41 protein-coding genes (2 of these 41 running past the window's edge) are annotated in these 57,671 nt (G+C 36.3%); 21 read left to right on the top strand and 20 right to left on the bottom strand.

Features of this window, described 5'->3' with window-relative positions; genetic code table 11:
• The 3 genes in view from AC07N0_RS17575 to AC07N0_RS17585 are tightly spaced (at most 26 nt apart) and all read left to right on the top strand, a layout consistent with a single transcriptional unit that may run on beyond the window.
• Positions 1-83: the 3' portion of a four-carbon acid sugar kinase family protein gene (locus AC07N0_RS17575; RefSeq protein WP_494590226.1), read on the top strand. The gene continues 1,258 nt to the left of window position 1, outside the view; the window shows 83 of its 1,341 coding nt (coding positions 1,259-1,341); its start codon lies off the left edge, out of view; its stop codon occupies positions 81-83.
• 26 nt (positions 84-109) lie between these two features.
• Positions 110-769 carry an aspartate/glutamate racemase family protein gene (locus AC07N0_RS17580; RefSeq protein ID WP_494590227.1) on the top strand — a complete coding sequence of 220 codons (660 nt, stop codon included), beginning with the start codon at positions 110-112 and terminating at the stop codon, positions 767-769.
• Positions 769-2,055, top strand: coding sequence for a bile acid:sodium symporter family protein (locus AC07N0_RS17585; RefSeq protein WP_494590228.1), 1,287 nt, complete (start codon positions 769-771; stop codon positions 2,053-2,055). The genes AC07N0_RS17580 and AC07N0_RS17585 overlap by 1 nt, the downstream gene beginning before the upstream one ends.
• A gap of 41 nt (positions 2,056-2,096) precedes the next feature.
• Here AC07N0_RS17585 and AC07N0_RS17590 read toward each other — a convergent pair whose 3' ends face one another.
• The gene (locus tag AC07N0_RS17590; RefSeq protein ID WP_494590229.1) at positions 2,097-3,770 is read right to left on the bottom strand and encodes a L,D-transpeptidase family protein; all 1,674 of its coding nucleotides are present in this window, start codon (positions 3,768-3,770) and stop codon (positions 2,097-2,099) included.
• 81 nt (positions 3,771-3,851) lie between these two features.
• Positions 3,852-4,481 (bottom strand): murein L,D-transpeptidase catalytic domain family protein, encoded by a 630-nt coding sequence (locus AC07N0_RS17595; protein ID WP_492803761.1) that lies wholly within the window; start codon positions 4,479-4,481, stop codon positions 3,852-3,854.
• Positions 4,482-4,893: 412 nt separating this feature from the next.
• On the opposite strand from AC07N0_RS17595, the gene AC07N0_RS17600 reads away from it, so the two are divergent.
• The 4 genes from AC07N0_RS17600 (at position 4,894) to AC07N0_RS17615 (ending at position 12,144) form a co-directional block, all read left to right on the top strand.
• Entirely contained in the window at positions 4,894-6,156 is a 1,263-nt protein-coding gene (locus AC07N0_RS17600; protein WP_494590230.1) for a YdcF family protein, read from the top strand.
• 134 nt (positions 6,157-6,290) lie between these two features.
• Positions 6,291-7,193: a hypothetical protein gene (locus AC07N0_RS17605; protein WP_494590231.1), complete on the top strand. Its 903-nt coding sequence runs from the start codon at positions 6,291-6,293 to the stop codon at positions 7,191-7,193.
• A 38-nt stretch (positions 7,194-7,231) separates the two neighbouring features.
• Entirely contained in the window at positions 7,232-10,552 is a 3,321-nt protein-coding gene (locus tag AC07N0_RS17610) for a SusC/RagA family TonB-linked outer membrane protein (RefSeq protein ID WP_494590232.1), read from the top strand.
• Between the two features lie 68 nt (positions 10,553-10,620).
• On the top strand, positions 10,621-12,144 hold the full coding sequence (locus AC07N0_RS17615; RefSeq protein ID WP_494590233.1) for a RagB/SusD family nutrient uptake outer membrane protein: 1,524 nt from the start codon (positions 10,621-10,623) through the stop codon (positions 12,142-12,144).
• Between the two features lie 66 nt (positions 12,145-12,210).
• Here the strand turns inward: AC07N0_RS17615 and AC07N0_RS17620 are convergent, their stop codons facing one another.
• The 4 genes from AC07N0_RS17620 to AC07N0_RS17635 form a co-directional block, all read right to left on the bottom strand.
• Positions 12,211-13,629: an efflux transporter outer membrane subunit gene (locus AC07N0_RS17620; protein WP_494590234.1), complete on the bottom strand. Its 1,419-nt coding sequence runs from the start codon at positions 13,627-13,629 to the stop codon at positions 12,211-12,213.
• Between the two features lie 7 nt (positions 13,630-13,636).
• Positions 13,637-16,816, bottom strand: coding sequence for an efflux RND transporter permease subunit (locus AC07N0_RS17625; RefSeq protein ID WP_494590235.1), 3,180 nt, complete (start codon positions 16,814-16,816; stop codon positions 13,637-13,639).
• A 24-nt stretch (positions 16,817-16,840) separates the two neighbouring features.
• On the bottom strand, positions 16,841-17,971 hold the full coding sequence (locus AC07N0_RS17630) for an efflux RND transporter periplasmic adaptor subunit (RefSeq protein ID WP_494590236.1): 1,131 nt from the start codon (positions 17,969-17,971) through the stop codon (positions 16,841-16,843).
• A gap of 426 nt (positions 17,972-18,397) precedes the next feature.
• On the bottom strand, positions 18,398-18,991 hold the full coding sequence (locus AC07N0_RS17635) for a TetR/AcrR family transcriptional regulator (RefSeq protein ID WP_494590237.1): 594 nt from the start codon (positions 18,989-18,991) through the stop codon (positions 18,398-18,400).
• A gap of 355 nt (positions 18,992-19,346) precedes the next feature.
• On the opposite strand from AC07N0_RS17635, the gene AC07N0_RS17640 reads away from it, so the two are divergent.
• Positions 19,347-21,692, top strand: a complete 2,346-nt coding sequence (locus tag AC07N0_RS17640) for a TonB-dependent receptor (RefSeq protein ID WP_494590238.1) — start codon at positions 19,347-19,349, stop codon at positions 21,690-21,692.
• A 268-nt stretch (positions 21,693-21,960) separates the two neighbouring features.
• Positions 21,961-23,601: an ABC-F family ATP-binding cassette domain-containing protein gene (locus AC07N0_RS17645; RefSeq protein WP_494590239.1), complete on the top strand. Its 1,641-nt coding sequence runs from the start codon at positions 21,961-21,963 to the stop codon at positions 23,599-23,601.
• A gap of 57 nt (positions 23,602-23,658) precedes the next feature.
• Here AC07N0_RS17645 and AC07N0_RS17650 read toward each other — a convergent pair whose 3' ends face one another.
• From AC07N0_RS17650 to AC07N0_RS17685, 8 genes are all read right to left on the bottom strand, one after another.
• A complete protein-coding gene (locus tag AC07N0_RS17650) occupies positions 23,659-24,345 on the bottom strand; it encodes a TerC family protein (RefSeq protein ID WP_492803743.1) in 687 nt (228 codons plus the stop codon).
• A gap of 146 nt (positions 24,346-24,491) precedes the next feature.
• Positions 24,492-25,637, bottom strand: coding sequence for an acyltransferase family protein (locus AC07N0_RS17655; protein ID WP_494590240.1), 1,146 nt, complete (start codon positions 25,635-25,637; stop codon positions 24,492-24,494).
• A 55-nt stretch (positions 25,638-25,692) separates the two neighbouring features.
• A complete protein-coding gene (locus AC07N0_RS17660) occupies positions 25,693-27,903 on the bottom strand; it encodes an alpha-N-acetylglucosaminidase (protein WP_494590242.1) in 2,211 nt (736 codons plus the stop codon).
• Positions 27,904-28,060: 157 nt separating this feature from the next.
• Positions 28,061-29,677: a RagB/SusD family nutrient uptake outer membrane protein gene (locus AC07N0_RS17665; protein WP_494590243.1), complete on the bottom strand. Its 1,617-nt coding sequence runs from the start codon at positions 29,675-29,677 to the stop codon at positions 28,061-28,063.
• A gap of 19 nt (positions 29,678-29,696) precedes the next feature.
• Complete coding sequence (locus AC07N0_RS17670; protein WP_494590244.1) at positions 29,697-32,963, bottom strand: TonB-dependent receptor; 3,267 nt, start codon at positions 32,961-32,963, stop codon at positions 29,697-29,699.
• Between the two features lie 283 nt (positions 32,964-33,246).
• Positions 33,247-34,461: a FecR family protein gene (locus tag AC07N0_RS17675; RefSeq protein WP_494590245.1), complete on the bottom strand. Its 1,215-nt coding sequence runs from the start codon at positions 34,459-34,461 to the stop codon at positions 33,247-33,249.
• Positions 34,462-34,602: 141 nt separating this feature from the next.
• Positions 34,603-35,199, bottom strand: a complete 597-nt coding sequence (locus AC07N0_RS17680) for an RNA polymerase sigma factor (RefSeq protein WP_494590246.1) — start codon at positions 35,197-35,199, stop codon at positions 34,603-34,605.
• Between the two features lie 222 nt (positions 35,200-35,421).
• Positions 35,422-36,012, bottom strand: coding sequence for a Crp/Fnr family transcriptional regulator (locus AC07N0_RS17685; protein WP_494590328.1), 591 nt, complete (start codon positions 36,010-36,012; stop codon positions 35,422-35,424).
• Positions 36,013-36,184: 172 nt separating this feature from the next.
• Between AC07N0_RS17685 and AC07N0_RS17690 the strand changes: the two genes are divergently transcribed.
• Complete coding sequence (locus AC07N0_RS17690) at positions 36,185-36,475, top strand: hypothetical protein (RefSeq protein ID WP_494590247.1); 291 nt, start codon at positions 36,185-36,187, stop codon at positions 36,473-36,475.
• A gap of 124 nt (positions 36,476-36,599) precedes the next feature.
• Positions 36,600-36,893: a cupin domain-containing protein gene (locus AC07N0_RS17695; RefSeq protein WP_494590248.1), complete on the top strand. Its 294-nt coding sequence runs from the start codon at positions 36,600-36,602 to the stop codon at positions 36,891-36,893.
• A 63-nt stretch (positions 36,894-36,956) separates the two neighbouring features.
• Here AC07N0_RS17695 and AC07N0_RS17700 read toward each other — a convergent pair whose 3' ends face one another.
• From AC07N0_RS17700 to AC07N0_RS17725, 6 genes are all read right to left on the bottom strand, one after another.
• Positions 36,957-37,166 carry a heavy-metal-associated domain-containing protein gene (locus tag AC07N0_RS17700; RefSeq protein WP_492803725.1) on the bottom strand — a complete coding sequence of 70 codons (210 nt, stop codon included), beginning with the start codon at positions 37,164-37,166 and terminating at the stop codon, positions 36,957-36,959.
• A gap of 29 nt (positions 37,167-37,195) precedes the next feature.
• Positions 37,196-39,421 (bottom strand): heavy metal translocating P-type ATPase, encoded by a 2,226-nt coding sequence (locus AC07N0_RS17705; RefSeq protein WP_494590249.1) that lies wholly within the window; start codon positions 39,419-39,421, stop codon positions 37,196-37,198.
• 173 nt (positions 39,422-39,594) lie between these two features.
• The gene (locus tag AC07N0_RS17710) at positions 39,595-39,927 is read right to left on the bottom strand and encodes an L-rhamnose mutarotase (RefSeq protein WP_494590250.1); all 333 of its coding nucleotides are present in this window, start codon (positions 39,925-39,927) and stop codon (positions 39,595-39,597) included.
• 79 nt (positions 39,928-40,006) lie between these two features.
• The gene (locus AC07N0_RS17715) at positions 40,007-40,603 is read right to left on the bottom strand and encodes a gluconate 2-dehydrogenase subunit 3 family protein (protein WP_494590251.1); all 597 of its coding nucleotides are present in this window, start codon (positions 40,601-40,603) and stop codon (positions 40,007-40,009) included.
• Positions 40,604-40,607: 4 nt separating this feature from the next.
• The gene (locus AC07N0_RS17720) at positions 40,608-42,332 is read right to left on the bottom strand and encodes a GMC oxidoreductase (RefSeq protein WP_494590253.1); all 1,725 of its coding nucleotides are present in this window, start codon (positions 42,330-42,332) and stop codon (positions 40,608-40,610) included.
• A 69-nt stretch (positions 42,333-42,401) separates the two neighbouring features.
• Positions 42,402-43,427, bottom strand: a complete 1,026-nt coding sequence (locus AC07N0_RS17725) for a LacI family DNA-binding transcriptional regulator (RefSeq protein WP_492803709.1) — start codon at positions 43,425-43,427, stop codon at positions 42,402-42,404.
• A 548-nt stretch (positions 43,428-43,975) separates the two neighbouring features.
• Between AC07N0_RS17725 and AC07N0_RS17730 the strand changes: the two genes are divergently transcribed.
• The 10 genes from AC07N0_RS17730 to AC07N0_RS17775 all read left to right on the top strand — a co-directional run.
• Positions 43,976-45,373 carry a Gfo/Idh/MocA family protein gene (locus AC07N0_RS17730; protein WP_494590255.1) on the top strand — a complete coding sequence of 466 codons (1,398 nt, stop codon included), beginning with the start codon at positions 43,976-43,978 and terminating at the stop codon, positions 45,371-45,373.
• Between the two features lie 33 nt (positions 45,374-45,406).
• A complete protein-coding gene (locus tag AC07N0_RS17735) occupies positions 45,407-46,786 on the top strand; it encodes a putative oxidoreductase C-terminal domain-containing protein (RefSeq protein ID WP_494590256.1) in 1,380 nt (459 codons plus the stop codon).
• A gap of 17 nt (positions 46,787-46,803) precedes the next feature.
• On the top strand, positions 46,804-47,970 hold the full coding sequence (locus AC07N0_RS17740; protein WP_494590257.1) for a Gfo/Idh/MocA family protein: 1,167 nt from the start codon (positions 46,804-46,806) through the stop codon (positions 47,968-47,970).
• A 42-nt stretch (positions 47,971-48,012) separates the two neighbouring features.
• Positions 48,013-49,227, top strand: coding sequence for a mannonate dehydratase (uxuA, locus tag AC07N0_RS17745; protein WP_494590258.1), 1,215 nt, complete (start codon positions 48,013-48,015; stop codon positions 49,225-49,227).
• Between the two features lie 32 nt (positions 49,228-49,259).
• Positions 49,260-51,368, top strand: a complete 2,109-nt coding sequence (locus AC07N0_RS17750; RefSeq protein ID WP_494590259.1) for an alpha-glucuronidase family glycosyl hydrolase — start codon at positions 49,260-49,262, stop codon at positions 51,366-51,368.
• Positions 51,369-51,510: 142 nt separating this feature from the next.
• Positions 51,511-52,260 (top strand): SDR family NAD(P)-dependent oxidoreductase, encoded by a 750-nt coding sequence (locus AC07N0_RS17755; protein ID WP_494590260.1) that lies wholly within the window; start codon positions 51,511-51,513, stop codon positions 52,258-52,260.
• 200 nt (positions 52,261-52,460) lie between these two features.
• A complete protein-coding gene (locus AC07N0_RS17760; RefSeq protein ID WP_494590261.1) occupies positions 52,461-53,492 on the top strand; it encodes a glycoside hydrolase family 43 protein in 1,032 nt (343 codons plus the stop codon).
• Complete coding sequence (locus tag AC07N0_RS17765; RefSeq protein ID WP_494590262.1) at positions 53,493-54,566, top strand: endo-1,4-beta-xylanase; 1,074 nt, start codon at positions 53,493-53,495, stop codon at positions 54,564-54,566.
• A gap of 9 nt (positions 54,567-54,575) precedes the next feature.
• A complete protein-coding gene (locus tag AC07N0_RS17770; protein ID WP_494590263.1) occupies positions 54,576-55,853 on the top strand; it encodes an MFS transporter in 1,278 nt (425 codons plus the stop codon).
• Between the two features lie 224 nt (positions 55,854-56,077).
• Positions 56,078-57,671, top strand: partial view of a beta-L-arabinofuranosidase domain-containing protein gene (locus tag AC07N0_RS17775; RefSeq protein WP_494590264.1) — the 5' portion only. It continues 746 nt past the right edge of the window; 1,594 of the gene's 2,340 nt are visible here — the first part of the coding sequence; its start codon is at positions 56,078-56,080; the stop codon falls past the right edge of the window.

A 57,671-nucleotide genomic window follows, 5' to 3' on the forward strand; every position in this document is an offset into this window, starting at 1 on the left:
ATGATATAGAAGTCAACTTTAAGGGAGGACAGGTAGGTGATGAACGATACTTCGGTATTTTATTAGAGGGTAAATTATCATGAATAGCTAATTATAAAATAAAATAAAAATGCAAGCAAAAACATTAAGTCTTATACATACTTCGGCAACATTGGTGCCTATTTTTCAACAACTTTGTAATGAATACTTGCCAGGTATTCAGGTATTTAATATTGTAGATGATAGCTTAATTAAAAACGTTATTAAGCATGGAGAACTCAGACCAGATGTTGCTAGAAGAGTGGTTGACTATGTAGGTTCAGCTGAAGCATCAGGGGCAGATTTTATCATGGTTACTTGTTCTTCCATTGGCTCGGCTGTTGAAGCTTCTGCTGCCTTGACGGGTATTCCAGTATTGAGAGTTGACCAACCAATGGCTGATTTGGCGGTTCAAACTGGGAAAAAGATAGGCGTAATAGCTACGTTACCAACTACATTAGGGCCAACTAGTGATTTAGTAGTGCGTCGTGCTCAAAAAGCAGGAAAGGAAATAGAATTAGTTTCAATATTATGTGAAGGAGCTTTTGAAGCATTGATGAGCGGAGATGCAACAAAGCACGACGAGATTGTTGCGAAAGCCTTGAAAGAGTTAGTTACTCAAGTAGATGTTATTTTGCTAGCGCAAGCTTCAATGGCAAGGGTAGTAGATACGTTAGACGAAGCAGATAAAAAAGTACCTATCTTGGCAAGTCCAATCATTGCTGTTCAACACCTTGCTACTATTCTTTGATGATGAAAAATATCCAGCAATTTCTTTTAGGAATCAGTGCCATTGCTCTGTTGGTTTTGGTATATACGTTTATACAAGAAAATTCAGCTATCAGCAAAGTAGCCCTTGTAGTGGCTGTGCTGAGTTTTACACTAGGAATGGGAAGCATTTCCGCTTTAAAAAGTTATCAGTATACGGCATGGATTATCGTCGCTGTAGTAGCAGGAATGGTTTATCCTGCTGCCTTCACACACTGGGGAACGATAGATTTAAGAAACAAATGGCTTATACTTATCATCATTCAATTTGTAATGTTCGGGATGGGCATTCAGATGAGTATTCGTGATTTTTCTGGATTGGCTTCTACTGGCAAAGGGGTGGCGATTGGTTTACTTTGTCATTTTTCCATCATGCCTTTTATGGGTTGGTTACTTACCAAAGTCTTTGATTTTGAACCAGAAATTGCTGCTGGAATTATTTTAATTGGTTCATGTTCAAGTGGGTTAGCATCCAATGTGATGGTTTATTTAGCCAAGGCAAATTTGGTTTTATCGGTGGTAGTAACGGCAATGGCTACTTTGGCTGCTCCGTTTTTGACGCCCTTAATTATGAAACTATTAGCAGGAACTCTAATAGAAATTCATTTTATCAATATGATGATGGAAATCATCAAAATCGTTATTGTCCCTATTAGTGCAGCTTTATTACATGATTACTTAAAAACGGCTTCACCTCAAGGGAAGAAAAATGTAAATATCCTTGTGGTAATTGCCTCACTTTGGTTAATTGCTTTACCCTTTGGACTGTGGCATTTTTTAGTAACCTCACAGCTTTCTCCTGAAATTATTCAATCTTTAGAAGTGCTAAGTTTCTTGTTGGCGGCGATATTAGTCGGAGTCTTGTATCATCAAGCGGCTAATTATTTTCCAAAGCTTGATACCATGATGCCTTATATTTCTATGTTTGGGATTATCTATTTTACTACAGTAACCACGGCAGCAGGGAGAGAAAACCTGATGAAAGTAGGAGTCTTACTTTTTATCAGTTCCGTGATTCATAATGCTTCTGGGTATTTCTTTGGTTATTGGTTAAGTCGCTTGTTTGGATTAGATAAAAATTCATCAAGAACAATTGCTTTTGAAGTAGGCTTACAAAATGGTGGAATGGCCTCTGGCTTAGCAGGGGGGATGGGTAAACTCGGAACTGTTGGCTTGCCAGCAGCCGTTTTTAGCCCGTGGATGAATATATCAGGCTCAATTTTAGCTAATTACTGGCGAAAGAAAAGTGTAGAGAATGAACAGGTATAAAAAAACAAAATCCCTTAAAATATTTTAAGGGATTTTGTTTGCTAACTATCTCCAAAAATTTCTTTTGAAAGCTTGGCATCCAAGCCATATAAATCTTTTCTAAAATTGATTTGTCCAGTATTATCTACCCACGAAGTAAAATAAACAATATAAACAGGAACCATCGGGCTGACTTTAATACCATATTCCTTATCGGTTTTCAATATCTTATCCACTCTCTCTTTATTCCAAGCCTTATCATTTCTTAATAAATAAAGAGCTAATCTATTCGGCTGTGATATGCGAATACAGCCATGGCTAAACGCTCTTTTAGGTTGATTGAATAATCCTTTTGAAGGAGTATCATGCAAATAGATATTAAAATTATTAGGGAATAAAAACTTTATTTTACCAAGGGCATTATCATCTCCAGGTAGTTGTCTGAAATTAAAAGGAACGTTTCCTTCGTAGTTCCGCCAATTAATTGAATTGGGATTAACTACCTTATTGCCGGAAAGTACTTCTATATGATTTCTGGATAAATACGAGGTATTTTGCTTTAACTTAGGCAAGATTTCATTACGAACGATGCTAGTCGGAACCCCCCAATAAGGATTTAATACAATTTGGGATAAATTACCTTTAAAAATACTGGTTTGGCTAGCTGTTTTACCTACCACCACATTCATCTCCCAAACTTGTCTCCCTTTTTCAATGACATGGAGTTTATATTCTGGAATATTAATCAACAAATTATCACTTTCAATTTCTACAGGCACCCATCTTAGGCGTTCCATATTAATCATGATTTGTCTGATTCTAACATCAATGCTTTGATTAAGTTCTTTAAGAGTAGCAAGGTCAACTTTTGCTGTTATCGGCAATCCCATTCTGCGCTGAAATCTTTTTACAGCATACGCCAAGGAATCCGTATATAACGTAGTTTTATCATTTGTTCTTAGGTCGCTTGTCAAAAATAGATGCTCTTTGATATTTACGACACAAGAGTCGCTATCACCTACCGCTATTTTCTTTTTACTAGTAACGACGCTTTTCCAACCACCATTTTTTTGAATCACTCTATATTGTTTAAGCTTATCTTTCAAACGTAAATAATATTGATTCACAGGTTCTTGAATTGTTTCACCTTTAGCCAGCGAAACCAGTGAGTCAAGCAATACTTGATAGTTTTTCTTTTTTCTAGGGATAAACCATTCAAGGTCGTATGGACTTTTATTGATACCTCCATAAGCCTTTTCGGCAAACCTAAAAAAAGTGGACGTTAGTAATAACTCTAGCTGTTGGACTTGACTTTTTTGAGCAAGAAATCCCTTTTCATCAGCTTGAAAGGCCAATATTAGCTCTTCCATCTGTCTGTTATCAAGACTATTATCCGCGAAATCTTTTTGGTAGTTCTGTAATTGATTATAAAAGGTAGAGACTGAATGCGACAAGCCGTTATTATTAATCCATGCTAATTGATAATTACGTCGTGCATAAAATTCATTAATCTCCTCTTTGATGGTATCTGACACAGAAAATGTTTTGAGGAAAGCCGTTATGGAAGCAGAATCTAATAATAAATCATTATAGTTCTGTGACTGGTAAATGCTTGAATCTGGTAGAAGGCCTCTATTTTTCTTTTTTCTTTTATTACATCCTTCCATTATGACAAGGAATAATAAAGTACCAAACAAGACTAAAAATAACAGATATGTAATTTTAGTTTTTTGCATAGGAGTATAAGATTAGAGGTTGATGAATAGTAGATTGCTAACCAGTTAGCAATCTACTATTTATAAATATGAACAAACTTGTTAACTATGAATATATAGTAAACTTCCATTTGCCAATACTGGCACCACCTTAGGGATTAAATCGTTTGGCAATGCTGGACAGCCGAAGCTTCGTCCCAGACGACCAAATTGATGAACAAATGAAGGACTTACGTACGATGCTCCATGAATAATAATTTCTCTTCTTCGAGCATTATCGTTGATTCCTTTTTGTAAACCATGTAATAACAATGCCATACCATGTTTTGGACTAGTAATTCTACTGCCAACCAAATAAAAGCCCAAACTACTTTGATGGGAGTCTATTTTATTTGAAAATAAATGAGCAATGTTATCACCTGATTTTTTCCCGTGTGCTACTAAGGAAGAAAAAAGCAATTTCTTTTTTGCTAAGTCAATCACAAAAAAGCGTTCCACATTGGATGGTAGAGAAAAATCTACAATGGTAACGATGGGTTTTGAAGGGTGAAAAGTATGGACGCCTTCAACGGATTCTTTAAAAGCATTGTAGCTAACAACACCATTAAGCTGGCAATCAAGATATAGGGTTTGGGTTTCATCTACTACTGCGATAGCTTTCGCTTTGTGCTCTGAAGGAGTTGCTAAACAAAGGTTTAGCAGAAGAGCAATTACTTGAAAAGTGAATGTCATATTGATAATTTCCTTGAGTTTTGTTTTTTATATTAACAACAAATGCACCATTAACATTGCAAATTTTCTAAATATTTTTAAAAAAAGTCATTACTAACCACTTGAATACGAAGGATTTGCACAGATACATTAATTAGTGCAAATTAATCATAAAATGATTCAAAAATTATATTTTTATTAACAAACAGATATTATTATAATTATTTTCAGGTTAAACAGCCAATGTACTTTTGCAACATAAAAGTGCTTCACAATGATGACATTTTTCAATAACACCTTCCGACGTTAAGTGTGCAACGCTTTAAACAGTATGCCTTGCAGAAGACAACTTCATTAATAACACTATTATCTAAAACTTAAATAAGTAGTCTCTTTTTCAGAAGAAATGCTTATTTATATAAATATCAAATTGATGAAAAAAATATACAGTTTAGTCTTTTTTGGACTATTATTTTGTAGCGATCATGCATTAAAAGCCCAAAATGCGCAAGCAAATTATACGTTGATGCATGGAAAAAGCTTTGTTCAATCAAAAAATTATTACCTCTTAACACTTTTCCAAAATCTTCCTGAGGTAAAACAATTGTTGAGTAAAGATGCTACTTTACAGAAAATCGCTCAGCAAAAGCTAAATACTTTGAGTGAAGCTTCTAAGCAATGCCAAAATAAATTCCTTTGCTTGAGCGAAAGTATGAAATTAAGTGAAGCTGATATTCAGGAAGTTAGTAGCCGTTTAGGCGTATTGTATAATGATAATAACGCTTTGGGGAAGTTGGTGTTCAATCATTTAATTCCTTCGGGTACTTATATTTTATCACAAAAGCTTTCTGCTAAAGAACAACTTATTAAGGCGTGGGAGCAAGATGCACATGGAATCAATTTTACGATTGGAGTTTACGTAGAAGGACAAAAGCCAAACTATCCAGCGATTGATTCTATCAGTTTTAAGATTAGCCATAAAAGCTATCCTCAATTAGTTGGCGATTTACACACAACTGTTCAGGAAGAAAGTAAAAAAGCAACTTTGTTTTTCGAGCCTTCCTTAACCGCCGCTTTACTTGCCTTAGAAATCAATGAACGTGAACAAGTGGCGGATTATGAACCAATGGCTTCTACAGTAAACAAATTAGCAGTTGAGCGCATCAAGACAATTAACTGGAAAGCGTATCAATATGCATTAATTCTAGTACCTGGTGCAGGCCCCGAAGAACCCAAAGTTGCTTTGAGTGCTGAGGGAATGTTGCGTTGTAGAGTAGCGGCTTTGCGTTATTTTGAAGGATTAGCACCCTTGATTGTCGTTTCTGGGGGTAATGTTCACCCTTATAAAACTCCTTATAACGAAGCCATAGAAATGAGAAAGTTTATGGTTGAGAAGCTCCATGTTCCAGCCAATGCCGTGATTGTAGAGCCTCATGCACGCCATACTACCACCAATATGCGTAATACAGCTCGTTTGATTTTCCGTTATGGCATTCCTTTCGATAAAGCTTGTATTACTTCTACCTCAAAATCACAAAGTATGTATATCCAAGAATTGAATTTGGATAAACGTTGTGAAAAAGAATTAAATCATGTGCCTTATCGAAAAGGCAAACGTTTATCAGCAACAGAAGCTGAATTTTACCCGCTTATCGAAGCCTTGCAAATTAACCCATTAGAACCCCTTGACCCATAATATTTAATTGTGAGTTAGTGATTGAGTGAGTTGTGCATTATACGTTAATGTACAAAAGATATTTTTTATAAAAACATTTAATCAATTATAACTCACTCATTCACAATTCACTAACTCACAATTACTATCACATCATGAAAAGAAAGAAAACCATCATTGAAATGAGTGGGCTGATACTCTCTGGTATTTTGAGCTTTTGTTTTTTATCACTCAAAACTTTGCCTAAAGATATTCAGCTAACATTAGCAAAAGAGTTTACGGTAGATTCACTTGGTGCTGGACAAGGCATCAGCATACAAAATGAGAAAGCATTTATTTATGGCGACCGTGAAGTAGGGATGATTCGTGAATATGTATTACACAATGATTCACTGGCTTATACAGGTAAAGAAATAAAATTAAGCTTAGCAGGTAAGGACGTTATCAATCATCCTACAGGCATCGCTTTTCATAAAGACCAGCCAACTTTTATTGGTAATAGCATTCGGCTGAATCCTGAAGGTACACTATGGAAAGCTGTAATTTACTTTGTGGATTGGGAAGGCTTGCAAAAAACAAAAACATTGGATGGTAATCTATTGAATACTATCGACGACGATGCTTGTATTCAAGGAACTCGACCAGAATATGTGCAATACAAAAACAAATGGTTTGTAGCTACAGCCGATTATGGCAACAAAAAAAATGAGGTACGTTTATACAATCCGTTAGCACTGAAAACAGCCAAAAAAACTTCTGAAAAGGGTGTACTTTATAAGAAATTTACTTGTAGCCCTTTTGTTCAAAACTTGCTGTGGGTACCCGAAAAAAAAGTGTTGGTATTAATTCAAAATCAAATAGAAGGTCGTCGTTGGAGATTCTCTTTCTTGGATTTCGAAAAGTCTTTAGAAAGTGGTCATGAAGTAGTATTAAAAGTAATAGATGTAGATAAAGCTGACGAGCTAGAAGGCTTCTCATTAACTAAAAATCTCCAAAAGGGGATAGCTGTTACTTCTTCTCGTAAAGCAAATGTGCATCTGACAAGTTTAAAATGGTAAGAATATAATCCTAGTTTCCAATTAATAATCAATTTAAAATGCAAAAACAACTACAAAAGCAGATGTGGCTAAGAGTCCTGCTGTTAATTGTAATGGCTGGTTCTCAAGTAATTGGGGCGGTAAAAGCAAATGCTTTTACACAGCAGAGACAAATGGCGGTACCTGTAACAGGAACCGTGACGAATGAAATAGGGCAAGCGATGCCAGGCGTAAACGTTTTTGATAAAACGGCAAAAAAAGGAACAGTTACAGATGCTAATGGTAAATATTCAATTACAGCGAACGAAGGAACAACGTTGGTATTCTCTTTTGTAGGCTACGAATCAAAAGAAATACTTGTTGGAAAATCGGCTGTAATCAATGTTAAGTTGACCGAGAATTCACAAGAGTTACAAGAAGTAGTAGCCATTGGTTATTCAACAGTGCGTAAAGGTGACGTAACAGGAGCAATTTCTAGCGTAAAGGCTAAAGAATTAAACCTTAGTACGCCAACTGTTGGTCAGGCTTTAGTAGGGAAAGTAGCAGGGGTACAAGTATCACAAGTGAGCGGTGCACCGTATGTAAGCACCAAAATTCGTGTCCGTGGGGTAGGGTCAATCAATGCGAGTTCTGACCCCCTTTATGTAGTAGATGGCTATCCTGTAGGAAATGACTTATTCATCAATCCAAACGATATCGAGTCAATCGACATTTTAAAAGATGCTGCTTCTGCTGCGATTTATGGTTCAAGAGCTTCAGGCGGTGTAGTGCTGATTACTACCAAAAGAGGAAAAGAAGGCACAGGTCAGTTTCAGTATGATGTACAGTATGGTCTGAATCAGTTAAGTAAAAAAGTAGATTTGTTGAACTCAGAACAATTTGCACAATTATTAATTGATGGTCATAATAATACTTATCGTGATTTAATCGTGAACTCAGGAAAAGTATGGTCAGATGCGATGTTCTCTGATGATAATGCTACCAGAGTTGCTAAAGTAGGAAATGCTTCTTCGGTAAGTATTCCTGAAGAATTCTATAATTTTGGTACACAAACATTGATTAAACCAAAGATTGATACTGATTGGCAGAATGAGCTTTATCAGACATCGCTAGCACAACGTCATAATTTATCTTTCTCGGGTGGAAATAGTTCAACACGTTATGCCATCAGTGGTGGTTATCTAAATCAGCCCGGTATTATTAAAAGTACGAAGCAGGAACGCATTAATTTTCGTGCCAATATTGACGGACAAGTAAGCAAAAAATTAAGAGTAGCAGGGAACTTAGCGGTTACTTCAAATGAAAACCGTGAAGTACAAGAAGGACGTTTCAACCAAGGCCCAATTCTTGGAGCTTTAATTTATATGCCATTTTTTGCTGCTTATAACGAAGATGGTAGCTTAAAGAAAAATGAGGCGGCCGCTAAATCTGCGTTGTATGCTTACCAATCGGTAGAAAACCCTGTAGCGTTGGCAACTGAAACCCATATTTCTCGTAAAGGCGTTCGTGGTACTTTTAGTGGAAATGCTACGTATGAAATTGTACCAAGCTTATTTGCTAAAGTAAATGTAGGCTTGCAGACTTATAATGAAAAATATGAATTCTATTTGCCGACCTCTTTGAGTAATGGTGCTAATGCTCCAGGGTCTCCGCAATCTATTGCTGCTGCTAACGCTGTTGCTCAGACTAGATCTGAAATGGATAAATTGGCAGAGTTTACCTTGAATTATAATGGTAAATTCGGAAATCATACTATTAATGCTTTGGCTGGTTATACTGCTCAAGAGCTTGATATTGATGTGATTAGCGTAACTGCTAAAGGTTTTCAGAATGATAGAATTGAAGAGATTACAGGAAAAGGGGCTGATGCTACCTTATTTACCTTGAATAGTAACACAGGTAAATCAACAGCTACTTTACTTTCGTATTTAGCACGTGTGGCTTATAATTATAAAGATAGATATTTCTTAACGGCTTCTTTTAGACGTGACGCTTCTTCTCGTTTTGGTCCTTTGAATCGTTGGGGTAATTTCCCTTCTGTTTCAGCTAGCTGGAATCTTTCTCAAGAACCTTTCTATGCGGATAGATTCGGAGAGCAAACTTCTGTGAAAGTACGTGCTAGCTGGGGATTAAGTGGTAACAATAATATTGGTAACTATAATTATTTACAGACGATGTCTAGCCCCACAGGAGTCGTTTTTGGCAATGGAACGATACAGTCTGCTGTTTATGCAAATACGATTCGCGACCAACGCTTAGGGTGGGAGTCTACTTCTCAGTTCAACTTTGGTACAGACATCGGTTTATTCAATAATCGTGTTTTTGTAATGGCTAACTATTATATCAGCCAGTCATCAGATTTATTGTTTAATCAACCCGTTTCTGCGATTTCTGGTGCTGCAACGATGTTAACAAATCTAAGAAACTCTAAAGTACAGAATAAAGGGTTAGACTTGCAGATTGACACACGTATCATACAGAACAGCGATTTAAGAGTTAATTTAAGCGGTAATATCTCAATTAACCGTAATGAGGTATTAGACCTTGGTGGTGCTAACACGATTATTACTAATGGTGCTGAGCGTTCGTATTTAACACACATCACTATGCAAGGCCAGCCAATAGGTATGTTCTACGGTTTTAAGGTAAAAGGAATGGTTCGCCAGTCGGACATGGATAATTTAGCGGCTGATAACTTAGTGTATAATACGGCTACACAGTCTTTCCCAGCAGGGTATAAAATCAAAGGTCCTGCTCGCTCAACTGCATCCAGCAATACTTTAAAGCCAGGGGATATTTATTTTGAAGATGTAAATGGTGATGGAGTAGTAAACGATTTAGATAAAACGGTTATTGGTACGCCTTACGCCAAATTTACTTATGGCTTTGCGTTATCAGCAACCTATAAAAACTTTGATTTAAGTTCATCTTTCAATGGGTCTTATGGTAATCAAGTATTAGACGGACAAGATTACTATGTTTATAACATGGAAGGTTCTGGTAATCAATATGCTTCGGTAGCAAATCGTTATCGTTCAGAAACAGAACCTGGAGATGGTTCGGTATATCGTGCTTCTCGTGGTGGTACACAAAGTAATAGTACTCGTCTTTCAAGTTTCTATTTACAAGATGGCTCTTTCTTACGTTGTACTAACCTTACCTTAGGATTTACTTTGCCAACCCAATGGTTAGGAAAACAAAAATCAGTATCGAATGCTAGAATTTATGTAGGAGTGGATAATGCATTTACCATCACTAAATACAAAGGCTATAACCCAGAAGTTGATTATAACGACGGAGCGAATCTTACACCAGGTGTTGATTACGGAAAATATCCTTTGATGAGAGCTTATAATATAGGTGCAAAATTGACATTCTAAATTGATTTTCAAGGGAAAGAAATCTCTTGTGATTCTTTCTTGAAAATCACCTTAACGATATTAAAACAATGATAAAGAAACTAATAGTATTACTTGTAATGGCGACAGCCCTTGCAAGTTGTAGTGATGATTTTGTCCTACAAACAGACCCTAACTCTGTAGCGGCTTCTGATTATTTTCGTACAGAAAATGATGTGCTTCAAGCAGTCAATGGTGTGTACCAATCGCTTCGTAGCTCAAATAACATTGGTGAAAACAGCGGACTTTATACCGACGAACGTTCGGATGATGCTGGTAGAAATGATAACCAGTCGAATGCAGGGGAGCCTTTTCAGTTCAATGATTTTTCTATTTTGCCAAGTAACACGTATTTAAAAAGCCATTGGTTGTCGTTATATCAAACAATTGTACGCTGTAATCAGGTTACTTCAAATATTGATAAAGTAACTTTTACTACTGTTGCCAATAAAGATATTTATAATGCAGAAGTAAAGTTTGTTCGTGCGATGATTTACTTTCATTTAGTAAGAAAATGGGGTGATGTACCTTTGGTTACTAAAGAACTAAATTCTGAAGAGATTGTTGCTAATACTTTCCGTGAGAAAAAAGAAAAAGTATATGAACAAATTATTGCAGATTTGAAAGAAGCTGTAGCAAGTGGATTGCCTAATCAACAGCCACTTACGGGTAAAGGAAGAGTGTCAAAAGCAGCAGCGAACGCTTTATTGGGGCAGGTGTACTTAACAATGGCTACCACTTTAGACCAAGCTAACCGTGCTAGTAATTTAGCTAATGCAAAAGCGTATTTAACAACAGCTTATAACATGAGAGCCTTTACGGATTTAAAGGAAATACCTTATGTTGATGTTTTTGATGTAAATAAAAAATCAACTAATCCAGAAATCATTTTCCAGATTGTTTATAAGCAAGGCGACGTAACGTATTCGTCATCTATTGCGGCAAATAATCAAGCAAAAGGGGAAACAATTAATTCGTTGAAACCAAGTAGCGGTGTAGGTGGAAATGTAAAACTTGATTTAGTAAAAGAATACGAAACCAATGATTTACGGAAGGATTTTTCTATCAAATATGCTAATGATGCTACTGTAAAAGATTGGTATATTACTAAATTCAGAGATGCTAGTGCGGCAGCTACGGCCAACGGCTATGGCGGAAACGACTGGCCAATTATCAGGTATGCTGATGTAATTTTAATGTTATCAGAAGTAAGTATGTATTTAGGTGAAGAAGCGAATGCGATTAAATACTTAAACCAAGTACGAGAAAGAGCCAAAATGCCTACTTATGAAGTAATGAAAAACGATACTGATTACGTTAAGAGATACCCGACGTTAAAATTGGCAATTCTTCACGAACGTCGTGTTGAATTGGCGTTTGAACATCATCGTTGGTTTGATTTACTTCGTTTCTTTACAGCGACCGAATTGGTTTCCTATATCCAAAGCAAAGCTCAAGCAGACTATGGAACGGCTAAAGTGTCTAACTTTGGTTTGAAGGATTATTTATTCCCAATTCCTGCTGACGAATACAAATTAAATCCAGTGAAAATGTATCAGAATACTGGATATTAGATAATAACAAAATAGCTCAGCCACATGGCTGAGCTGTTTTGTTTAAATACAAATCGTAAATGCTACTTATTTCCAACCACCACCTAACGACCTATATAAATCTACATCTGCTTCTAGTCTGGCTTTTTTCAAGGAAACCAATTCTAATTCACTTTGTAGTAAATTACTTTGGGCTGTAATTACTTCTAAATAATTAGCCATGCCACTTTTAAACAGCATATCTGCATTGCCGATGGCTTCTTGTAAAGTTTTTACTCTTAATGAAAGCTTCGTGTTTTGCTCTTCTATTTTTTGTATTTTAATCAACGCATCCGAAACTTCTTCTGTAGCAATTAAAACAGATTGACGGAAACCAATTACTGCTTTTTCTCGTTGAACTTTCGCAATTTCATACTGCGTACTAAGTCTTTTGCCATTTAATAAAGGTTGGGTAATTCCGCCAGCCACCACTCCGAACAGTGAAGTAGGAAGTGAAAACCAATTACTTGCTTCAAAAGCATTTAAGCCACCAGTGGCAGTAATCGTTAGTGAAGGATATAAACTAGCTTTTGTGATACCTACTTTTGCATTGGCTTCCTGCAATATCAATTCTGCATTTTTGACATCTGGTCTTCTTCCAACCAAGGCAGACGGCACACCTACTGAAAGTTGGTTTTTAGATTCAATCGCACTCAACATCACTTTGCGTTCAACTACTTTTGGAAAACCTCCCGTTAATACACTCAACGCATTTTCTTGAATAACGATGTTCTGTTCTAACAAAGGAATCAATTGTGCAGCCACTAGTCTTTGAGCTTCGGCTTGTTGTTTGGCTAATAATGAAACGTGTCCTGATTCAAACTGCAGATTAATCATAAAAAAAGTTTTATCACTTAATTCCAGATTTTTTCTAGCAATTTCCACTTGGGCATCCAACATCAACAAAGTATAAAAACCCTTTGAAACAGCGGTTACGATAGTGGTTTGCAAAGCCTTTTTGGCTTCCTCTGACTGAGCATATTGTGCGAGAGTGGTTTTCGTTTGATTACGAATTTTGCCCCAGATGTCTGCTTCCCAAGATAAACTTGCAGCCGCAGTAAAGTCTTCTATATGTTCCTTTTTCAAAAATTGATTCAAACTAATGCCATTCAAACTGTTGTTGGAAGGATTGGTAGAGTTTGAAGTAATTTGAAGATTCAGATTAGGAATATTATTAAACTTAGACTGCTTTAGTTGTAACTGAGCGATGTCGATATTTTTTTGAGCAACCAATAAATCATTATTACGATGAATGGCACTATCAATTAGTTTTTGTAAGGTATTTTCTGTAAAAAATGCTCTCCAATTTAAATCTGCCACACTAGTAGTACTATCTTGAATACTTACATCTCTGAAAGTAACAGGAATTGCGTCTTCGGGGATTTTAACATCTTTTGAAACCTTGCAGGAAATGATACCTGTCGATAATAAAAGCATTATCGACAAGATTTTTATATGATTTTTCATTGTATGCTTAATTATAAGCAGCGACTAAATCTTCATGAATGATAGAGTTAATCTCTGGTTTTTTGCTAGAAATTTTTTCGTGTAAATATTGAAATATTACAAATAACACTGGAATGATAAACAAGCCTAAGACTACGCCAGAGACCATTCCACCTGCTGCACCAATACTGATAGAGTGATTACCTTGTGCCGAAGGTCCTTTGGCATCCATCATCGGAATTAAGCCCACTACAAAAGCTAGGGAGGTCATAATAATAGGTCTTAAACGGAGTTTCGCAGCTTCTATTGATGCAGAAACTAACGTCTTGCCTGCTTTTCTGCGTTGTAAGGCGAACTCTATAATCAGAATAGCATTTTTAGCCAATAGACCAATCAACATAACCAAGGCTACTTGTACATAAATATTATTTTCTATTCCTTTCAAACCAATCGCAACAAATACTCCGAATATCCCTGTAGGAATAGATAGAATAACGGCAAATGGTAAGATGTAGCTTTCGTATTGAGCAGCCAATAAGAAATAGATAAATAATAACGAAAGCATAAAGATGACAGTAGATTGTCCACCTGAAGAAAGTTCTTCTTTGGTCATCCCTGAAAATTCAAAAGAATACCCTGTTGGTAAGTGTTGTTTCGCAACTTCTTCTACTGCCAGAATTGCATCTCCAGAACTATAACCTGGTTTGGCAATGGCATTTACACCAATTGAATTGAAAAGGTTATAACGGGAAGCCGTTTCTGGACCATAAACACGGGTTAGTTTTACTAAAGTATTGATAGGAACCATGTTACCTAATCTATTCTTTACAAAGATGCCGTCCATTGCAGAGAGTTCAGTACGGGCATTCTTTTCTGCCTGAACCATTACTCTGTAGTATTTCCCAAATCTATTAAAGTCGGATGCCTGAGCACTACCAAAATACGCTTGCATTGTTTGAAGAATATCTTTTACACTTACGCCTAATTGTTCAGCTTTTACATCATCCACTTCCATATCGTATTGTGGATAGTCGGCTTTAAAGGCAGTAAAGGCAAAAGCGATTTCTGGTCTTTTCATTAATTCACCAAGGAATTTATTGCCGACCTCACTAAATTTAACTAGACTACCGCCCGTTTTGTCTTGTAGTACTAAATCCAAACCATCAACATTACTAAAACCTGGAACGGTTGGGAAAGTAAAGACAAAGAAATTAGCTCCTTTAATACCACCAAGCTTTTGTCTTACTTCATTCATAATTGCATTAATGTCTGTTACGGCTCCTCTTTCTTTAGCAGGTTTCAACAATACAAAAGCAACACCCGATGAAGGACTTGATGATTGTGTCAAGATATTAAAGCCCGATAGTCCCATCAAAGTTTTTTTAGACTCCATACTGCCTAATACGGTTTCAGCTTGATGAATTACATTCGTAGTTCTTTCTAACGATGCACCAGCAGGCATAGAAAGCGATATAGCGATAAAACCTTGGTCTTCAGAAGGAATAAAGCCTGTCGGTGTTCTTTTTACCATAACGACTGTCGCTATGATAACTACTACCAATCCGCTAATACTTAACCATCTGTGTCTTACTAAAAAGTATAAACTTTTCACATAATTATTAGTAAGCTTATCAAAACCTTTGTTGAAACCGATAAAAAACTTCTCTTTAAAACTAGTTTTTTCATGACCGTTTGTATGGTGTGAATGATTGGCTTTTAAAAATAAGGCTGCTAACGCAGGACTCAATGTCAAGGCATTGATAGCTGAAATTACAATGGCGATAGCCAAGGTAAAAGCAAACTGACGGTAGAAAACCCCTGTTGAGCCACTCATAAAACCAACAGGTAAAAATACGGCCGACATGACTAATGTAATTGAAATAATCGCTCCCGTAATTTCACTCATGGCCGAAGCAGTAGCGACTTTTGGTGAAAGCTGTCGATGTTCCATTTTAGCATGAACTGCTTCAACTACCACAATGGCATCATCCACTACAATACCAATCGCTAATACTAGCGCAAATAAAGTAAGTAAGTTAATAGAGAAACCAAAAAGCGACATAAAGAAGAATGTCCCTAAAATAGCCACTGGCACTGCGATAGCAGGAATAAGCGTTGACCGAAAATCCTGTAAGAAAATAAATACTACAATAAACACCAAGATAAATGCTTCTATCAGCGTAGAGATTACCTGATTGATAGATTGGTCTAAAGAATCTTTGGTATTGTATAAGATAAGATGTTTTACGCCTTTAGGGAAGTCTTTTGATGCCTTCTCCATTAACTTTGCAATGGCAATCTGGATTTCGTTGGCATTTGAACCTGCCAATTGCATGGTGGCAATATTGATACCTTGCTTGCCATTTACCCTTGTAAAGTTTCCATACGTATAGGCTCCAAATTCAATTTTGGCAACATCTTTTAAGCGTAATACCGAACCGTCTGCATTAGAGCGAATTACAATGTTTTCATATTCAGCAGGTTTATTCAGTTTCCCTTTGTATTTAATGACATATTCAAAAGACTCCTTGCTACTTTCCCCAAACTTTCCTGGGGCAGCTTCTAAGTTTTTATCTTGAATAGCTGCCATTACTTCCTTGGGTGTTAGGTTATAGCTAGTCATTTGAGCAGGATTAAGCCACACACGCATTGAATAGTCTTTATTACCTCCAAAAATCAACGATTGGCCAACCCCCGGAATCCTTTTAATTTCAGGAATGATATTAATCTGAGCATAGTTAGCTAGAAATGTCTGGTCATACGTCTTTTCATCTTCAGAATACATATCAACCACCATCATCAAACTATTTTGTTGTTTGGCAGTAGTAATACCCGCTTGCACAACTTCGGCAGGTAACTGACTGGTCGCTTGGGCTACACGGTTTTGTACATTGACGGCAGCTTGGTCAGGATTAGTACCTAATTTAAAGAATACAGTAATGACTAATGAACCATCATTACTGGCAGTTGAACTCATGTAACTCATGTTTTCTACCCCATTGATTGATTCTTCAAGGGAAGGAGCTACCGAACGCAATACTGTTTCGGCATTAGCACCGGGATACATTGCCATTACCTGTACCGCTGGCGGAGCAATATCAGGAAATTGTTGTAATGGTAATTTAGCAAGGCCTAAAACACCTACTATTACCAATAGGATGGATATGACAGTTGCCAAAACTGGTCTGTCTATAAATTTCTTAAACATAATGGATATTGAATAACTTGTGAATTAGTTTTTTGCAACTTCTTTATCAGTATTTTCAGGCGCAATGATGGTGCCTTCTTGCAAATTTTCGAAACCTTTGAATACAATTCTATTCCCGTCTTTTATGCCATCTTTCACTAAATAATTGTTACCACTTTTCCCAGCAATAGTGATGGGCTGTTTGGTTACTTTATTGCTTTTATCAACCGTAAAAACAAATATTTTATCCTGAATTTCGATGGTAGCCTCTTGAGGAATCAATAAGGCATTTTCATGCTGAACGCTCAAATTTACTTTGCCTGTATTACCCGAACGGAGCAATCCTTTTGCATTGGGGAAGGTGGCTCGCAAGGTAATGGCACCTGTATTTTTATCAAATTGCCCATCTACCATATCGATTTTTCCTTTTTCTGAATACACCGAATTGTCAGGCAATATCAAAGAAACTGGCGGGAGATTTTTGATTTTATCACTGATTGAAAAACCCTCATATTGTGATTTGAAAGCAATAAAATCACTTTCACCCAATGAGAAGTACACATGTACTTCATGAACATCCGAAAGTTGTGTCAGCGCTTCAACATCGGCGGATGATACCAAACTACCTTGTTTTTTAGGAAGTCTTCCTATAAAACCACTTACTGGCGCTTTTATTAACGTATAGCCTACATTGATTTCAGCAGTATTAACCATGGCTTTGGCTTGAGCAATATTGGCTAAGGCTGTTTTATAATTAGCTTGAGCCGTTTTCAATTGATATTCAGAAACAACTTTGTTTTGTACCAGTGGAGTTAATTTATCTACTTCTAATTGGGCATTAATTGCAGCCGACTCTGCAGCATGAAGACTAGCAATGGCACTATTTAGTTGGGCACGGAATGGTAAATCATTGATTTTAAAAAGTGATTGACCTTTGCTTACGTATACCCCTTCATCGACAAATACTTTTTCTAAATTTCCACTTATTTGTGGGCGAATCTCAACGTTTACTGCTCCTTGAATAGAAGCGGGATATTCAGAACTAGTGAGTGCTGATGTACTGTTAATATTGATAACAGGTAATGAAGGAGCGGTAACGGTCTGGGCTATAGGTTTCTTTTCTGAACAAGCAGATAATGTATAAATGATTAATACACTTAAGAATATATTCTTCATGACTAATTTGATTTGTTAAAACTTGATTGACTTAATGGAATTAAAAACAATGTTAGAATTGATTGTTCGCAGTGCATTTACCTTGAAATACATTACTGCTGTGTTTAGGATGTTTATTCATAAGGATTATTTAGTTTAAAATTTGAGAATATTTAATATTGATTAACTATTTAACAGTGTTAAGTAATTGTTCAAAAATTTTATCTTTACATGACCTACTAAGATGTTTCGCGATGCTTAACTATGCTGAATAAATAATTTAACACTGTTAAATGATGATATAAAAAAATATTGCTCCTTATTATATAAAATCAATATTGAATATTTTTAGTTCATTAATGAGAATAAATTATTTAACAGTGTTAAATAAAAATACTCTTTTATAGGATAAATACCCTTTATTGAGCTCATATATTCTATAAAAAATTAATTTAAAGATCTTGTGATACCCGTTATTGCATCTTTCAATATCTGAAGATTAATGTCATTTGGCAAGCCATTACCTACGAGATTAATTGAAATTAATCCATGTACTACTGAGTAATAAGTATAATATTTCTGACAAATAATATCCTCGTCTGGATTTTTATCGCCCATTACTTCCAAAATCGTTTCAGTAAACAGGTGATAAGGCGTTTGTACTTCTGGAAAAGCTACCATGTGGCAGGTTGTCATTTCCACGCCAAACATTAGCTGATACATTTCTTTATTTTCAAAAGCAAACTTCCAGTAAGCCAGCCACATAGCCTCTAATTGTTCTGCTGGATTATGTTTACTTTTCTTTGCTTGAATCAAATCTTTATTCAATACTAAATATCCTTTCTTAGTTAATTCTTGAAGGATAGCTTCTTTATTAGCAAAATATTCATAAATAATTGGAGCGGTATATTCTATGGCATCGGCAATTTTACGCAAACTTAACCCTTGCCATCCTTCTTCCTTCACAATCGTGCATGCTGCATCTAATATATTATTTCGGGTCTCTTCCTTCAACCTTAATATCCTGTCCTTACTTGCCATTTTAATAAAATAAACTATTTAACACTGTTAGATAATATTAAACTACGTTTTGTTTAGAGCAATAAATAAAATCAGATTTTATACAGTATGATGTATAAACTTATAAAATCTAAAAAAAGTTTATAAAGATAGCAAAATAACAAAACTTAGGTGAGAACTAAATATTTGTTACCTACAATTCCCACCACAGAAGTCTCAATACTTTTCTAAATTGCTTATCATTACTGCACAGTAAATAATACTTACCTCATCCTTTTATCCAATGAATCGTTAATAATCCAATATGTTATATTTTACAAGAACTCAAAAACATCTCTTTTTACTAATACTCCTTACTTTACTACCATTTTTTGGAATGACGCAAGGTATCATTAAAGGGCAAGTGAAAGATGCCCAAACGGCTACCCCATTAAGTTTTTCAACCATAAGAATTTATAATAATGCTGACCAAAAGTTAGTTGGGGGCAATATTGCTAGTGATGCTGGCGAATTTTCTATTGCCAATCCTTATGGTACATATTATGCTTTGATAGAATTTATTGGGTATAAAGCCTTTAAATCGTCCGTTTTTACGATATCAAAAGACAAGAAAACGATAGATTTAGGCTTGATACAGTTAAGCTCGTCGAGCAGTACCTTAGAAGAAGTAGTAGTACAAGCTGAAAAAAGTACGATGGAATTGGCTTTGGATAAAAAGATATTCAATGTAGGCAAAGATTTATCGAATGCTGGTGGCTCGGCTTCTGATATTCTTAGTAATATTCCTTCTATTTCTGTTGATGCCGAAGGTGGTGTAAAATTGCGTGGAAGCGATAATGTCAGGATTTTGATAGATGGCAAACCGTCGGGTTTAGTTAGTTTTAAAGGTGGAGCAGGTTTACAGCAATTACAAGGGAGTTTGATAGAAAGAGTTGAAATTATTACCAATCCTTCGGCACGTTATGAAGCAGAAGGTATGTCAGGTATTATTAATATCATTTTGAAAAAAGAACAAAAACAAGGTTTTAACGGTTCTTTCGAATTAATCTCAGGGACACCTGCTAACTACGGAGTTTCAGCCAATGTGAATTACCGTCATAGAAAAGTGAATTTCTTTATCAATTATGGTATTTCGTATCGTGATTTAAGAGGAAATGGGAAATTATTTCAAAACGTTTTTTCTAATGATACTACTTTCACCCTCAACCAAACCAATAGCGGAAGTGTAAAGGGTTTGAACAATAATATAAAAGGGGGCTTAGATTTTTTCTTAACTGATAAAGATATTTTTACGGCTTCGTATTTATTCAGAAGGAGTGATGTAAGACGTATTACAGATTTCACTTATGATGATTCAAATAATAGAACAGAAACGTTACATACGCTTACCTATCGTCAACAAGATGAAACAGAGACAGAGCCCAATTCAGAATATTCGATAACCTATAAGAAGAATTTTGACAAAAAAGGGCAAGAATTAATTGCAGACGTTCGCTATTTAGATTATTGGGAACGTTCTGACCAAACATTTAAACAAAATGGCTTTTGGGCAGATGGCAAACCGAATCCAGCGAATACCAAACTACAAAAAGCACTTAATGATGAGGCCGAAAAACAGGTATTGCTACAAGTAGATTATATTCAGCCGATTAGTAAAGAAGGTAAAGTTGAGACTGGATTAAGAACTAGTTTCAGAGACATGACCAATGATTATAGCGTTACGCAACAAGATGCATCTGGCAGTTTTGTGCCACTTGTAGGGTTAACTAATAATTTTGTTTATAACGAAAATATCTCGGCTGTTTATGGTATCATTGGCAATAAAGGCAAACTCTTTTCATATCAAGTAGGACTACGTGCGGAACTCACAAACGTAACGACAACCTTGAAACAAACCAATGAGGTAAATCCACGAAAATATGCTAATCTCTTTCCTAGTACACATTTTACTGTAAATCTCCCAAACGAAAATGCTTTACAAATTTCATATTCAAGAAGAGTTCGACGACCAACGTATAATGATTTAAGTCCTTTCGTTACTTTCTCTGACCAAAGAAATTATTTTAGTGGAAATCCTAATTTGAACCCTGAGTTTACGAACGCCTTTGAATTAGGTCATGTGAAATATTTTGAAAAAGGCTCACTTTCTTCATCAGTTTATTATCGCCAAACTGATGGTAAAATAGAATCCATTCGTTCGGTAAACAGTGCAGGTATTTCTACGACTTTACCTTTGAATTTAGTTGGACAAAACTCTTTTGGGGCTGAGTTTGCTACGACCTATTCTCCTGAAAAATGGTGGAAATTAGATTTGAGTTGGAGTTTCTTCAGGGCTATAACTGATGGTTCAAATGTTTCAGGGAATTATAAGAGCGATACTTACAGTTGGTTTGCTCGACAAACTTCAAAATTTAATTTACCTCATGGGATAGATTTACAAGTTCGTGCCAACTACGAAGCACCGCAACAATTACCGCAGGGTAGGAGGGGATACCTATTTTACACCGACTTGGCTGTGAATAAAGATGTACTAAAAGGTAAAGGAACATTAACATTGAATATTCTTGATGTATTCAATAGTCGACGAATTAGAACAGTTATCGAAGGCATTAATTTTTATTCAAATAGAGATTTTTTGCCTCGACAAAGACAAATCAATTTGACTTTGACTTACCGACTAAACCAAGCTAAATCTGCTTCAAAACCTAAAATGGAAGAATGATTTAATGATTTTTTTACCCGCAGATTTACAGAGATTTTTTCGCTGATTTACGCAGAAAACAACATCTGAGGAAATCAGCGGTTTAAATCTGCAAAATCTGCGGATAAAAATTTTAAAAGAATACATTTACTTAGCTTGTCTTTTCCATTAGAAAATAGTTATGATTCCTCTCTATATCAGACAAACAGAATTTATCACTCCTCATTCAAAACTCAAAACTCCTCACTCAAAAAACTTTCCTTATCTTTGTATTTCATAATAAAATAAAATGATTTCAATAGATAACGTAGCGGTAGAGTTCGGTGGAAGAGCTCTTTTTAGTGATGTCACTTTCAACATCAACGACAAAGATAAAGTAGCCCTGATGGGAAAAAATGGAGCGGGAAAATCTACCCTCCTAAAAATAATAGCTGGTGTTGATAAACCTACCAAAGGAAAAATATCTGCTCCTAATGATGCAGTAATTGCTTATTTACCTCAGCATTTATTGACAGAAGATAAAAACACTGTTTTTGAAGAAACATCAAAAGCTTTCTCTACGGTGTTGAATATGAAAGCAGAGATAGATGAATTAAATACTCAACTAGAAACACGTACTGATTATGAATCAGACGAGTATATGCAGATTATCGAAAAGGTATCTGAATTGAGTGAAAAATATTATTCTATTGAAGAAATCAATTTTGATGCAGAAGTAGAAAAAACCTTACTAGGTCTTGGCTTTTTACGTTCAGATTTCACGAGACAAACTAGCGAATTTAGTGGGGGATGGCGTATGAGAATAGAATTGGCGAAAATCTTATTACAAAATCCAGACTTGATATTACTAGATGAGCCAACCAACCACATGGACATAGAGTCGATTCAGTGGTTAGAGGATTTCTTAATTAATAATGCCAAAGCTGTAATTGTAATTTCTCACGATAGAGCTTTTGTCGATAATATTACTAACCGTACGATTGAGTTGACAATGGGACGTATTTATGACTACAAAGTAAATTATTCTCAATATTTACAACTCCGAAAAGAGCGTCAGGAACAGCAACAAAAGCAATTCAATGACCAGCAAAAAATGATTGCTGAAACCCAAGAGTTTATCGACCGCTTCAAAGGAACGTATTCGAAAACACTACAGGTACAATCAAGGGTAAAAATGTTGGAGAAGATTGAGATTGTAGAAGTAGACGAAATAGACACTTCCGCACTAAATCTTAAGTTTCCACCAGCACCCCGTTCAGGAAATTATCCTGTCATTGTGGATAATGTAAGTAAAAGTTATGGTGACCATGTAGTATTTAAAGATGCTTCAATAACGATTGAAAGAGGAGAGAAAATAGCTTTTGTTGGAAAGAACGGTGAAGGTAAATCAACGATGGTAAAAGCCATTATGGGCGAAATACCTTTTGAAGGCGAATTGAAATTGGGGCACAATTCAATGATTGGCTATTTCGCACAAAATCAAGCCTCATTATTGGATGAAGATTTAACCGTTTTTCAGACCATTGATAATATTGCGGTAGGTGAAGTACGTACCAAAATCAAAGATATTCTCGGAGCCTTTATGTTTGGGGGCGATAGTGTCAACAAAAAAGTAAGAGTATTATCTGGGGGAGAAAAAACACGTTTGGCAATGGTGAAATTATTGTTAGAACCTGTAAACCTCTTGATTCTGGATGAACCTACTAACCACTTGGATTTAAAAACGAAAGATATTCTAAAAGATGCTTTAAAGAGTTTTGAAGGTACAATCATCCTGATTTCTCACGATAGGGATTTCTTAGATGGACTTGCCACCAAAGTGTTTGAATTTGGAAACAAACGAGTAAAAGAACATTTTGAAGATATTACGGGCTTTCTTAGAAATAAAAAATTAGAGAACCTTAGAGAAATTGAGCGTAAAGAGAAGTAAGATAATAGATATACAAAAAGGGCTTGATTTTTAAAATCAAGCCCTTTTTGTATATTATTACTTTGCATTTTTTCTAATCTGTATCACATTTACCAAGAATGAAAACGCCATGGAGAAATAGATATATTGTTTAGGAATATGGAAGTTTAAACCTTCTGCTATCAACGTAACGCCAATCATCATCAAGAAGCAAAGGGCTAATATTTTTAAAGATGGATGTTTACTAATAAAGGCGCTAATCGTCCCAGCGACCATCATCATAATTGAAATAGAAACTATTACGGCTGCATACATCACCCATAGTTCATCAACCAAACCTACGGCCGTGATGATACTGTCGATAGAAAATACTAAATCTAGGATAATAATTTGCCCAATAATTTTTGAAAAAGACGTATAAACAAAGGGTTTGTCTTCGTGTTCATCTTCGGTTTTTTCAAAGATTTCTTTGTTACTCTTGTACAATAGAAATAAGCCCCCGACTATCAAAATTAAATCTTTTCCAGAAATATCAATCCCAGAAATTACAAAAAGCGTTTTGTCGAGCTTCATAATCCAGCTAATCCCTGCAAGCAATATTAAACGGGTAATTAATGCCAAGCTTAAACCAACCAAACGCGCTTTTTTACGTTTATCAACGGGGAGTTTATCGGATAGGATAGAAATAAAGATGATATTATCGATACCTAATACAATTTCAAGAACGATAAGTGTAATGAGAGAGATAAGAATTTCTGTTGTCATTTTTGATAGATACTTAATTGAGTTGTTTCATTGTAACAGCCAATATATCAAAAATATTGTAGAGATAATCACTTTAATTATGGAAAAAAATCTAAGTGTAGAACTATTTTATTAGTCTATTTTTCTTAATTCTTGTGTAATAAAATCTATATCTTCAAAAAAACTTTCTTCTTGAAGAGAATATATAATAGTATAATCTGAGTAAATGTAATAGCACAAGCTGTAAAGACAGGTTGCCAAATATCAGGCGTGTAAGATATGAGTCCGCCGAATAAAAAATTAGCAGTATAACCAAAATTGATAATACCTTCGGATGCCATATAAATCAAAATGGAATTAGAGCCAATCCAAACGAAAGGTAACGCCCATTTTTGCCATTTCCAGAGGTCAATTATCAAATAAAACAACGTAAAAAGTAAGATAGAACATCCCCCAACGAAACATACAAATGAACTTGACCAAAGGCGTTTGTTAATAGGAAAAGAATAATCCCATAATAGGCCTATGCCTATTAATATAAGTGCACCTGTCACCATCACTAATACCTTTTGATAAGCTGAAAAAGTATTTTTTGCTTTTAAAAATGTTGCTGTGAATACTCCTAACATTGCCGTTCCGATGGCAGGAATGGTTGACAAAATTCCCTCTGGGTCATGTACTTTGCTATGTAATCGTCCTGGTAATAAAATTCTATCAATATACGATTCCAACGAACCTTCTTTGGTGAGTACACCTGCACCAAAACCTGGTACGGGCACAAACTTCATGATTAGCCAATAACTTACCAGAATAAATACAAACCAATAAATTTGTTTCAATGTATTGTTATTCAAGTAGATAATTCCTGCAAAAAACCAAGCCAAGCCGATTCTGCCTAATACGCTGGCAATGCGTGTCTGTTCATAACCATTCCACTTAAAAAGTCCGTTTACTACTATGCCTAAAAATATCAATATTATCGTTCGTTTTATCATCGCAACGTATAGTGACCTTTTTACTACATTGGGTAATTCATAGGCAGACTCAACAGAAGTTTCACTTACTTTCTTCTGCATCGAAAAGGGCATAGATGCCCCAGCAATGAAAAGAAAAAGCGGGAAAATCATATCATAAAAAGTAATCCCATTCCAAGCAGTATGATGTAACTGTTCAGACATCCATTCAAACAGTGGAATATGTGTTGTTTCTGCTAAAGCGTGAATAATGTGTTCGCCACTCATTATCCAAAACATATCGAAACCCCTGAGTGCATCTAGGGAAACGAGTCTAATACTTTTTGGATTGTTATTCATAGTTTTGGTAGTTTGTTGTTGAATGCTTTGGTAAGTAGTAGAATGTATGACTACCTCAAGGATAAGCTACTGCTAAGGCATCACGGTATTTTTTATACATTTTCAACGCCAATGAATGACTATTTCCTTTTGGTACAACAGGATAATCTTTATGTGCTTTTACCCAATTCCATTCCCATTCGCGAATAGTATTTCCAAAATTTGTTAAATCAGGCTCTTTATTTGTAGCTAAAGCTTGATTTAGTTCAACAAAAAACATTTCCCATCTTGGTTTATAAAAATCATTCAGTAACCCACTCCATTGACGATTAGCGTATTCATGCAAAGGACTGTTAGCATCGCCCCAGAGTGTGATAATGTCCCTAGCATTTTGTTCATACAAGGCTTTTTCTTCACTAGTATTTCCCCAACTTCTAGCCGAGCTAATCCACGGGCCGAGCATAAAATCTTTTCTGGTAGCCAATAGCTCATCCATATCTGCAATCAAATCAATAAATGCCTGAGCATCCTTTTTGAACTGAGCTTCATCTTTTGCTTTGTAAGAATTCTTCCATTTTTTCTGCAAAACTAGCGCATAGTTTGCCAACACTTGTCGTGTAATATCTACAAGGTCATACTGAAATCCGTCCGAATCAACTCCATGCTGAGAAGCTTGCACAAATAAATCCCAAGCTTTCAAAAAGTCTTTCGGAGGATAATTGAGCTTTGTTTTTGTCCAAACAGTAGTTGAATCAAACGTAGGGCGACCTGTAACAATTGACTCTGCGCCATCCCTGATATCCTTTCCATTATAGGCCGTTTGTCTTAATACCTGCCAAGCATCCACCAAGGTTTTATCATCCGTTTTATAACGATTCTTAGCATATTTTACCAACCAATCGTTTAGCTCAACGGGTGTATCTTGCCAAGTATGTTGCATCATCAATTCATAAATCACAGGATTTTGTTCTATTGCCTCCATCGTTAGCCCTATTCCTTGTAAGTTTTTCGAATTAGGGTCTTTCAAAGCCACCGCAGGGCCACTTGCTACACCATCCATGCGTCCAAAAAGATTGACGTTTCCGCCAAAATTGTTGAGCATATTCCAAATCCAAGGCTTACCATGAAAAGCATTTGTTCTTTTCCAAACAGGTTCTATTTCGGTAGCCAAGTCTAACAAAAGCATCTTGTCGTCTGGCACAGCATTTAGTAAAGCTTCTATCTGTGGAGCTTTCCAAAATTTTCTATCACTATAAAACAACCATCCCTGCATTACCCAAATAGCTTCAGGGTCAGCTTGCTTCATGCCATCATAGATTTTAGCTGTGAGCTTTGATAAAAAAGCTGGTTCGTCAGTCGGAGGTTCGTTTTCATTAAAAGTATCAGCCGAATACAAATGATTTGTACCAAATAGCTGTGTTTGTTTTTTGATAAACTTTTTGCCAAGTTCTGCAAAAAGAGGGTCTTCTGCATCAAGAATATAAGTGTCTCCAAAACCATTTGTCCAGTTGGTTGCTTTCAGTTTCGCTTGTGGATATTTTTTTTTGAAAGCCGAAGGTACGTGTCCAGTAAAAGCAGGCAAAACTGGTTTCATGCCCAAGGCACGTTCTCTTGCTAAGATTTTTACTTGTAAATCTTTATGAGATTTCATCCAACTTAGCGGTAATGGCCCACCCCACCCATCAAGATTCCCCATCCAAAACCAAGAGAAATAAGCAGGACCACTGAAGAAATCTTTTAGGTCTGTATCTGAAAATCCCATTTCATTATATACTTCTCGCCAAGTATATTCTTCGCCCGTAATGGCTAAAGGCATATTGATACCATGCATGGCCATCCAGTCTATTTCCTTTTGCCATCTTTCCCAATTCCACCAAGACATACTATAGTTGAAAGTACAATAGTTGAGGTAATAGCGGTATTGATACGGTGTTTTTTTAGAGATTTTAGCGGAAAGCTTGGGTAAAGTTGTTGGTAAATCCAGATTTGTACCATTCCACGTAATCTGGCAATGACAATATTCTGTTAAGTAATAATAGAGAGCAGAAGCTACAGCTACGCCATTGTTTCCACTCAAAATGATTTTTTGGTTCTTGCTTTCTATTTCAAAAAGGTCTTTTGGGGCAGTACTTGGTAATGACTTTACTTCAAAATTATGGGCTTGTTTAGGAATAACCCTGCTAATAAGTGCTAAAGCTTCTTGTTTATTAAGCTGAGCAGTGGCATAATGGCCACTTAAAATCACCATAATGACCAATAAGTAAATTTGGTGTGTTAGTCTAGTCATGAGTAAGTATCTGTTTGTAAGTTATACGCTAAGCTCTGGCGGGAGTTAGCGCATAACTAGGAATAAAATTGGGTAATAATATCATTTCACAATCGAACTATTGATAATATACGTTTGTGAATATTATAAAGAAAAAACGTCAAAACAATTTACTTGATTAATAACCTGGATTTTGTTTCAATGCAGGATTTAGTTGTAACGCCACTCGTGGAATAGGGAAAATTCTATGGTTAACGTTAGCATCTGTTTTGAAACCCCATTTGCCTTCGAATTTCTCAAAACGAATCATATCATTTCTACGCCATCCTTCCCATGCAAACTCACGGGTTCTCTCAGCATATAGTCCTTCAAGCGTGATGGTTGATAATGCAGAAGAAGTAGTTCGTTCATTTCTTACCTGATTTACCAATGACAGAGCTGTATGACCTAAGGTAGCCGTTCCACCTCTCAAAATTGCTTCGGCTTTCATTAAAATAATATCCGAATAACGGAATACGGGAATATCATTATTCTGATTTCTATTCAATGAAGTAGCATCAGGGTAAAACTTGATATTACGATACCCCATGTTCCAAGCTATTTCATCATTTCCAACATCAAAAGAGGCTGCATCCTGACGTAACACAATATTAGGAGTTAGGTTTACATGAAATGTTACTGCTGCCGAAGGATTACTGCCTTTATAAAATTGGTCGTAACCAATATTGGTAGTTGATACTGTAATAGGTGTTACTCCATCATTCATATATTGCAAACCTGTAAGCCATTGCCCATTTCTAACGTCATTAGCATCATTGAAGTAGGCATAATATTCTGGTAATGTACTTGCAGCACCAGCTGGTGTAAATGGCAAGCTAAATTTCTTAGTTTCGCTTCTTGGCACATCAAAACGAGCATGAATATTTACCGATCTAAAAGGAAAGCTATTGGCTGCGGCAGGGTCGTATGGTATCGCAAAAATGAATTCTTTCATTGATGGACCATTTGTTGGATAAAACATTTTTAGATAGCTACTTCTAGGCTCAATAGCATACAAACCTGAACTAATTACTTTATCACAAGCAGCAATACAATCGTCGTATCTTTTTGTACCAGTATAATATTCTGCATTAAGATACATCTTTGCTAACAAAGCATGAGCTGTCCATTTATTAGCTCTTCCATAAGTAGCTGTACCCGACACTTCACTTAAATAAGGCAAAGCTGCTTTAATTTCTTTTTCAATAAAATTAAATACTTCTACTCTTGGAGAGTTTGTTCGTGGCGTAAAGTCACCATAAACTGTATCAATAGGCACATTTCCATAACTATCCATCATCAGATAATAGGCAAATGCCCTAACCATTTTCATTTCAGCTAGATTCGTTTGCTTTGTTGAGTTTTCAGATGGTGCCGCAGATAAAATTGATAACGACTGGTTTGCTACCCCAATAATTGTTGACAACCAAGTCCAGTTTCCATTAAGGTAGCTATTATCTTGTGTCCAAGTATGATAATGCATCGTTTGGTTTTGCCCTCCATCATACCAGTTTCCGCCTCTGGCAGGCATTATGCCTTCGTCTGTGCTGAATGATTGTTGGAAGAAATGTTCTACACCATAGTTCCCTCTCAAGGCTACATAAGCTGGCCCTGAAGCAGAGATAATTTGTTCTGGAGTAGTTGGAAAAACATCTGGCGTAAGTTCAGTAGTTACAGGAACGTACAAGTCATGGCAGGAAACCATCATACTCGTTAGTAACACTGAAAGGAATATATTTATATATGATTTTTTCATGATTTCGAAATGTTAAAAATTAGAATGATACATTAACACCTAATAAGAATGTACGAGTTTTTGGATAGAAGTTATTGTAATCCACCCCTGGAGCAATACCCCCTTGGTTCACCTCTGGGTCAACTCCTGTATATTTCGTAATGACAAATAGGTTGTTACCCGATGTATATATTCTGAGATTTTTGATAGCACCAACCTTTTTGAACGTATAGCCTAAAGTAGCATTGTCCAATCTGATAAAGCTTCCATCTTCAATGAAACGAGATGAATAAAAATATGCATTGATGTCTGAAGCAGACTCATTAGCAGCATCAGCAAGGATATTGGCATATTGGGCTGTATTAGGTCTGAATAAATCTGCACGAGTGGCATTGAAGATTTTATTGCCGAATACTCCTCTGAAAAACACATTCAAATCAAAGTTTTTATACTTGAATGTGTTGCTCCAACCCAATAATAATTTTGGCTGTGAACTTCCTAAATAATGATAGTCTTTTCCTTCTGTTGGTGTTGTGGTAAGTGAGCCATCAGTAGATACAAATTGTGAAATACCATTGGCATTTTTTCCAGCATATTCTAGTGCAAAGAATTGTCCTAGTGGCTTACCAGCTTTCAAGATTTGTAATGAACGACCCGACTGTCCACCACCTTCAGGGCGAGACAAAAGAATTGAGTCTCCACCAGCGAACAATGGATTAGACAAACTTGTGATTACGTTGCTATTGTGTGCTAAGTTGATGCTGGTCGACCAGTTAAAATTACCTTTAGTAATCAATTTCGCATTTACACTTAACTCAATCCCTTTGTTGTTGATACTTCCTCCGTTGGCAACAATACTTCCTGTAGGTACCAAAATTGGGTCGACGGTATAAGAGTAAATCATGCCCGTCGTGTTTTTATCATACAATTCTAATGACCCACTTATTTTATTATTAGCAGTAGTGAAGTCTAAACCTATGTTAGTTGTCGCTGTTTTTTCCCATTGTAAGTTCGGATTTGCCGCTTTTGTTGGTCCATAAGCACCTGTCAAAGCACCATTATAATAATATGTTCCTAAGCTTCCTGATATAAACTGAGCGGTATAAGCATTAAAACCAGATGCATTACCTGTTACGCCATAACTAGCTCTCAATTTTAAATCACTCAATAGCGTTTGGTTTTCCATGAAGTTTTCTTGACTGATTCTCCAAGCACCACCAACAGAAGGAAAATATCCCCACTGATTATTTACCCCAAATACCGAACTTCCGTCTCTTCTGATTGACCCCTGTAATAAGTATTTGCTTTTGTAGTTATAGTTAAATCTTGCAAAGTCTGAAATTAACTGTGTTTCTTGGTAAATACCATCTGGTCCAAAGCTGATTTGATAGCCTGAAACGCCATAAGGATTACTTAATGCTAAGTTATTATAGCTGATATTATCTACAGGTAAATTACTAGTAGTTACTTGAAAGCCTTCGCCAATTTTATTATTTTGCCAAGAATAACCAATTACTGCATTGATTGAATGGTCACCAAATTCCTTATTCCAAGTCAGATAAGTTTCTAAAATCTTGTTGGTACTTTGGTATGAGCTTCTGCTCGCCTGTCCATTTTTACCAAAAGATTGCTGTGAGTGAAAGCCTAACCCCGGATCAGGGTTATCGTACATATTGTTGTAGTTAGTCGTAAAGTATTTGTTATAATATGAGCCTTGTAAAGAGTTTGAATTCATGTAAGAAAGATCCAGATTATAAGTTAATCCGAAAGGCAATTCTAATTGTGTTTTAAAACTTCCGATTAGGTTACTGTATTTGGTATTCATCTGGCTATTATTAATCATCGCTACTGGATTATAATAGTTGGTATTGGTCGGGTTTTCGAAATACGTTCCATCAGCGTTTTTAATAGGAGATACTGGCAAATAAGAAGTCGATTGTAACAAAACGGTATTGCGATAGGGAATATCATCCGCATCACTCGTTGAATTAGTGATTGAAAAGCTAAACTTCAATTTATCTTTCAGGGCAAGTTGTTCGATAGATAAGCGTGCAATTACTCTTTCTAGGGAGCTATTCAATAAAATCCCTTCTTTTTTTACATAATTCAAACTAGCACTATAAGTAGTATGTTCTGTTCCTCCGTTAAAAGACAGGTTATGATTGGTAGAAGTTGCCGAACTTCTTTGGATAGCAGATTGCCAGTCGGTATTAGCATTTTGGTCATCTCTTGGTGCGAACCCAACATTGATTTTTTGTAAGAAAGCCCTTAATTGGTCGGCAGTCATCATATCTAACTTATTAGATACTTTTTCCATACCAATAAATGCACTGTATGATACCTGCATTTGACCCGCCTTTCCTTTTTTGGTAGTCACCATAATTACGCCATTAGCAGCACGGTTTCCGTAAATAGCTGTTGCCGCAGCATCTTTTAAGACATCGATAGAAGCAATATCATCTGGAGCAATCGTTGAAATATCAGCCCCTGGAACACCATCAATTACATAAAATGGATTTTGAGCACTATTAATCGTCGAAGCACCACGCATAATTACTGCGGCAGGTTTGTTAGGGTCACCACTGGCTGTGATATTTAAGCCAGGTACCTTTCCTTGTAACAATTGACCTACGTCAGTAATCGCTCCTTTGTTGAGTTCTTCTGTTTTAACGGTACTTACCGCACTTGATAGGTTTTTACGTGACTGTTTACCATAACCTACTACTGCAATTTCTGTCAGAGAAGTAGATGTTTCTTGTAAACTCACCGAAATAAATGTCTGGTTACCTACAAGTACCTCTTTAGATTTATAACCAATATAGGAGAATACGAGGGTTTCATTAGGATTAGCATTCAGTGTAAACTCTCCGTTGGCATCAGTAGTTGTTCCTCTGCTAGTTCCTTTAATGGCAATATTTACACCTACAAGTGGCTTTGAATCAGTGGTTGAAATGACTTTTCCTTTTGTAGTTTGTACCAATAACTCTGCTGGAGCTACTAATTTGGGAATTACTTTTTTTGGCTTTATAACAATTGTTTTATCAACAATTAGATAATCGAGGGGTTGATTGGCAAAACAATTCTCAAGGACTTCTTCAAGCTTCGCATTTTTAAGGTTGATAGATACCTTATCCGCATTTAACAACAAATCTGTTTTATACCAAAAAGTATAATCGCTTTGTTTTTCAATCTCTTTGAATACTTTATTGATAGCGGTATTTTTAAGGTTTAAATTAAACCTTTGCGAAAACCCTACAGCGCTTACCTGTAAATATATCGTCAATGATAAAATAAAGGTTAGTTTCATGACCCTGAAAAATTTAGTGGAAAATTGTTGTCCACGACAGGACGCCGAATTGCACGGCAAACCCAGCCTAATTTGGAAAATAGGATTGCGATTCATACTTTTGTTTTGGGGTTAAATGAGATACTTGGAAAAATTATTTTAATCAAACTCCGATTTAGAGCGAAAACGTTGCCGCGTTTTCGCTTTTTCGTTATTTAATGCCTGCTTGTGGATTGAGTGCCACTTTCACTGAAATGTGTTTAACAATTTTTTATTTATACTCAGTATTTTTAAGCTTCCCAAACTATGGTGTTATCACTATTTTTTTGCCCTCTATCTTAAATTGGACTTCGCTCATAGATAATATTTTCAATACGTTCGACAAATTAGTATTTCGTTGAAGTTTACCAGTAAAATGTTCATCAGGTATTTTACCAATATATTGAATGTCAACATCGTACCAACGTTCTATCTGACGCATAATCACCTCTAAACTAGCATTGTTGAATTGGAAATATCCATTTTTCCAAGCAAGTTCTTCTTCCAGACTAACATCATTTATCGTTCTGAAAATATTATTATTAAAGCCCACTTTGGCTTGTTGACCAGGCTCTAGTATCGTCGAATGCTCGTTTTTACTAACTTTTACTGAACCTTCTAATAAGGTAGTCTTGATGGCTTTTTCGTTAGGGTAAGCCATTATATTAAAGTGCGTTCCTAATACTTCAACTTCTTGTCCATTACTGATGACTTTAAAGGGCTTTTTCGCATTTTTCGCTACTTCAAAATATACCTCGCCAGTCATCTCTACTTTCCGCTCATTCCCCGCAAAAACGAGAGGGAACCTCAGACTAGATGCCGCATTCAGCCATACCTTAGTGCCATCTGATAACACCACCTGATACTGCCCACCTTTTGGCGTGGTGACGGTATTATACATTGGTTGGGCGATAGCGTTTTTGGCAGATTGATATACTAACTGTCCTTTTTCTGGCTTAAGGATATTGGTTTCTCCTTGTTTCCCTAGGCTTCCGTTTTTCGAATCATCCAATGCTACTTTAGTACCATCATCAAAGGTTAGAATCGCTTTGTCGCTACCGGGCAACACATCATTTTTTTCAAACTCCTTTACTTGAACGATTCTATTTTCAGTTCTTTTATCAACCGTGTTGTATTGAAACCATGCAAATAAACCAACTGAAATAATAACGGCAATAGAGGCTGCTATGCTGTAATTGTTACGCCAAAAACTAAAGTTTGGCTTATCTTCTTCCTCTGGATATTCATCGTCTTCATCAACCACTTTATTTTGTGCAAATATCCTAGACATTATCCTGTCAGACATTTCTGTTGGCATCTCCAGATTTGATTCATGGTTTTGCCATGAGCTATGCAAAATTTCTTCAAGTTCAGTTTCAGAAGCCGCATTTGCCCATTTCATTAGCTCATGCTTTTCTGCTTCAGTACAAGTATTACTGAAATATTTTTCAACTAAAAAACTGATTCTCTCTGAAGGCATATCACATCAATGGGATTTTGTCCCTTTTAGATTATAATATTGATAAGTCAACCATCAATAAAACTGCTGTTTTTGATGTTAACTAAATAGAAGACAATTCTGAGAAAGGATAGGACTAGTTGATGTTAAATAATTTTTAAATTATTTTTTTATGGCAATCCAAAACATATAGAAAAGATAGAAAGCTGCTTGATATTTAAGCTTATGTTTTATCGTGTTGAGGGCTTGAATAATGTGGTTTTTTACCGTAGAGGGAGACAGATTGAGCATATCTGCAATTTCATCGTGTTTTAAATGTTGCTCACGACTCAATTTAAAGATAATTTTTTGTTGGGGAGGGAGATTTTCAATAATTTGCTTCAACAGTTTTTGTGTTTCATCAAATTGAATAATATTATCAGTTGAATACACCTCAATGTTTTGGGTATCTAAATACTCAGCATACAAAAGAGTCTGCCTTGCCATACTTTTAAAGGCATTCAAGGCTTGATTTTTTGCCATTCTAAATAAATAAGCATCAAACTGAACTATATTGATTAGCTCATTTTTATCTTTCCAAAGCTTCAAAAAAAGCTCTTGGATTATATCTTCTGTTATCTCGTTAGAGTCCGTCAGTCGATACAAATAGCCATATAACTTATTTTTATAAGCATGAAAAAGCATCGTAAAAGCTTGTTCATTTCCAGATGACGCAAGCGTTAACAGTTCCTTTTCATCATATAAAAGCTTTGGGGTCATTCAGTCAAAATAATTGCGTTTTCAATAAAAAAAGACACTTAATTTTTAAATATACTTGATTTTTTTAACAAAATATGCTGATTTATTAACTCGCTTTTTAAATAATTGTTTTTTGTGGGAATAATAAGGCTTAGAAAGTTTTGATAAAATAGTCCTTTTTTGAGACTATTTTACGCTAAAATTATGGGTAAAAACATTCTCTTAATAGAAGCTTTTACACACTTATTCAAACCAAATTTTTCGTCCTTTTATCTTTAATTTTTTTTGCTCTTGCATTAGTTTAATCGTTCTGATTACGGTTTCTACCCTTAATCCTGTTAAATCGGCAAGATTTTGTCGAGTAAGATTGACTTCAAAAATTCCTTTTACTCCTTCTTTTTTCTTTAAGTAACTAAGCATCGAAACGATGCGGTGCTCAGCATCCTGCGTACTCATATCTTTCATAATCATCGCTTTGTATTGTAGCCTATTCGAAAGGATATGGGTGAGCTTTAAATGAATATCAAAATTATCTCTTAATAAAGCTATCATTGCCTGATAGGATAGTTTATATACTTCGGTAGTCGTAGAAGCGATGGCCGTAGCAGGGTAGGGAAAACGTCCTAATAAGGGAGGTTCGCCTAAACCTTGACCATCCGAGAAAATACCTTGAATGAACTCCTTTCCATCTTCCGACCAGTTCAATACTTTAATCTCGCCACTGATAATTTGATAATAGAAATGTGCGTCAGCTCCTTCTTCAAAAAGCACTTCCGTTTTCACTAATATTTTACGTATGGCACCAAATTTTTCTAAAATAGCTGGAGGAATCATCACATACAAAATTTTTAAAACAAAGATAATGATGGAACATAAAATTACTCATTGTTTGTAAAACGATATTGACCTTCCATCCTCAGCATTATTTTTTACAATATGATTTAGGTCATAAACTGGAGTGACAGGCTACTTGCAAATTTGTATCATAATCAAACACAAAATAATTATGAATGCTCTAACAAATCAATATGCTATTTTTTTCGAACAACAAGAAAATAATCGTGCTCTTTGGAATGGATTTTCTTTGATGATTCAAGCAAATATTCTGACTCCCCTTACTTTAGTAAGCATGAATGCCTATAACGGTGGCGACTGGCAATTAGCAGCTTGTGTACTTTGTTTTTTTAGTGTACTTATCCCTATACTTTCGGCTCAACCAGTCAAAATTGGCGTAACCATTTTCTGGATTAGTGCGATAGTACATAGTTTTATTATTGGCTTCAACATATTGAGCTAGCATATAAAACCCAAATTTATTAAGACAAGATTGTTAAGAATAACCTATTACTATTAGTGTGTGGCTTAAGTCACACACTAATAGTAATTCAAATATCGTCACCACTAGTAATAGCAATAATGTCATGGAAATAGGAAGTTTATTAGGAGGACAATACCCACTTGTTGAGAAAAAAATACAAGTACTCCAAGAAATAGCGGGAGCAAAAATTATATATAAGTCCTTTGAAAAAGGAGAGGAAATGCCATCGCATAGTAACCCAACAGATGTATTGGTAATAGTACAATCAGGAAAAATGAAGATTAAGCTTGAAGGAGTAGCGGATATTTTTCAAGCGGGCGATTTTATTCATTTTCAAGGGAAAGCACAGCATGAATTATTATGCCTAGAAAATGCTAAGATTTTGATTATTAAATAACTTGTATTTGTTTATCCTTCATGGGAATGAAGGATAAACTTTTGTAAAAGGTTAAACAGTTTACTATTCTTTTATTGTAAAGCCAGCTTTTTGCACAGCCTCAATTACCTCTTGACTTGTCAGTTCGTCTTCACCTGATACTTTAAGGATTTTATCAGGGTTTTCGATATCCACTTGCCAATTTTCTATATTCTCTACTTGATTGAGAAAAGGTTTTACTTTAGCTACGCAATTGTTACAATTGATATTGGTTTTGAATGTTAAAGTTGCCATCTTGAATTATGATTTAATGATGATACCAATCATCTATATTTTAAACGAATACTATTACTTACTACTGAAACCGAACTGAGTGCCATTGCCGCTCCTGCTATCATGGGATTGAGTAAAAAACCATTGAAAGGGAATAATACGCCTGCTGCTAATGGGATGCCTATTAGGTTATAAATGAATGCCCAAAATAAATTCTGATGAATAGTTGATACCGTTTGCTTAGAAAGCTTTAAGGCATTTGGGATTTTTAATAAATCAGAAGATATTAAAGTCATTTTAGCTACATCCATCGCAATATCCGAGCCTTTGCCCATCGCAATACTAATATCTGCTTGGGCTAACGCTTGCGAATCGTTGATACCATCACCAACCATCGCCACTACTTTGCCTTCTTTTTGTAGTTGCTTAATAAACAGTGCTTTATCATTGGGTAGTAAGCCCGCCTGTACATTTGTAATACCTACTTGGCTTGCTACTTTTTCTGCTGTTAAAGCATTATCACCTGTCAGCATATATACGTCAATACCTTGTTTTTGTAATTGTTGAATGGCTTCTGCTGAAGTACTTTTAATTTTATCTGTTATGGCAATAATGGCTATTATGTGAGCTTCATTGGCGAAAAGAATCACAGTTTTTCCTGACTTTTCTAAAGCGATAACCGCTTCATTATCAATAGTTTTTACTATATTTCCTATCCATTTTGGACTGCCGACAAAATACTTTTTACCTTCAAATGTAGCCTGTATTCCTTTGCCGACTATATTTTCAAAATCAATGAGAGATACAGATTTTGTCCCTTCTGATTTTAAATAGTGAGTCACCGCTTCTGCTAAAGGATGTGTAGAAAGACTCTCAAGGGAGAGTAAAATGCTTTTAAAAGTTTCGTTAACAGGTTCATCAAGCCAGATTAAATCACTTACAGAAGGCCTGCCTTCGGTTATTGTGCCTGTTTTATCTAAAATTATGGCATTGACCCTATGGGCAATTTCTAAGCTTTCAGCATCTTTTATCAAAATTCCATTTTCGGCACCTTTGCCTACTCCAACCATAATAGCGGTAGGCGTAGCCAAGCCTAAAGCACAGGGACAAGCAATGACCAATACTGATACGGAAGTTAATAAAGCATGCGTCAAAGCATTTTCTCCTCCGAAAATCATCCAAACGATAAAAGTTACTACCGCAATACCTAAAACGATTGGGACAAAAATACTGGCAATTTTATCGACCAATTTTTGTACAGGTGCTTTACTCCCTTGGGCTTCTTGTACCAATTGGATAATCTGCGCTAAGAATGTTTCATCGCCTACTTTTTCAGCAATGAATTTGAAACTACCTTGCTGATTTACAGTTCCTGAATATACTTTTGATCCCTTACTTTTTTCTACAGGCAAAGGCTCTCCACTCATCATGCTTTCATCTACAAATGAATTTCCTGAAAGTACTTTACCATCTACAGGTATTTTATCACCCGGACGAATCAAAATTCTATCGCTTACTTGTACGTCAGCAATGGGTATTTCTTTTTCTACGCCATTATCAATTATTAAAACTGTTTTAGGCTGTAAACCCATTAGTTTTTTGATGGCAGTAGAGGTATTAGCTTTAGCGTTTTCTTCTAATAATTTCCCCAACATAATAAATACAATGACCACAGCAGCAGCTTCGTAATATACATGAGCGTGCAAACCTCTATGGTGCCAAAATTCAGGGAAAAGAGTATTATATAAACTGAAGAGAAAAGCAATACCTGTACTTAAAGCCACAAGCGTATCCATATTAGCACTACCAGCACGGGTCTGTTTAAGCGCATTAACAAAGAATTGTCGCCCAAACCAGAGAAGAACAGGAGTAGTAAGTACCAACTCTATCCAATTAGCATAAGGCATATCCATCAAAAACATCCCAATGATTACCACGGGGAGCGTAAGAATACTCGCCCAGATTAAGTTTTGTTTGAGTGTTTTATAATGGTTTTGTTTAATGATGGTTTGTTGTTCTTTGGCTTTTTCGGGTGTTCCCAAAATTAAGCCGTAGCCGATAGCTTGGAGTTTTTCCTGTAAAAATTCTGGAGAAGTTAGAGAGGTATCAAATTGAATTTTAGCCGATTCGCTTGCAAAGTTTACACTTGATGCTAATACTCCATTTTGCTTATGAAGGGTATTCTCAACACTGCTAGCACAAGCAGCACAAGTCATCCCCGTTACGGGGATAACCAAGGTTTTTATGCTATGTTGAACACCTAATTCGCTTTCCATGATTTGTGAGATATTTTAATAACACAAAATTATGGGAAAGTATTAGCAGAGCACTTATATAATTATGGATAAAACTTACATAATTAATCTTATTCAGGTTTTTCCCTTCTTTTCATTATGAGTCTATCAGTAAAACAGCCAGTAATTTCTGAAAATTTACTGGCTGTTTTACTTTATACTAATTTAAAAATTCTATCCATCAAAAGCCACTTTTCGCCCTCTTTGGCAATGGGTAAAGCTGATTGGTATTTCCACATTAGTTTTTCCCATTCTTGTACTTTTGGATTATTGGTATCCATTTCTCCTTTTTTATCAAACGAAAAATCGTCTTCCGTTTCCATAATCATAAATAATCTATTCATGATTCGATAGATTTCCATATCTATTATGCCAGCGTTTAATATACTCGTCTTTATTTCTTCCCAAATGTTTTGATGATAGGCTTCATATTCAGCGATGAGCTGTGGGTTGTCAACTAAATCAAGGGCAAGACAAAATCTTTTCATTTTATTATGTTATATTTTTTGAGTGATATACCCAAAAGGCAAAAGTAAGTTCGAATACTCTTTTTTGATAAATACAATATTATTCATTCCAAGCATTACCTACTTTATCTAAGGGCATACAGGCAATAAATTCTCCGGGGATAGGGTCATACGTAAGTATTTCTTTACCCACTTTTTCAGAAGTATAATAGCCCAATAATGTCAAGCTTTTGAGCCTCCTAAAAAATGAAATAGGCGCTGGTTTTGCTACTAAAGTAATGCCCCAAGCACTAGGAGGGAGCTTGCCTGCTTCTTTATCTGCTTTTAATAAAAATGCTTCTTTTTCCGCCTGAGTACATTCAATAAAGGGCTTTTTGTAGGCTTCTTCGCAACTTTTATCAAACTTTCCTAAATCTTCTACAAAGGCTTTCTGGTCTACTTCTGAAAGTAAATCTTTTAACATTTTATCAATAAACTGAGGCACGCCAAGCTCTTTTGCTCCGGGTGTTTCTGTTTTTGGTAAAATTGTTTCTGTGATTTCTGCAATTAGGTTAGCCTGATTGTTTGAAAGAAATACAGGTTTCCAATTTAATTGCGCTTCTTTTTGGCAAGCAATAAATAGTTCAGACAGGGCACCAGCCGATAAACTGTAACCTATAAATAAGGATGTATTTTTAAGGACTTCTCTGCGATTCATGATGTTACAAATTTTTACGGTTCAACTCATTTACAGCAAAATCAACAGCACGTGCTGTAAGTGCCATATAAGTAATAGAAGGATTAACACAAGAAGCGGACGTCATACAAGCCCCGTCTGTTACAAATACATTAGGCACAGAATGAATTTGATTATTGCCATTCAATACCGAAGTCTTAGGGTCTTTTCCCATTCTGGCAGTTCCCATTTCGTGTACACCTACGCCCAGTCCACCTGCATTATCAAAAGTTTTTACATTTTTAAAGCCTGCATTTTCCAACATTTCGGCAGCATCTATCCTGATTTGCTCACGCATTTTCATTTCATTTTCTTTCAATCCAGCATCAAAAACTAGTTGTGGAATACCCCATTTGTCGGTTTTTTTAGCGTCTAAGCTTACCATATTGTCGTGGTATGGTAATACTTCCCCAAAACCCATCAATGCCATTCCCCAGCCTCCTGGCTTAAATAATGATTCTTTAAAGGCTGCACCGATGCCTTCTTCACTTACGCCTCTTCCCCAGTTGCCTCTGCCAGCACCTGCCCCTTGATAATCATAACCACGAATAAAGTTTGGATTTTTAGAAGCGTCATTCAAATTTACGTATCTTGGAATAAACAAGCCTGTTGGCTTACGGCCTTTGTAATATTGGTCTTCAAAGCCATCATAAGACCCCATTGCTCCTGTTCTATAGTGATGGTCCATTAAATTATGTCCTAATTCACCACTATCATTCCCCATTCCATTCGGGAAACGGCTTGATTTGGAATTTAATAAAATCTGCGTGGTGGCTAAAGTAGAAGCACAGCTAAAAATGATTTTGGCTTTGAAAATAATCTCTTCTTTTGTCTCGCTATCAATTACTCTTACACCCGTAGCACGTTGTGTTTTTTCGTCATAGATGATAGAATGAACAATAGAGTTTGGACGGATAGAAAAGTTGCCAGTATTGTTTGCAGCGGGTAAGGTAGCAGCATTACTACTAAAGTATGCCCCGAATGGGCAACCTCTTGAGCAACGGTTGCGGTTTTGGCATTTTCCACGTCCCAAGGCTAAGTGTTGTGGCTGTGGTTCAGTTAGATGTGCTACACGTCCAGTAGTTACTGGGCGACCATTGAATTTTTTAGCTACCTCTGTTTTAAAATGTTTTTCTAAGCAATTTAATTCAAACGGAGGAAGGAATTCACCATCGGGCAAATGGTCAAGGCCTAATTTTTCGCCACTCACGCCCACAAATTTCTCAACATAAGAATACCAAGGAGCCAAATCTTTGTAACGTATAGGCCAGTCGATAGCAATACCATCTTTTGCATTGGCTTCAAAATCTAAATCGCTCCAACGATACACGTGTTTTCCCCAAGTGAGTGAACGCCCACCAACATGATTACCCCGAATCCAGTCGAAACGTTGTTTTTCCTGATAGGGATTATCAATATCATTCGTAAAAAAATGTTTGACTGATTCTCCCACGAAACCACTTCGTATCTGGATATGTTGCTTTTGTTGGTCTTCATACGAAAGTCCACCACGATGTTCAAGTTCCCAATGATCTAACATCATAGTAGGATAATCTTCCACATGGTTTACCATTCTTCCTTTTTCAAGTACTAATGTCTTTAGACCTTTCTCACAAAGTTCTTTAGCAGCCCAACCGCCACTCATTCCAGAGCCAATCACGATGGCATCGTAGGTATTATCTTTATTGATTTTAACGTTCAGATTTGGCATAAATTAATTATTAAATTGCATTCCTCTAAGGTCGAGGATATTTCTTGAAAATGCAATTTTTAATCAAAGCTAATCTTTTGAAAACAGACTTGATTCTCTTATAATCAATTCAGAGCGTAAAGTAATCGTAGTAGTAGTATCCAGATTCAAATTGCCTTTTAAGTGATTTATCATGCTTTTTACAGCCATTTCTCCCATTTCTTTGGCAGGATAATGAATGGTAGTTAGTTTGGGTGAAATTACTTGTGAAACAGGGTCATTATTAAAGCCTACTACCGAAATATCGTTAGGGATATCTATATTCAAATCTTTCAAAGTAGCTATACAGCTTACCGCACATAAATCACTGGCAATAAAAAGAGCATCAGGCTTGTGGGTTAAAGCCTTTATCCGATGAGCCACCTCTCTTCCTGCCTCTAGACTAAGTGCTGTTACCCACACATTATCTTGATTCAGAGGAATACCTTGTTCTATAAGTGCTTGTTGATATCCTTTAAGGCGGTCGGAATAAACATTCCTTTTTAAATTACCTGTAATATGTACAATATTGCTTCTACCTTGCTCAATCAGGTGTTTGGTAGCTTCATAACCCGCCTTGGCATTATCAATGACGATATCTGGACAATCACTATTTTCAAAAATACGGTCGAAAAAAATTAAAGGAATTTTCTTTTTCAGAAAAGGCTGAAAATGTTCAAAGGAATCGGTATCGAAAGCCACAGAAGCCAGTAAGCCATCTACCCGACTGCTAAACATGGTTTTGGCGTTGGCGATTTCTTTTTTTTGTGATTCTAGTGATTGGCTGATAATCAAATTAAAACCTTCTTCATTTGCCACTTTCTCCATCCCTGCAATGACAGTAGACATGATGTAGCTATTTAGCCTAGGCACAATCACACCGATAGTATTCGTTTTTTGTCTACGAAGATTGCTTGCAAATTTATTAGAACGATAGCCCAATTCGGTGGCTCTGGTATTGACTAATAACTTAGTTTTTTCATTGATAGCAGGATGATCATTTAAAGCCCTGCTGACGGTTGCGGGGGATAACTTTAATTGACTTGCGATGTCGTAAATAGTTATTTCTTTACTCATGATATAAATTTTATGCCCCTTCCAGATGCCTAGTGCTAGAAAATTATGCTTGGGATTTCTTTCATTGGATAATTATGGTACAATTATAAAACAATTTTATGCAACAATTGAAAATATTACAGTATTAATGTTTATAAATGATTTGACCTTTCTTAACCTGATTTATCATTTAATGGTCATTTATGCATTTTTTGGCCTATATTACAGCTTTTTTATTTTTTGTGAAACTGAATAATAAAATATTTAATTGGAATAATTATAAAAAAATTATGCAACCGATTGCATAATAAAAATTAATTTCCATCTTTACATTCTCAATTAAAATAACAATATTTAAGTAGCATAAACCAGTAGATATAGCATGTCATAATACTTTTGATACCAGCGACATAAGCATTGTTTTACACCATAAAATATAAGAATATTTATACAGAATGCTATTGAAATTATGTTAATAAGCATGCTAGTGAATAAAAGCTTGTAGTATGAAAATGCACATTAGTTAGTAAAGTATTAAGAACCTTTTTAATTTTTGAAAATAAACGGATATGTCACAAGAACAGAAAAATGTAATATCTAGAAGACAATTTCTTGATTTAGGTATCAAAGGAACTTTAGCAAGTTCTATCATTACAGGTTTTCCAACCATTGTTCCAGCCTCTGTATTTGGGAAGAATGCACCCAGCAATAGAATAAACATCGGAGCAATTGGTACAGGTAGGATTTCAAGAGGGCACGATATGCCCGGCGTTTGGAAATTCGATAATGCTCAGATAATGGCAGTGTGTGATTTAGATAGCAATCGTGCTGAATCAGCTAAAAAGCTAGTAAATGATTTTTATTCAAAGAAAACAGGAAAAGATTTCGATGGTGTAACGACCTATACAGATTATCGCGAACTGTTACTCAACAAAGATATTGATGCGGTATTGGTAAGTACGCCTGACCATTGGCATGCCCCAATAGTGATTCATGCTGTAGGTGCCAAGAAAGATGTATATATGCAAAAGCCCGCTTCTTTGACTATTTCAGAAGGCAGAATGATGGCGAATGCAGTGAAAAAATCAGGAAGGATAGTACAGGTAGGAAGTCAGCAACGTTCATCAAACCAATTTAGGTATGCCGCAGAATTGGTAAGAAATGGTAGAATTGGTACTTTAAAAACGGTTTACGTAGGCTTACCGGGTGACCCATCAGGCGATGAAGAATCTCAAATGCCTATCCCGAAAAATCTTAATTATGATATGTGGCTGGGAACTACGCCAGACGTATATTATACTGAAAAAAGAGTACACCCTCAATCAGGTTTCGACCGTCCAGGTTGGTTGCGTTGTGAACAATTTGGGGCAGGTATGATAACAGGGTGGGGGTCACACCATATAGACTGTGCCCACTGGGCTATGAATACAGAACACACAGGTCCTATTGAGATTTGGGGTAAAGCGGATTTCCCTAAAAAAGGACTATGGAATGTTCATGGAATTTTCAGAACTGAGGCGTTGTATGAAAACGGCGTGAGGATGGTTGTAAGCAATGAACTGCCCAACGGTATTAAATTTGAAGGAACAGAAGGCTGGATTTTTGTATCAAGAGGAGATGCAGCCGTTACTTCTAGCGACCCTACAGCGAAACAAAACGCCCCCAAAGCCTTGGACGCTAGCGACCCTAAAATAATAACGTCTGTCATTGGTGATAACGAAACGCACTTAACAGTTAGTAAAGATCATCATGGAAACTGGTTGGAAAGCATTGTTTCTAGAAAAGAACCTATTGCGCCCACAGAAATAGGACACCGTTCATGTACTGCTTGTTTGTTACACCATGCAGCAATGAAGCTTGATAGGAAACTATTTTGGAATCCAAAGCAAGAAAGATTTATCAATGACCCAGAAGCAAATTTACTGTTAGCCAGAGAGCAACGAGCACCTTATGCTATCAAAATTTAACAATGTTTTATTAGAGAATAAAAAGAGATAATAATGAAATTAATTAATAAGGCACTTTTGGGTATTGGATTAGGATTGTGTTCAAGTGTATATGCACAAGCACAATCAGCGCCAGCAGTAAAAATAATCACCCTCGACCCTGGGCATTTTCATGCGGCACTAGTTCAAAAAAATATGTATCCAGATGTAAGTCCGATAGTACATGTTTATGCACCTGCTGGTAATGACGTGCAGTTTCATTTAGATAGAATAAATTCTTATAATGCTAGGGCTGATAATCCTACTCATTGGCAAGAAAAAGTATATACAGGAAGCGATTATCTTGAAAAGATGCTATCTGAAAAAGCAGGCAATGTAATAGTGATAGCTGGAAACAATAGAATCAAAGCAGATTATTTAGAGAAATCGGTCAATGCAGGATTCAATGTACTTGCTGACAAACCGATGATTATCGATGCCAAAGATTTCACGAGGCTAAAAGCTACTTTTAGTAATGCTGCTAAAAAGAAAGTATTGCTTTATGATATCATGACTGAACGCTATGAAATCAGCACGATGCTTCAAAGGGCATTTTCAGGGATTCCTGCTGTGTTTGGCACGTTAGAAAAAGGAACGCCTGATAATCCCGCAGTTACGAAAGAAAGCGTTCACCATTTTTATAAGTATGTATCTGGCAGTGTATTAACGCGACCAACTTGGTTTATGGATGCCGCTCAACAAGGTGAAGGTGTGGTGGATGTGACAACGCATTTGGTAGATTTGATTCAATGGGAATGTTTCCCTGAACAAGTGATTGACTATCAAAAAGATGTCAACATAACCAGTGCCAAGCGTTGGACCACAGACATGACTTTGAGTCAGTTTAAAACGATTACTAAAACAGATGGTTTTCCTGCATTTTTGAAGAAAGACTTAGCCAATGATACTACCCTGAAAATATATGCAAATGGGGAAATCAATTATCAACTAAAAGGTGTTCATTCCAAAACTTCTGTAATATGGGCGTATAAAGCACCAGAGGGTGGTGGCGATACGCATTATTCTATCATGCGTGGTACAAAAGCTAATCTTATCATCCGTCAGGGAGCAGAGCAAGGTTATAAACCAACATTGTATATCGAACCTATCAATCCTGCTGATACTTATGAACCTGCTCTTTTAAAAGCAGTAACAGCTTTGCAAAAGAGTTTTGAAGGAATTGCTGTAAAGAAAAATGCAAAAGGGTGGGAAGTGTTGATACCAGAAAAATATAAAGAAGGTCATGAAGCCCATTTTGGGCGAGTTGCCGAAAAATACTTGGAATTTTTGAAAGCGGGTAAATTACCTTCATGGGAAATACCTAATATGATTTCAAAATATTACACAACAACCAAGGCTTTGGAGATTGCTAAAAAAACTCAATCTAACAAGTAGAAAAACTGAAAAAAACGATGGAAAACGGACAAAACAATCGCAGAGATTTTCTTAAAAATACGCTTTCTTCAGCAGCGGGCATGGTGTTAATGTCGGGTGTTTCGCAAGAAATTATGGCTGGTGCTACCAAAATAGAGACTAGCAGTTCACCATACATTCATAGACACCTTGCGCCTAAAATTAAATTTGCAGTTATAGGCATGAACCACGCCCATATTTACGGTCAGGTTGAGGCAGTAATTCGTGGGGGAGGAGAATTGGTTTCATTTTATGCTAAAGAGGCAGATTTAGTAGCCAATTTTGCCAAAAAATATCCAAATGCTAAGTTGGCTTTGAGCGAAACAGAAATTCTGGAAGATAAGTCGATACAATTGGTGTTGAGTTCGATTATTGCTAATGAAAGAGCTCCACTAGGCATTAGAGTGATGAAACATGGGAAAGACTATATGTCGGATAAACCCGGTATTACAACGCTTGAACAATTGGCAGAAGTAAGGAAAGTACAAAAAGCTACCAAGCGAATTTACTCTATCATGTATAGCGAACGTTTTGAAAATAAAGCGACAGTAAAGGCTGGAGAACTTGTAAAGGCTGGTGCTATTGGTAAGGTAGTACAAACTATTGGTTTGGGCCCTCATAGAATTAATGCTAATTCAAGACCTGCTTGGTTTTTTGATAAAAAACAATTTGGAGGTATCCTGTGTGACATTGGTTCGCATCAATGCGACCAGTTTTTGTTTTTTACAGGCTCAACAAAAGCAGAAGTAGTAGCTTCACAAATTGCTAATGTCAATCATCCTCAATACCCATTATTTGAAGATTTTGGTGATGTGATGTTGCGTGGTAACGAAGGTTCTGGCTATGTGAGAGTTGACTGGTTTTCGCCAGATGGACTGAAAACGTGGGGAGATGGTCGCCTTACTATTTTGGGTACAGAAGGATATATTGAGATTCGTAAAAATATAGACATAGCAAGCTATGACCATGGGAATAATTTATACTTGGTAAACAACAAGGAAACTAAGTACATAGATTGTAGCAATGAGTTTTTACCTTATGGAGAACAATTAGTGAATGATATTGTGAATCGTACAGAAACCGCGATGACGCAAGAACATTGCTTTTTGGCAACAGAATTATCTATTAAAGCCCAGACACTTGCACATAAGTTAACAAAAGCATAAGGTTTTTGTACCTATCGATTTTTAATTATTAGCTTACATAATATGAGTATGATGCACACAATGCGTTGGTTCGGACCCAACGATCCCGTTTCACTGATGCACATCCGACAAGCAGGTTGTTCGGGTATAGTTTCGGCTTTACACCAAATTCCTGTAGGAGAAATCTGGACTGTCGAAAAAATCAAGGAACGTATACAGATAATAGAAGCTGACAATGCACAGTATAGTCCGCTTACATGGGTAGTAGTAGAAAGTTTACCTGTACACGAGGACATCAAAAAAGGATTGCCTTCGCGTGAGCAATACATTGAAAACTACAAAACCTCATTACAGAACCTAGCAGCTTGTGGCATCAAAACGGTTTGCTATAATTTTATGCCTGTATTGGATTGGTCTCGTACTAATTTGAATTATGAAATGCCAGATGGTGCTAAAGCCCTTAGGTTTGTTTGGGAAGATTTTGCGCTGTTTGATTTATACATTCTGAAAAGACCCAATGCAGAACAGGATTATACAGAAGCAGTACAAATTTCAGCATTAGAAAAAATGAAAGCAATGTCTGCTGAAGAGCTTGCTTTGCTTACCAATACTGTTTTATTAGGTTTGCCAGGTTCGGAAGAAGCTTTTGAATTAACTAATTTTCAGGCACTTTTAGATAATTATAAACATATTGGTGATGCTGAATTACGGGCAAATTTATACTACTTTATTCAGCAGATAGCACCCTTAGCCCAAGAGCTAGGAGTAAATTTGTGTATTCACCCTGATGACCCACCAAAATCATTGTTGGGTTTGCCAAGGGTAGTAAGTACCGAAAATGATTTAGCCCAACTAATGGCCGCGGCTGATGTAACAGCTAATGGAATTACTTTTTGTACAGGTTCTTTAGGGATAAGAGATGACAATGATTTACCAAAAATGATTCAGCAATTTGGAGAACGTATTCATTTTATTCATTTACGTACTACTAAACGAGAAGAGAATCCACTCAATTTTCATGAAGCAGCCCATTTGGATGGTGACGTAGATATGTATGAAGTGGTAAAAGCCATTGTGCTAGAACAAAATCGAAGAAAAGAAACCAACGAAGGCGTTGTGTCGATTCCGATGCGACCAGACCACGGGCATTTGATGTTAGATGATTTAGAGAAAACAGGCAAGCAGAAATCGTATCCAGGCTATTCTGCCATTGGTCGTTTAAAAGGCTTGGCGGAATTAAGAGGTTTAGAATTAGGAATAGAACGCAGTCTGAAATAATCCATTATTATTGCCAAAAAAATTATAGCATTATGTACAAAAAAATAATAGGGTTTTTACTATTTTTTGTCAGTATGAATACCTTTGCCGACGATGGTTATCGTTTGTGGTTAAAATATGATTTAATCAGCAATAAACAACAGCGAGAAAATTATGCGCATTTTACAAAATTTATTGTCGCCAATGCTCAGAACGAAATCATCAAAGTAGCTACTGATGAATTAAAAAGTGGTTTACAAGGATTGCTTGGTAAGCAAGTTTCAGTATTGAGTACCTCAAAAAATGCAGGTGGAATTGTACTTCAACTTTCGAAAAATCAAGCATTGAATGATGAAGGATTTACCATTATCAATCAGAATGGCAATGTAGTGGTTTCTGGTAATACCGAAAAAGGAATATTGTACGGAACATTTGAATTGCTAAGAAGTATTCAGACAGGAAAATCGTTAGCAAATATCTTTATCACAAGTAATCCTAAAATCAAACTACGGATGTTAAACCATTGGGATAACCCTTTGGGAACTATCGAAAGAGGTTATGCAGGCTCATCTTTATGGAAATGGTATGAATTACCAGAAAACATAGACCCTCGCTACAAAGATTATGCGCGTGCCAATGCTTCAATTGGTATTAATGCTACAGTAGTGAACAATGTAAATGCTAGTGCAAGATTCATGACCAAAGAATACCTTTTAAAGGTAAAAGCCTTGGCTGATGTTTTTCGTCCGTATGGTATTCAAATATTTTTATCGGTGAATTTTGCTGCTCCTAAAATTTTAAAGGGAGCTAAAACATCCGACCCGCTCGACCCCCAAGTACGTGCTTGGTGGCAAGCCAAAACGAAGGAAATTTACAGGATTATCCCAGATTTTGGAGGGTATTTGGTAAAAGCGAATTCCGAAGGAGAGCCTGGACCACAGGATTTTGGAAGAACCCATGCAGACGGGGCTAATATGTTGGCAGAAGCCTTAAAACCATACACTGGGGTAGTTATTTGGCGTGCCTTTGTGTATAAACCAAGTTCAAAAGATGACCCCAAAGGTGACCGCTATAAAGAAGCTTATAACGATTTCAAACCACTAGACGGGCAATTTGATAAGAAGGTAATTGTTCAGGTAAAAAATGGCCCGATTGATTTTCAAGCCCGTGAGCCTTTTCATCCACTTTTTGGAGCCATGCCTAAAACACCATTAGCGATGGAGTTCCAGATTACCCAAGAGTATCTGGGATTTTCTACCAATTTGGTTTATTTAGCACCCCTCTTCAAAGAATGTCTTGAATCTGATACTTATGTAAAAGGGAAAGGCTCTACCGTAGCTAAAGTGGTTGATGGCTCTTTGCATGATTATAATTTGACGGCGATTGCTGGGGTAGCCAATACGGGTTCTGACCGTAATTGGACAGGACATTTTATGTCTCAAGCGAATTGGTATGCATTTGGTAGATTGGCGTGGAATCATGAATTATCATCAGCGCAAATTGCAGATGAATGGACTAAAATGACTTTAAGTCAAGACGAGAAAGCAGTAAAAACGGTCACGAATATATTGTTAGCCTCGCGTGAAAACTATGTGAATTTCACTACTCCGTTGGGGCTTCATCATATTATGGGACAAGGTATTCATTACGGCCCTGAACCTTGGTTAGAAAGAAGTGCACGTCCTGACTGGGCATCGGCATATTATCACCGTGCAGATAGTGTAGGTCTTGGTTTTGATAGAACTAAAAAAGGAACAGAAGCCCTTTTACTATATGCACCAGAAGTACAAAATCAATGGAATGACCCTAGCAAAACTCCATTGCCCTATTTACTGTGGTTTCATCATGTAGGCTGGAAAACTAAATTATCAACAGGAAATACCCTTTGGGATGAACTTTGTACTAGGTATTATACAGGATTAGCCTCGGTAAAGGAAATGCGTCAGCAATGGGCATCTGTAAAGCAGAATGTAGATAAAGAAATTTTTGAAGATGTGGCAGGGCGACTAGCTGTACAGGAAAGAGAAGCCGTTTGGTGGAGAGATGCCTGTGTGTTGTATTTTCAGCAATATTCAAAAATGCCAATTCCTGCTCCTTTCCCTAAACCAGAAAGAAGTCTGGATGAAGTAAAAACATTAGTAGAAACGTATCAATTAAGGTAGCGGTGAGCTTTGAGCTAATAGCAATGAGTTTTTTCTTGATGCTATAAATTCTTTAGCACACATAGACATTTATTATAATATTTAAAAATCAACAGTAAAAAAGCTAATGGCTCATAGCTATTAGCTTAAAGCTAAAAAAAATATGTTTTCATTAGAAGGAAAAATTGCCCTGATTACTGGGGGCGGAAGTGGAATAGGCTTTGCGATTGCTCAGTGCATGATTGCAGCAGGAGCGAAAGTAGTTATTACTGGTAGACGTGAGCAAGCCTTAAAAGATGCGGTTGGTGAATTGGGTGATAGCGCTTTTTATATTGTGAATGATGTAACTGCTCTAGAACACTTAGAAGGCTTGGTAGAGCAAATAGAAAGTGAAATAGGTGCTATTGATATTTTAGTAAATAATGCAGGTATCAATATGAAAAAATTCGCAGTAGAAGTAACTGACGAAGATTTCAACCGTATTGTGCATACAAATTTGAATGCTGTTTTTGCTTTAACCCGTGCCTGTGCTAAAAAAATGTTACCACGTAAGAAAGGCTCAATTTTGATGATTTCTTCCATGGCAGCCTATTATGGGATAGACAGAGTAGTAGCCTATACAGCATCAAAATGTGGGGTAGAAGGCATGGTAAAGGCATTAGCAATGGAGTTTTCTGTCGACAATGTGCGTGTAAATGCGATTGCACCAGGGTTTATCGAAACGGCAATGTCACAAACTGCCATGAATTCAGACCCTGCTAGAAAGCACAAAGCACTAGACCGCACACCTATGGGATACTTTGGTAAACCAGAAGACATTGGTATGGCAGCCGTATTTTTATCATCAGAAGCTGCTAAATATATTACTGGAGCGTCGTTACCTGTAGATGGCGGAAATTCAATAGGTTTTTAATGATTACCTAACCATTAATTATCATTAGCTATAGAACCAATTGGGGCTATAGTATCAAACAGTTCTTATGTGTTCTAGTTTTTTATTGTAATAATCTTGTAAAAAGCAGATATTATTATAATATTTGCTTTTAAATCAATGTTTGATAAATACGTGAAGCAGTGAAAATGCTTATTGCACACTCTTAATTTTAATTATCCATGAAAAAACAATTCTTATCATTATGCTTAGTGGCTGCATCTTTGTCTGTCTTCGGACAAGCGAAAAAGCCTATATCGCAACCTTTGGTTTCTCATATTTACACAGCCGACCCTTCTGCTCATGTGTTTAATGGAAAAATCTATATTTATCCTTCACATGATATTGAGTCGGGCGTGAAAGAAGATGATGAGGGTGGTCATTTTGATATGAAAGATTTTCATATTTTATCAATGGATAAAATAGGAGGAAAAGTAACGGACAATGACGTAGCCTTAGATATTAAAAATATTCCTTGGGCTGGTCGCCAGTTGTGGGCACCCGACGCTGCGTTTAAAAACGGAACTTATTATTTATATTTTCCTGTAAAAGACAAAGATGACGTTTTTAGAATGGGCGTAGCCACTAGCAAAAGTCCAGTAGGGCCATTCAAGGCTGAAAAAGAGCCTATCAAAGGTAGTTTCAGTATAGACCCATGTGTGTTTAAAGATACAGATGGTAGTTATTATATGTATTTCGGAGGTATCTGGGGCGGACAATTACAACGTTGGAAAACAGGAAGTTATGATCCTAAAGGGAAATTGCAAGATGATAACCAGCCTGCTTTAGCGCCTAAAATAGCCAAATTGAGTAAGGATATGTTAAGTTTTGCCGAGGAAGCAAAAGATGTGCAGATTCTGGATAAAAATGGTAAAGTATTATTGGCAGGCGACAATACCAAACGCTTTTTTGAGGCATCATGGTTACATAAATACAAAGGCAAATATTATTTTTCTTATTCAACAGGTGATACCCATTTCATCAATTATGCTATTGGAGATAATCCTTATGGACCATTTACTTACAAAGGCGTAGTGCTGAATCCAGTTGACGGTTGGACTAACCATCATTCTATTGTGGAAATCAAAGGGAAATGGTATTTGTTTTATCATGATGTACAGCTTTCTGGAAAAACACATTTAAGAAATGTAAAAGTGACAGAGTTGAAGTATAATCCAGACGGAAGTATTCAAACAATCACTGCCTACAAATAAATGAAGAAAACCCTTTTAACCGTTTTATATACTTGTAGCTCTTTATACCTTTTCGCTCAAAGCGAAAAGGTCAAAGGACTCAAAGATTATTATCAAGCCTACTTTCCTATTGGTGTAGCTGTAAACCCTCGGATGGTGAATGAGGGTGCAGAATCCTCCTTTATTGTACAGCAATTCAATAGTCTTACGCCTGAGAATTCTATGAAAATGGGACCCATTCATCCTCAAGAGAATGTGTATAATTGGGAAGCCTCAGACAAGATGGTAGCCTTTGCTCAGCAAAATGGCTTGAAAGTACGGGGGCATAATTTGTGCTGGCATAATCAAACTCCTGCATGGTTCTTTAAAAAGGATAATAGAGTCGTTACGAAAGAGGAACTATTAGCTCGTTTAAAAGCACATATTTTTGAGGTAGTAAAACATTATCAAGGCAAAATTTATGTTTGGGACGTAGTTAATGAAGCGGTGCCCGACACTGGACTTTCAATGTATAGAAAATCTAAATTTTATGAGATTATAGGAGAAGAATACATCGCCAAAGCTTTTGAATATGCTCATGAAGCCGACCCAAATGCATTACTTTTTTACAATGACTATAACACTGAAAGTAAAGCCAAAAGAGAAAAAATCTATCAATTATTGAAAGGTCTGAAACAAAAAGGCGTACCTATTCATGGCGTAGGGTTACAAGCCCATTGGTCGATTGATGAACCTACAAGAAGTGAATTGGAAGAATCAATTACAAAATTTGCGAGTTTGGGTTTGCAAATACAGATTACTGAACTAGATATTTCTGTATATCCAAAAGAACATGAAAGACGAGAAAGGAGGGAAAACGATGGAGTAGGTATTTTCACGGATGAAATGGAACAAAAACAAATACAGCAATACAAAATGGTTTTTGATGTTTTCAGAAAGCATAAACAACATATTACAAGCGTAACATTCTGGAATCTTTCAGACCAATATTCTTGGTTGGATAATTTTCCTGTAAGAGGTAGGAAAGACTTCCCGCTCTTATTTGATAAAAACCTTAAACCCAAAAAAGCATTTTGGGAAGTTATTAAGTTTTAACCATTCTCTATGAAAAATTCAGGTACTTACCGTTGGACGATTGTAGCTTTATTATTCTTTGCCACAACCATCAACTATCTCGACAGACAAGTAATAGGTCTATTGAAACCGACGCTCGAAAAAGAATTATCTTGGACAGAAAGCGATTATTCAAAAATCGTTATGTCGTTTACGGCGGCGTATGCGATTGGCTTATTGATTTTCGGACGCATTATTGATAAAATTGGTACAAAGCTCGGTTATACCATTTCTATTATTATTTGGAGTATAGCCGCTATTTTTCATGCAGCAGCTAAAACAACTTTAGGTTTTGGCATTGCAAGAGCCTCGTTAGGTTTTGGAGAGGCAGGTAATTTCCCTGCCGCCATTAAATCAGTAGCAGAATGGTTTCCTAAAAAAGAAAGAGCCTTGGCAACGGGTATTTTTAATTCTGGAGCAAACATTGGGGCAGTAGTTGCCCCTATCATGGTACCTTGGATTTTAGGTGCTTATGGTTGGGAAGAAGCATTTATCATTACGGGAGCCATTGGTTTTATTTGGCTACTTTTTTGGTGGTTTATTTATGAAATCCCCGCTCGTAAGAAAAACCTTTCTGCTAAAGAGTTTCAGTACATCCATAGTGATAACGAAGAAGAAGTGGATGCTACAACATCTGTACCTTGGCTTCAATTATTTAAGTACAGACAAACGTGGGCATTTGTTACGGGTAAATTCCTGACTGACCCTATCTGGTGGTTTTTCTTGTTCTGGTTACCTTCTTATTTTTCGTCGACTTTTGCTTTAGATTTAAAAAAGCCAAGCATACATTTAGCGGTTTTATATACTTTTACCACAATAGGTAGTATCGGTGGTGGTTATTTATCGGGATGGTTTATTAAAAAGGGCTGGCCAGTTTTCAAAGCTCGAAAAACAGCTATGTTGATTTTTGCCATATTCGTTATACCTATTGTGTTAGCACGTTATGCTACTGATATTTGGCAAGCAGTATTTTTGATTAGTATAGCAGCATCCGCTCATCAAGCTTGGAGTGCTAATATCTTTACAACTGTATCAGATATGTTCCCTAAAAAAGCCATTAGTTCCGTCGTTGGTATTGGAGGAATGGCGGGCTCATTAGGAGGAGTATTGTTCCCTTATTTTATCGGTATTATTTTAGATAAGTATAAATTACTTGGTGACCTAAACGGAGGCTATAATATCATTTTCTTAGCCTGTGGTTTTGCCTATTTGTTAGCTTGGGGCATTATTCATTTGTTAACGCCAAAAATGCAAAAAGTAGATTTGTAAAATACTTAAAATCATTAATCCATAATGAGCGACTCAAATCCCTCGTTATGGATTTGGTGCTTAAAAGCCTTGCTTTTATAAGTACCACTTATATAATCAAAAAAGCGTGCCTATATTTGTGTCAAAAATACACATTTTAAATGTAGCCAATTTTTATTGCGTTCAATTTTTAATCCATGAACAATACAATGTCTATCAAACACTTTTCTTTATACTTGTTTTTCATGAGCATTTTAACAACATGTTATGCTCAACAAGAATCTGCTACTACTCCAAAGCTTCAAAGCTTTCCTTTACAAGCTGTTCGTTTGCAAGCAGGGCCATTTTTAAATGCTCAGCAGGTGGATATGAAATATATCATTGCTTTAAATCCTGATAGATTGTTAGCACCATATCGCATAGATGCAGGCTTGCCATTAAAAGCAGAACGATATGGTAATTGGGAGAACTCTGGTTTGGATGGACACATCGGGGGACACTATTTATCAGCCTTGGCCTTGATGTATGCTTCGACTAATAATCCCGAAATGCAGAAACGCCTAAACTATATGGTGTCGGAATTGGCTTTGTGCCAAGAAAAAAATGGAGATGGGTATGTCGGAGGGATTCCACAGGGAAAAGTATTTTGGTCGAGAATTGCCAAAGGAGATTTGGATGGTAGTGGATTTGGTCTGAACAATACTTGGGTACCTCTGTATAATATTCATAAATTATTTGCAGGTTTGTACGATGCCTATACGGTAGGAGGTAATAAGCAAGCATTAACGGTTTTAGTAAAATTAAGTGATTGGTTTGCTGGTACAATTCAAAACTTGAATGAAGTTCAAATCCAAAAAATGCTTCAAACAGAACATGGTGGAATGAATGAAGTGTATGCTGAGTTGTATGAAATTACGAAAGAAAAAAAATATTTAGAGATAGCTGAGAAAATATCTCATCGTGCTATTTTAAATCCCCTTTTAGCACAAAAAGATGCGCTGACAGGCTTGCATGCTAATACGCAAATCCCAAAAGTGATTGGCTTTCAGCGTATAGCAAGTTTGACGAATAATCAAGATTGGGCAAATGCAGCTAATTTTTTCTGGGAAAATGTTAGCTCAAAACGCAGTGTTTCTTTTGGCGGAAATAGTTTCAGAGAACATTTTAATCCTGTAAATGATTTTACGCCGATGTTGGAATCTAACCAAGGTCCAGAAACTTGTAATTCTTATAATATGCTCAAACTGACTAAATCTTTATTCTTGTCAGAACCTAAAGCCAATTATATAGACTTTTATGAACGTACATTGTTTAACCATATCTTGTCGTCTCAACATCCTACTAAAGGGGGATTTGTGTATTTTACGCCTATTCGCCCTCGTCACTACCGTGTTTATTCACAGCCACAAGAAGGTTTTTGGTGTTGTGTAGGCTCAGGATTAGAAAATCACGGAAAGTATGGTGAAATGATTTATGCTCATACTGACAAAGATTTATATGTAAACCTATTCATGGCTTCAACCCTGAACTGGAAAGAAAAAGGAATAGTACTTACTCAAAATACCCAATTTCCGAACACTTCAAATTCAGAAATTAGCCTAAAACTTACAAAACCACAAACCTTTACGCTCTTTGTTCGCTATCCAAAATGGGTAAAAGAAAATGCTTTTCAAGTAAAAATCAATGGGAAAGCCTTTGTGCTGAATCAAAAACCTTCTTCGTTTATTGCTATCAATAGAGCTTGGAAATCAGGTGATAAAGTATCGCTTACTTTCCCGATGGAAACTACTGCTGAAACACTTCCAGATGGCTCGCCTTGGGTTTCATTTGTACACGGAC

The sequence above is a fragment of the Arcicella sp. GW821-FHT09D11 genome (assembly GCF_059416265.1).

Coding starts and splice junctions, on each gene's coding strand:
- AC07N0_RS17580 (WP_494590227.1), top strand. CDS start 110: ATGCAAGCAAAAACATTAAGTCTTATACATACTTCGGCAACATTGGTG.
- AC07N0_RS17735 (WP_494590256.1), top strand. CDS start 45,407: ATGAAATTAATTAATAAGGCACTTTTGGGTATTGGATTAGGATTGTGT.
- AC07N0_RS17700 (WP_492803725.1), bottom strand. CDS start 37,166: ATGGCAACTTTAACATTCAAAACCAATATCAATTGTAACAATTGCGTA.
- AC07N0_RS17640 (WP_494590238.1), top strand. CDS start 19,347: ATGACGCAAGGTATCATTAAAGGGCAAGTGAAAGATGCCCAAACGGCT.
- AC07N0_RS17665 (WP_494590243.1), bottom strand. CDS start 29,677: ATGAAAAAATCATATATAAATATATTCCTTTCAGTGTTACTAACGAGT.
- AC07N0_RS17635 (WP_494590237.1), bottom strand. CDS start 18,991: ATGGCAAGTAAGGACAGGATATTAAGGTTGAAGGAAGAGACCCGAAAT.
- AC07N0_RS17655 (WP_494590240.1), bottom strand. CDS start 25,637: ATGAATAACAATCCAAAAAGTATTAGACTCGTTTCCCTAGATGCACTC.
- AC07N0_RS17685 (WP_494590328.1), bottom strand. CDS start 36,012: ATGATTCCTCCAGCTATTTTAGAAAAATTTGGTGCCATACGTAAAATA.
- AC07N0_RS17590 (WP_494590229.1), bottom strand. CDS start 3,770: ATGCAAAAAACTAAAATTACATATCTGTTATTTTTAGTCTTGTTTGGT.
- AC07N0_RS17610 (WP_494590232.1), top strand. CDS start 7,232: ATGCAAAAACAACTACAAAAGCAGATGTGGCTAAGAGTCCTGCTGTTA.
- AC07N0_RS17585 (WP_494590228.1), top strand. CDS start 769: ATGATGAAAAATATCCAGCAATTTCTTTTAGGAATCAGTGCCATTGCT.
- AC07N0_RS17750 (WP_494590259.1), top strand. CDS start 49,260: ATGTACAAAAAAATAATAGGGTTTTTACTATTTTTTGTCAGTATGAAT.
- AC07N0_RS17675 (WP_494590245.1), bottom strand. CDS start 34,461: ATGCCTTCAGAGAGAATCAGTTTTTTAGTTGAAAAATATTTCAGTAAT.
- AC07N0_RS17730 (WP_494590255.1), top strand. CDS start 43,976: ATGTCACAAGAACAGAAAAATGTAATATCTAGAAGACAATTTCTTGAT.
- AC07N0_RS17770 (WP_494590263.1), top strand. CDS start 54,576: ATGAAAAATTCAGGTACTTACCGTTGGACGATTGTAGCTTTATTATTC.
- AC07N0_RS17760 (WP_494590261.1), top strand. CDS start 52,461: ATGAAAAAACAATTCTTATCATTATGCTTAGTGGCTGCATCTTTGTCT.
- AC07N0_RS17690 (WP_494590247.1), top strand. CDS start 36,185: ATGAATGCTCTAACAAATCAATATGCTATTTTTTTCGAACAACAAGAA.
- AC07N0_RS17600 (WP_494590230.1), top strand. CDS start 4,894: ATGAAAAAAATATACAGTTTAGTCTTTTTTGGACTATTATTTTGTAGC.
- AC07N0_RS17615 (WP_494590233.1), top strand. CDS start 10,621: ATGATAAAGAAACTAATAGTATTACTTGTAATGGCGACAGCCCTTGCA.
- AC07N0_RS17645 (WP_494590239.1), top strand. CDS start 21,961: ATGATTTCAATAGATAACGTAGCGGTAGAGTTCGGTGGAAGAGCTCTT.
- AC07N0_RS17630 (WP_494590236.1), bottom strand. CDS start 17,971: ATGAAGAATATATTCTTAAGTGTATTAATCATTTATACATTATCTGCT.
- AC07N0_RS17705 (WP_494590249.1), bottom strand. CDS start 39,421: ATGGAAAGCGAATTAGGTGTTCAACATAGCATAAAAACCTTGGTTATC.
- AC07N0_RS17715 (WP_494590251.1), bottom strand. CDS start 40,603: ATGAATCGCAGAGAAGTCCTTAAAAATACATCCTTATTTATAGGTTAC.
- AC07N0_RS17680 (WP_494590246.1), bottom strand. CDS start 35,199: ATGACCCCAAAGCTTTTATATGATGAAAAGGAACTGTTAACGCTTGCG.
- AC07N0_RS17720 (WP_494590253.1), bottom strand. CDS start 42,332: ATGCCAAATCTGAACGTTAAAATCAATAAAGATAATACCTACGATGCC.
- AC07N0_RS17605 (WP_494590231.1), top strand. CDS start 6,291: ATGAAAAGAAAGAAAACCATCATTGAAATGAGTGGGCTGATACTCTCT.
- AC07N0_RS17650 (WP_492803743.1), bottom strand. CDS start 24,345: ATGACAACAGAAATTCTTATCTCTCTCATTACACTTATCGTTCTTGAA.
- AC07N0_RS17755 (WP_494590260.1), top strand. CDS start 51,511: ATGTTTTCATTAGAAGGAAAAATTGCCCTGATTACTGGGGGCGGAAGT.
- AC07N0_RS17710 (WP_494590250.1), bottom strand. CDS start 39,927: ATGAAAAGATTTTGTCTTGCCCTTGATTTAGTTGACAACCCACAGCTC.
- AC07N0_RS17765 (WP_494590262.1), top strand. CDS start 53,493: ATGAAGAAAACCCTTTTAACCGTTTTATATACTTGTAGCTCTTTATAC.
- AC07N0_RS17625 (WP_494590235.1), bottom strand. CDS start 16,816: ATGTTTAAGAAATTTATAGACAGACCAGTTTTGGCAACTGTCATATCC.
- AC07N0_RS17740 (WP_494590257.1), top strand. CDS start 46,804: ATGGAAAACGGACAAAACAATCGCAGAGATTTTCTTAAAAATACGCTT.
- uxuA (WP_494590258.1), top strand. CDS start 48,013: ATGAGTATGATGCACACAATGCGTTGGTTCGGACCCAACGATCCCGTT.
- AC07N0_RS17725 (WP_492803709.1), bottom strand. CDS start 43,427: ATGAGTAAAGAAATAACTATTTACGACATCGCAAGTCAATTAAAGTTA.
- AC07N0_RS17660 (WP_494590242.1), bottom strand. CDS start 27,903: ATGACTAGACTAACACACCAAATTTACTTATTGGTCATTATGGTGATT.
- AC07N0_RS17695 (WP_494590248.1), top strand. CDS start 36,600: ATGGAAATAGGAAGTTTATTAGGAGGACAATACCCACTTGTTGAGAAA.
- AC07N0_RS17620 (WP_494590234.1), bottom strand. CDS start 13,629: ATGAAAAATCATATAAAAATCTTGTCGATAATGCTTTTATTATCGACA.
- AC07N0_RS17595 (WP_492803761.1), bottom strand. CDS start 4,481: ATGACATTCACTTTTCAAGTAATTGCTCTTCTGCTAAACCTTTGTTTA.
- AC07N0_RS17670 (WP_494590244.1), bottom strand. CDS start 32,963: ATGAAACTAACCTTTATTTTATCATTGACGATATATTTACAGGTAAGC.